The 55752-nt window shown below is 66.1% G+C and carries 55 protein-coding genes (2 of these 55 cut by a window edge); 19 read left to right on the top strand and 36 right to left on the bottom strand.

All coding sequences use genetic code 11. From position 1 onward, the window contains the following. From murB to NF616_RS02885, 8 genes are all read right to left on the bottom strand, one after another. On the bottom strand, positions 1-431 hold the start of the coding sequence (murB, locus tag NF616_RS02920) for a UDP-N-acetylmuramate dehydrogenase (RefSeq protein ID WP_252271539.1). 589 nt of this gene lie to the left of the window's left edge; the window shows 431 of its 1020 coding nt (coding positions 1-431); its start codon is at positions 429-431; the stop codon falls past the left edge of the window. Next, positions 428-892 carry a low molecular weight protein-tyrosine-phosphatase gene (locus NF616_RS02915; RefSeq protein ID WP_252271538.1) on the bottom strand — a complete coding sequence of 155 codons (465 nt, stop codon included), beginning with the start codon at positions 890-892 and terminating at the stop codon, positions 428-430. Before NF616_RS02915 ends, murB begins: the two co-directional genes overlap by 4 nt. Next, positions 892-1653, bottom strand: a complete 762-nt coding sequence (kdsB, locus tag NF616_RS02910; protein WP_252271537.1) for a 3-deoxy-manno-octulosonate cytidylyltransferase — start codon at positions 1651-1653, stop codon at positions 892-894. The genes NF616_RS02915 and kdsB overlap by 1 nt, the downstream gene beginning before the upstream one ends. Continuing rightward, positions 1654-1839 (bottom strand): Trm112 family protein, encoded by a 186-nt coding sequence (locus tag NF616_RS02905; protein ID WP_252271536.1) that lies wholly within the window; start codon positions 1837-1839, stop codon positions 1654-1656. A gap of 39 nt (positions 1840-1878) precedes the next feature. Beyond that, a complete protein-coding gene (gene lpxK / locus NF616_RS02900; protein ID WP_252271535.1) occupies positions 1879-2883 on the bottom strand; it encodes a tetraacyldisaccharide 4'-kinase in 1005 nt (334 codons plus the stop codon). Continuing rightward, positions 2880-3308: an ExbD/TolR family protein gene (locus tag NF616_RS02895; protein ID WP_252271534.1), complete on the bottom strand. Its 429-nt coding sequence runs from the start codon at positions 3306-3308 to the stop codon at positions 2880-2882. The genes lpxK and NF616_RS02895 overlap by 4 nt, the downstream gene beginning before the upstream one ends. After that, positions 3305-3982: a MotA/TolQ/ExbB proton channel family protein gene (locus NF616_RS02890; protein ID WP_252271533.1), complete on the bottom strand. Its 678-nt coding sequence runs from the start codon at positions 3980-3982 to the stop codon at positions 3305-3307. The genes NF616_RS02895 and NF616_RS02890 overlap by 4 nt, the downstream gene beginning before the upstream one ends. Positions 3983-4054: 72 nt before the next feature. Continuing rightward, positions 4055-6280, bottom strand: coding sequence for a DNA internalization-related competence protein ComEC/Rec2 (locus tag NF616_RS02885; protein WP_252271532.1), 2226 nt, complete (start codon positions 6278-6280; stop codon positions 4055-4057). A 96-nt stretch (positions 6281-6376) separates the two neighbouring features. Between NF616_RS02885 and NF616_RS02880 the strand changes: the two genes are divergently transcribed. Beyond that, positions 6377-6904: a DUF2062 domain-containing protein gene (locus NF616_RS02880; protein WP_252271531.1), complete on the top strand. Its 528-nt coding sequence runs from the start codon at positions 6377-6379 to the stop codon at positions 6902-6904. A 67-nt stretch (positions 6905-6971) separates the two neighbouring features. On the opposite strand, the gene NF616_RS02875 is transcribed toward NF616_RS02880, so the two are convergent. From NF616_RS02875 to NF616_RS02865, 3 genes are read right to left on the bottom strand one after another with little or no spacing between them, the layout of a single operon-like run. Then, entirely contained in the window at positions 6972-8216 is a 1245-nt protein-coding gene (locus NF616_RS02875) for a lipoprotein-releasing ABC transporter permease subunit (RefSeq protein ID WP_252271530.1), read from the bottom strand. 1 nt (position 8217) lies between these two features. Further along, positions 8218-8901: a lipoprotein-releasing ABC transporter ATP-binding protein LolD gene (gene lolD, locus NF616_RS02870; RefSeq protein ID WP_252271529.1), complete on the bottom strand. Its 684-nt coding sequence runs from the start codon at positions 8899-8901 to the stop codon at positions 8218-8220. Next, a complete protein-coding gene (locus NF616_RS02865) occupies positions 8894-10150 on the bottom strand; it encodes a lipoprotein-releasing ABC transporter permease subunit (RefSeq protein WP_252271528.1) in 1257 nt (418 codons plus the stop codon). Before NF616_RS02865 ends, lolD begins: the two co-directional genes overlap by 8 nt. Positions 10151-10245: 95 nt before the next feature. Here NF616_RS02865 and NF616_RS02860 point away from each other — a divergent pair, with 95 nt between their 5' ends. Genes NF616_RS02860 through NF616_RS02850 form a run of 3 tightly spaced genes read left to right on the top strand, consistent with a single transcriptional unit; the run spans position 10246 to position 11833 of the window. Then, positions 10246-10821 (top strand): PilZ domain-containing protein, encoded by a 576-nt coding sequence (locus tag NF616_RS02860; protein WP_252271527.1) that lies wholly within the window; start codon positions 10246-10248, stop codon positions 10819-10821. After that, on the top strand, positions 10818-11117 hold the full coding sequence (locus tag NF616_RS02855) for a phosphodiesterase (RefSeq protein WP_252271526.1): 300 nt from the start codon (positions 10818-10820) through the stop codon (positions 11115-11117). Before NF616_RS02860 ends, NF616_RS02855 begins: the two co-directional genes overlap by 4 nt. Further along, positions 11114-11833 carry a glycerophosphodiester phosphodiesterase gene (locus NF616_RS02850; protein ID WP_252271525.1) on the top strand — a complete coding sequence of 240 codons (720 nt, stop codon included), beginning with the start codon at positions 11114-11116 and terminating at the stop codon, positions 11831-11833. Before NF616_RS02855 ends, NF616_RS02850 begins: the two co-directional genes overlap by 4 nt. Positions 11834-12142: 309 nt before the next feature. Here NF616_RS02850 and sthA read toward each other — a convergent pair whose 3' ends face one another. The 9 genes from sthA to NF616_RS02805 form a co-directional block, all read right to left on the bottom strand. Further along, positions 12143-13537: a Si-specific NAD(P)(+) transhydrogenase gene (gene sthA / locus NF616_RS02845; RefSeq protein ID WP_252271524.1), complete on the bottom strand. Its 1395-nt coding sequence runs from the start codon at positions 13535-13537 to the stop codon at positions 12143-12145. 117 nt (positions 13538-13654) lie between these two features. Continuing rightward, positions 13655-13888 (bottom strand): (Na+)-NQR maturation NqrM, encoded by a 234-nt coding sequence (gene nqrM, locus NF616_RS02840; protein WP_252271523.1) that lies wholly within the window; start codon positions 13886-13888, stop codon positions 13655-13657. After that, the gene (locus tag NF616_RS02835) at positions 13885-14883 is read right to left on the bottom strand and encodes an FAD:protein FMN transferase (protein WP_252271522.1); all 999 of its coding nucleotides are present in this window, start codon (positions 14881-14883) and stop codon (positions 13885-13887) included. Before NF616_RS02835 ends, nqrM begins: the two co-directional genes overlap by 4 nt. A gap of 4 nt (positions 14884-14887) precedes the next feature. Then, on the bottom strand, positions 14888-16111 hold the full coding sequence (gene nqrF / locus NF616_RS02830) for an NADH:ubiquinone reductase (Na(+)-transporting) subunit F (protein ID WP_252271521.1): 1224 nt from the start codon (positions 16109-16111) through the stop codon (positions 14888-14890). A 155-nt stretch (positions 16112-16266) separates the two neighbouring features. Beyond that, on the bottom strand, positions 16267-16875 hold the full coding sequence (nqrE, locus tag NF616_RS02825; RefSeq protein ID WP_252271520.1) for an NADH:ubiquinone reductase (Na(+)-transporting) subunit E: 609 nt from the start codon (positions 16873-16875) through the stop codon (positions 16267-16269). Next, complete coding sequence (locus NF616_RS02820) at positions 16875-17543, bottom strand: NADH:ubiquinone reductase (Na(+)-transporting) subunit D (RefSeq protein ID WP_252271519.1); 669 nt, start codon at positions 17541-17543, stop codon at positions 16875-16877. Before NF616_RS02820 ends, nqrE begins: the two co-directional genes overlap by 1 nt. A 1-nt stretch (position 17544) precedes the next feature. Continuing rightward, complete coding sequence (locus NF616_RS02815; protein WP_252271518.1) at positions 17545-18330, bottom strand: Na(+)-translocating NADH-quinone reductase subunit C; 786 nt, start codon at positions 18328-18330, stop codon at positions 17545-17547. Next, positions 18323-19531, bottom strand: a complete 1209-nt coding sequence (locus NF616_RS02810) for an NADH:ubiquinone reductase (Na(+)-transporting) subunit B (RefSeq protein ID WP_252271517.1) — start codon at positions 19529-19531, stop codon at positions 18323-18325. Before NF616_RS02810 ends, NF616_RS02815 begins: the two co-directional genes overlap by 8 nt. A 3-nt stretch (positions 19532-19534) precedes the next feature. After that, entirely contained in the window at positions 19535-20872 is a 1338-nt protein-coding gene (locus NF616_RS02805; RefSeq protein WP_252271516.1) for a Na(+)-translocating NADH-quinone reductase subunit A, read from the bottom strand. A 246-nt stretch (positions 20873-21118) separates the two neighbouring features. On the opposite strand from NF616_RS02805, the gene NF616_RS02800 reads away from it, so the two are divergent. Beyond that, the gene (locus NF616_RS02800; RefSeq protein WP_252271515.1) at positions 21119-21661 is read left to right on the top strand and encodes a chalcone isomerase family protein; all 543 of its coding nucleotides are present in this window, start codon (positions 21119-21121) and stop codon (positions 21659-21661) included. Positions 21662-21708: 47 nt separating this feature from the next. On the opposite strand, the gene NF616_RS02795 is transcribed toward NF616_RS02800, so the two are convergent. Then, a complete protein-coding gene (locus NF616_RS02795) occupies positions 21709-23175 on the bottom strand; it encodes a glyceraldehyde-3-phosphate dehydrogenase (RefSeq protein ID WP_252271514.1) in 1467 nt (488 codons plus the stop codon). Positions 23176-23308: 133 nt separating this feature from the next. Between NF616_RS02795 and mfd the strand changes: the two genes are divergently transcribed. Both mfd and NF616_RS02785 read left to right on the top strand, forming a co-directional pair. Next, positions 23309-26749 carry a transcription-repair coupling factor gene (gene mfd, locus NF616_RS02790; RefSeq protein WP_252271513.1) on the top strand — a complete coding sequence of 1147 codons (3441 nt, stop codon included), beginning with the start codon at positions 23309-23311 and terminating at the stop codon, positions 26747-26749. Positions 26750-26760: 11 nt separating this feature from the next. Then, positions 26761-27285 carry a CsiV family protein gene (locus NF616_RS02785; RefSeq protein WP_252271512.1) on the top strand — a complete coding sequence of 175 codons (525 nt, stop codon included), beginning with the start codon at positions 26761-26763 and terminating at the stop codon, positions 27283-27285. Positions 27286-27346: 61 nt separating this feature from the next. Here NF616_RS02785 and NF616_RS02780 read toward each other — a convergent pair whose 3' ends face one another. Genes NF616_RS02780 through NF616_RS02765 form a run of 4 tightly spaced genes read right to left on the bottom strand, consistent with a single transcriptional unit; the run spans position 27347 to position 30391 of the window. Next, positions 27347-28084 (bottom strand): S-methyl-5'-thioinosine phosphorylase, encoded by a 738-nt coding sequence (locus tag NF616_RS02780; RefSeq protein ID WP_252271511.1) that lies wholly within the window; start codon positions 28082-28084, stop codon positions 27347-27349. 14 nt (positions 28085-28098) lie between these two features. Then, on the bottom strand, positions 28099-29082 hold the full coding sequence (gene nagZ, locus NF616_RS02775) for a beta-N-acetylhexosaminidase (RefSeq protein ID WP_252271602.1): 984 nt from the start codon (positions 29080-29082) through the stop codon (positions 28099-28101). Positions 29083-29118: 36 nt separating this feature from the next. Further along, entirely contained in the window at positions 29119-29643 is a 525-nt protein-coding gene (locus tag NF616_RS02770) for a L,D-transpeptidase (RefSeq protein WP_252271510.1), read from the bottom strand. A 40-nt stretch (positions 29644-29683) separates the two neighbouring features. Continuing rightward, positions 29684-30391 (bottom strand): TetR/AcrR family transcriptional regulator, encoded by a 708-nt coding sequence (locus NF616_RS02765; protein WP_252271509.1) that lies wholly within the window; start codon positions 30389-30391, stop codon positions 29684-29686. A gap of 241 nt (positions 30392-30632) precedes the next feature. On the opposite strand from NF616_RS02765, the gene lexA reads away from it, so the two are divergent. Together lexA and sulA are read left to right on the top strand one after the other, a co-directional pair. Further along, the gene (gene lexA, locus NF616_RS02760; protein WP_252271508.1) at positions 30633-31244 is read left to right on the top strand and encodes a transcriptional repressor LexA; all 612 of its coding nucleotides are present in this window, start codon (positions 30633-30635) and stop codon (positions 31242-31244) included. 16 nt (positions 31245-31260) lie between these two features. Next, the gene (sulA, locus tag NF616_RS02755) at positions 31261-31731 is read left to right on the top strand and encodes an SOS-induced cell division inhibitor SulA (protein ID WP_252271507.1); all 471 of its coding nucleotides are present in this window, start codon (positions 31261-31263) and stop codon (positions 31729-31731) included. A 57-nt stretch (positions 31732-31788) separates the two neighbouring features. Here sulA and NF616_RS02750 read toward each other — a convergent pair whose 3' ends face one another. The 7 genes from NF616_RS02750 to NF616_RS02720 all read right to left on the bottom strand — a co-directional run bounded on the left by NF616_RS02750 (position 31789) and on the right by NF616_RS02720 (position 39921). After that, positions 31789-32022: a hypothetical protein gene (locus tag NF616_RS02750; RefSeq protein WP_252271506.1), complete on the bottom strand. Its 234-nt coding sequence runs from the start codon at positions 32020-32022 to the stop codon at positions 31789-31791. A 69-nt stretch (positions 32023-32091) separates the two neighbouring features. Further along, positions 32092-32610 carry a DUF6586 family protein gene (locus NF616_RS02745; RefSeq protein ID WP_252271505.1) on the bottom strand — a complete coding sequence of 173 codons (519 nt, stop codon included), beginning with the start codon at positions 32608-32610 and terminating at the stop codon, positions 32092-32094. A 174-nt stretch (positions 32611-32784) separates the two neighbouring features. Then, positions 32785-35394 (bottom strand): type I DNA topoisomerase, encoded by a 2610-nt coding sequence (gene topA, locus NF616_RS02740; protein ID WP_252271504.1) that lies wholly within the window; start codon positions 35392-35394, stop codon positions 32785-32787. Positions 35395-35485: 91 nt separating this feature from the next. Then, positions 35486-35740, bottom strand: coding sequence for a DUF1653 domain-containing protein (locus tag NF616_RS02735; protein WP_252271503.1), 255 nt, complete (start codon positions 35738-35740; stop codon positions 35486-35488). Between the two features lie 60 nt (positions 35741-35800). Continuing rightward, entirely contained in the window at positions 35801-36976 is a 1176-nt protein-coding gene (gene fadA / locus NF616_RS02730; RefSeq protein WP_252271502.1) for an acetyl-CoA C-acyltransferase FadA, read from the bottom strand. Positions 36977-37006: 30 nt separating this feature from the next. Beyond that, complete coding sequence (gene fadB, locus NF616_RS02725) at positions 37007-39154, bottom strand: fatty acid oxidation complex subunit alpha FadB (RefSeq protein ID WP_252271501.1); 2148 nt, start codon at positions 39152-39154, stop codon at positions 37007-37009. Between the two features lie 329 nt (positions 39155-39483). Next, positions 39484-39921, bottom strand: a complete 438-nt coding sequence (locus NF616_RS02720) for a hypothetical protein (RefSeq protein ID WP_252271601.1) — start codon at positions 39919-39921, stop codon at positions 39484-39486. An 82-nt stretch (positions 39922-40003) separates the two neighbouring features. Between NF616_RS02720 and NF616_RS02715 the strand changes: the two genes are divergently transcribed. Continuing rightward, complete coding sequence (locus NF616_RS02715) at positions 40004-40441, top strand: universal stress protein (RefSeq protein WP_252271500.1); 438 nt, start codon at positions 40004-40006, stop codon at positions 40439-40441. A 37-nt stretch (positions 40442-40478) separates the two neighbouring features. Here NF616_RS02715 and NF616_RS02710 read toward each other — a convergent pair whose 3' ends face one another. Then, on the bottom strand, positions 40479-41165 hold the full coding sequence (locus NF616_RS02710) for a DUF6901 family protein (RefSeq protein ID WP_252271499.1): 687 nt from the start codon (positions 41163-41165) through the stop codon (positions 40479-40481). Between the two features lie 21 nt (positions 41166-41186). Then, the gene (locus tag NF616_RS02705) at positions 41187-43091 is read right to left on the bottom strand and encodes an ATP-binding cassette domain-containing protein (protein WP_252271498.1); all 1905 of its coding nucleotides are present in this window, start codon (positions 43089-43091) and stop codon (positions 41187-41189) included. A 159-nt stretch (positions 43092-43250) separates the two neighbouring features. Between NF616_RS02705 and NF616_RS02700 the strand changes: the two genes are divergently transcribed. After that, on the top strand, positions 43251-45176 hold the full coding sequence (locus NF616_RS02700; protein WP_252271497.1) for a transglycosylase SLT domain-containing protein: 1926 nt from the start codon (positions 43251-43253) through the stop codon (positions 45174-45176). Positions 45177-45477: 301 nt separating this feature from the next. On the opposite strand, the gene NF616_RS02695 is transcribed toward NF616_RS02700, so the two are convergent. Continuing rightward, positions 45478-46281, bottom strand: a complete 804-nt coding sequence (locus NF616_RS02695) for an MOSC domain-containing protein (RefSeq protein ID WP_252271496.1) — start codon at positions 46279-46281, stop codon at positions 45478-45480. Positions 46282-46404: 123 nt separating this feature from the next. Between NF616_RS02695 and NF616_RS02690 the strand changes: the two genes are divergently transcribed. Next, a complete protein-coding gene (locus NF616_RS02690) occupies positions 46405-48096 on the top strand; it encodes a methyl-accepting chemotaxis protein (RefSeq protein WP_252271495.1) in 1692 nt (563 codons plus the stop codon). Positions 48097-48114: 18 nt separating this feature from the next. On the opposite strand, the gene NF616_RS02685 is transcribed toward NF616_RS02690, so the two are convergent. Continuing rightward, entirely contained in the window at positions 48115-49041 is a 927-nt protein-coding gene (locus NF616_RS02685) for a chemotaxis protein CheV (protein ID WP_252271494.1), read from the bottom strand. A gap of 203 nt (positions 49042-49244) precedes the next feature. Here NF616_RS02685 and NF616_RS21205 point away from each other — a divergent pair, with 203 nt between their 5' ends. The 7 genes in view from NF616_RS21205 to NF616_RS02650 are tightly spaced (at most 11 nt apart) and all read left to right on the top strand, a layout consistent with a single transcriptional unit that may run on beyond the window. Then, entirely contained in the window at positions 49245-50360 is a 1116-nt protein-coding gene (locus NF616_RS21205; RefSeq protein WP_434091846.1) for a methyl-accepting chemotaxis protein, read from the top strand. A gap of 11 nt (positions 50361-50371) precedes the next feature. Continuing rightward, entirely contained in the window at positions 50372-50737 is a 366-nt protein-coding gene (locus tag NF616_RS02675) for a response regulator (RefSeq protein WP_252271493.1), read from the top strand. A 1-nt stretch (position 50738) separates the two neighbouring features. Continuing rightward, positions 50739-51053, top strand: a complete 315-nt coding sequence (locus NF616_RS02670) for an STAS domain-containing protein (RefSeq protein WP_252271492.1) — start codon at positions 50739-50741, stop codon at positions 51051-51053. Further along, a complete protein-coding gene (locus NF616_RS02665; RefSeq protein WP_252271491.1) occupies positions 51043-53250 on the top strand; it encodes a chemotaxis protein CheA in 2208 nt (735 codons plus the stop codon). Before NF616_RS02670 ends, NF616_RS02665 begins: the two co-directional genes overlap by 11 nt. 9 nt (positions 53251-53259) lie before the next feature. Further along, entirely contained in the window at positions 53260-54900 is a 1641-nt protein-coding gene (locus NF616_RS02660; protein ID WP_252271490.1) for a methyl-accepting chemotaxis protein, read from the top strand. 11 nt (positions 54901-54911) lie between these two features. Further along, entirely contained in the window at positions 54912-55427 is a 516-nt protein-coding gene (locus NF616_RS02655) for a chemotaxis protein CheW (protein WP_252271489.1), read from the top strand. Further along, a protein-coding gene (locus tag NF616_RS02650; protein WP_252271488.1) for a CheR family methyltransferase crosses the window boundary here: on the top strand, positions 55427-55752 show its 5' end (the start). 484 nt of this gene lie beyond the right edge of the window; only the first 326 of its 810 coding nucleotides appear in the window; it begins with the start codon at positions 55427-55429; its stop codon lies off the right edge, out of view. Before NF616_RS02655 ends, NF616_RS02650 begins: the two co-directional genes overlap by 1 nt.

The raw sequence follows: 55752 nt of genomic DNA, 5'->3' as shown, positions 1-55752 counted from the left end.
GTAAGCCCGGCGAATACATCGCTGATCTCGACGCCGTAGGCACCGATGTTCTGCATCGGCGCGGCGCCGACGGTACCCGGAATCAGGCTGAGGTTCTCCAGGCCGGAAAGACCCTGCTCCAGGCTCCAGAGCACGAACGGATGCCAGGGCTCGCCGGCCTCCGCCTCCACCAGCACTCGCTCGCCATCGTCTTCGAAGATGCGCAGCCCGCGACTGGCCATGCGCAGCACCAGAGCCTCCACGTCGCCGGTCAGCAGCAGGTTGCTGCCGCCACCGACCGGAAGCAGCGGCAGGCCAAGGCGCTCGGCCTCGGCCAGCGCCTCGCGTACCTCGTCGTCGCTACGCGCCTCGGCGAACAGCCGGGCCTTCACTTCCACGCCGAAGGTGTTGAAGGGTTTCAGGGAAACCGACTCGTGCAGGTGCAGGCTCACAGGCGCCCCCGGATCTCGGCGAGCAGCGCATCACTGGCCTGCTCGATCAGGTCCAGCACCTGCTCGAAGCCATCGGCGCCGCCGTAATAGGGATCGGGCACCTCGTCCAGCGCCAGCTGGTAGCGACGCAGGAACAGATCCAGATCGGCACCGCCGCTGCCGGGCCGCAGCCCCTGCAGGCGGGCCAGATTGTCGTGGTCCATGGCCAGGATCAGGTCGAAGCGCTGGAAATCCTCGCGCTGCACCTGGCGTGCGCGCAGGCTCGACAGGTCATAGCCGCGGCTCAGCGCCGCCTGGCTGGAACGGCCGTCGGGCGCCTTGCCAACGTGCCAGTCGCCAGTACCGGCGGAGTCCACCGTCACCCGCTCGTGCAGGCCGGCGCCCCGCAGGCGATGGCGAAACACGCCCTCGGCCGTGGGCGAGCGGCAGATGTTGCCCATGCAGACGAACAGGACGCGCATCAGGCCCCCAGCAGGCGACGCACCCGCTCCAGGTCTTCCGGGGTGTCGACGCCAGCGGCCGGCGCCTCCAAAGCATCGGCGACATGGATGCGCACGCCATGCCACAGGGCGCGCAGCTGCTCCAGACACTCGGTGTCTTCCAGCCAGCATGGGCCCCAGGCGACGAAGTCGTGGAGAAAGCCGGCGCGGTAGGCATAGATGCCGATATGCCGACGGTACGGCACGCCTTCCGGCAGCACGTCGCGACTCTTGGCAAAGGCATCGCGGGCCCAGGCCAGCGGCGCGCGACTGAAAGTCAGGGCCAGGCCTGACTTGTCGGCCACCACCTTGACCACGTTGGGGTTGAACAGCGCAGCAACGTCATCGATCGGCTCGGCCAGCGTGGCGATGCCGGCCTGCGGATTGGCGGCCAGGTTGGCGGCCACCTGATCGATGATGCTCGGCGGGATCAGCGGCTCGTCGCCCTGCACGTTGACCACGATGGCGTCGTTGGCCAGGCCCAGCTGGGTGGCAACTTCGGCCAGGCGGTCGGTGCCGGAGTTGTGGTCGACGCGGGTCATCAGCACCTCGGCGCCGAAGCCCTGGCAGGCCTCGAGGATGCGCGCGTCATCGGTGGCCACCACCACGCGGGCGGCCCCGCTCTGCTTCGCCTGTGCCCAGACGTGCTGGACCATGGGCTTGCCGGCGATGTCCTGCAGCGGTTTGCCGGGCAGGCGGCTGGAGGCGTAGCGGGCGGGGATCACGACGGTGAAAACGGTCATTTACTTGTCCAGGCGCTCATCGACGGTCAGGGTGCGAGCTTCGCTCTCCAGCATCACCGGGATGCCGTCGCGGATCGGGTACGCCAGGCCGGCGCCCTTGCTGATCAGCTCGGTCTTGTCCTCGGAAAGCTGCAGCGGGCCCTTGCACACCGGGCAGGCCAGGATGTCGAGCAGTTTGGGATCCATGGGGAGTCCTCGAAGAGGTGGGAATACGGGACGCGAAGCTCAGCGCTTCGCGGTCAGCAGGCTGTCCAGCTTGGCGTCCAGCCAGGTGGCGAACGCCGACGACGGCTGCGCATCGACGGCCAGGTACCACCAGTCGGCGGCAGCGAAGGCCCGGCATTTCACCGCGTCCTTCTCGGTCATCACCAGCGGCAGTTCGGGACTGAATTGCAGCGCCTCGGGGCTGAAGCTGGCGTGGTCGGCGAAGGGATGCGCGATCGGCCGCCAGTTTAGCGCTTCGAGGGTGTTGAAGAAACGCTGCGGGTTGCCGATGCCGGCGACCGCGTGGACCTGCTGGCCCGGCGGGAAATGCCCCAGCCCGACCCGCTCGCCGCTGCGCAGGTTGACCAGCGAGCTCGGGCGCAACTGCAGGGCGTATCCGCCCTTGCCGTCCTCGCTGGCGCCGTTGCGCAGCACCGCATCCACCTCGGCCAGGCGCTCGGCCGGTTCACGCAGGGGGCCGGCTGGCAGACAGCGGCCATTGCCCAGGCCACGCGCCGCATCCACCAGCACCAGCTCGATGTCGCGGGCCAGGCGGTAATGCTGCAGGCCGTCGTCGCAGAGGATCAGATCCAGTTCCTCCTGCTCCACCAGCGCCTGCACGGCGCGGGTGCGCCGCGGATCGATCATCATCGGCACGCCGCTGCGCTGGACGATCAGCAGTGGCTCGTCGCCGGCATCGCTGGCCGGATCATCCGCTCGCACGCGCCAGGGCAGCTGCGGCGGCGTGGCGCCATAGCCGCGACTGACCACGCCGACGCGCAGGCCTCGCGCGCGGCAATGCTCGATCAACCAGAGAATCATGGGGGTCTTGCCGGTCCCGCCGACCGTGACGTTGCCGACCACCAGCACCGGCACCGGGGCGCGGTAGATGTCGCCCTCGCCGGCGAGAAACGCGCGGCGCCTGCCCTGCACCACCCGCCGGTACAGCCACTCCAGCGGGCGCAGCAGGATCAGGGCCGGATGGCCGTGGTACCAGGCGGCGGTGAGCCGGTCGGCGAGGCTCAAGGCTTGGCCTCGGCCTCGACGGTGGTGATGCGCAGATGGGAAAAGCCCAGCTTGCCGGCGGCGTCCATCGCGGTAATCACCGCCTGGTGCGGGGTCTTGGCGTCGGCGCTGATGGCCAGCGGCAGGCTGTTGTCACCGCCGGATTCCTTGCCCAGGGCAGCCATCAGGCCTTCCAGGTCGCTCTTGAGCAACGGCTGGCCGTTCAGCGAGTAGCTGCCCTCGGGGCTGATCAGCACTTCCAGCTGCTTCAGCGCGGTGTCTTCCGGCGGCGTGCCGCTGGCAGCCTCGGGCAGGTCGACCTTGAGCTGGGTCTCGCGGGTGAAGGTGGTGGTGACCACGAAGAACAGCAGCAGGATGAATACCACGTCGATCAGCGACGCCAGGTTGATCTCGACGTTCTCCCGCGGTTTGCGCCGGAACTTCACGCCTTCTTGCCCTCTTTGCGGGTGTCCTTGGCGGTGGCAACCGGCGCGGCGCCGTTGCCCATGTCGACGTCACGGTCGCCCTGTACCACTTCCACCAGCTTGATCGCCTCCTGTTCCATGCCGACCACCAGTTCGTCGACGCGACGCTGCAGGAAGCGGTGGAAGAACAGCGCCGGGATGGCCACGAACAGGCCGGCGGCGGTGGTGATCAGGGCCTTGGCGATACCGCCGGCGAGCACCGCGGCGTTGGCCATGTTGGAACCCATGAAGGCGCTGAAGATGTCGATCATGCCCAGCACGGTGCCGAGCAGGCCGAGCAGCGGCGCCACGCCGGCGATGGTGCCGAGGGCGTTGAGGTAGCGCTCCAGCTCATGGATGACGCGGGCGGCGGCCTCTTCGATGCACTCCTTCATGATCTCGCGACCATGCTTGGAGTTGGCCAGGCCCGCGGCGAGCACCTGCCCCAGCGGGGAGTTGGCGCGCAGCTCCTTGAGCTTGTCGTTGGTGAGCTTCTTTTCCTTGATCCACAGCCATACCTGGCCCAGCAGATGGGGCGGCGCGATACGGCTGGCGCGCAGGGTCCAGAGGCGTTCGGCAATGATGCCGGCAGCGGCGATGGAACACAGAATGATCGGCAGCATCATCCAGCCGCCAGATTTGACCAGCTCCCACACGGTATCGATTCCCCCTCCGAAAAGTGGCGCCACTCTAGCATAGGGTCGCGCCGACGCAGACCATCCCGGTTCTCATTTTTCCCGCCAGAAACGCGGGCGCTCGCGCCAGGTGGAAACGCCTTCGCCAGAGCCCAGCAGCAGGCGGATGGCGCCGTGCTCGGCGCTGTCGTACAGCTCGATATCGCGTTCCCGATAACGCGCCACGACTCCCGGGTGCGGATGACCGAAGGGGTTGTGCCAGCCGCGCGAGATCAAGGCGCCCCGCGGCGCCACGGCGTCGAGGAAGGTGGCACTCGAGGAACTGCGACTGCCGTGGTGCGGCACCTGCAACCAGTCCGAGCGCAGGGCTCGGCCCAGGTCGATCAGCGCCTGCTCGGCGCGCTGGTCGATGTCGCCGGTCAGCAGTAGGCTCTCGCCCTCCGCCTCCACCTTGAGCACGCAGGAGGCCTGGTTGCCCTCTTGGGCCGCCGACCAGCGCCAGGTGCGGAAGCGTACGCCGTCCCATTGCCATTCGCCGCCATCGACGCAGGACTCTGCGCGCAATGCGGTCGGCAGCTGGCTGGCCTCGCCACTCAGCACACGGCCCATGCCCATGCCGCGGGCCACCGCCTCGGCGCCGCCGGCATGGTCGCTGTCGGCGTGGCTGAGCAGCATCAGATCGAGCCGACCGACGCCGAGCTGGCGCAGAGAAGGCAGCACGACCCGCTCACCCAGGTCGAAGTCGCCGAAGCGCGGGCCCGCGTCGTACAGCAGCGCATGCTCGCGGGTGCGTACCAGCACCGCCAGGCCCTGACCGACATCCAGCTGCCAGATCTCCGCCTGGCCCTCCGGAATTCGCTCACGAGGCGGCAGGAAGAATGCCAGCAACATGGCCAACCCCAGCGCGCGTCCCGGCAGCCCCGCCGGAGCCAGGCACAGCAGCGCGCCCAGGCTGCCCAACAGCCAGCACCAGAGCGGCAGTGACGTGGGCAGCCAGGCCGGCAACGCACCGGCCAGCCAGGCGAGCGCCTGGAATAACAGCTCCAACAGACCACCGGCGAGCCACAGCAATGCCTCGCCCAGCCAGGGCAGCGGCAACAGCAGCGTGCCGAGCAATGCCAGCGGCACCACCAGCAGGCTGACCCAAGGCACGGCGAACAGGTTGGCCAGCGGACCGCTCAGGCTGAGCGGCAGGCCCAGGGCGAAGAACAGCGGCAGCAGGCCGAGCGCCAGGGTCCACTGGGCGCGCCACCAGATGCGCCACCAGGACCAGGCGCCGAGCCGCCCGCCGAACACCCAGGCGAGCACCGCCACCGCGCCGAAGGACAGCCAGAAGCCCGCCTGCAGGCTGGCCAACGGCTCGACCAGCAGCACCAGGATGAACGCCAGCAACAGCGGAAACCACAAGCCGAGATGGCGAAAGCGCAGGCGCCACAGCAACACCAGCGCGACCATCACGCAGGCACGGCGCACCGGCACCTCGAAGCCGGCCAGCAACCCGTAGCCCAGCGCGCCGGCGAAGGCCAGGCCACAGGCCCAGGGCAACCAGGGCAGCGCGCGCGGCCACAGGCCGAGCCGGGCCAGGCCGGCGACCAGGCCGTAGAGCAGCGCGGCCAGCAGCGCCACGTGCTGGCCGGAGATCACCAGCAGGTGCACGGTGCCGGTGTCCTGCAGCACCCGCCAATCGGCGCGGCTGAGGCCGGAGTCATCGCCCAGCACCAGGGCGGCCAGGCCGCCGGCACGACCATGGGCGTCCACCTCGAGCAGACGCTGGCGCAAGCCGTCGCGCCAGGCGCTAGGCCCCGAGGCTGGCACCAATCGCTCACCCGCCTTCACCGTGCCGGTGGCACCGATGCGCTGGGCCAGCAACCAGGCCTCGTAGTCGAAGCCCTGCGGATTGACCAGGCCGCGCGGGCGCTTGAGCTTGACCGCCAGGCGCCAGCGCTCGCCGGCCAATAATGGCGGACCGTCGTACCAGGACAGGCGCAGTCGCGCGGGCAAGCGGTGTTCACGGGCGCTCGCCTGCTCCAGCTGGAAACGCACGACACCTCCGCCGGCCTCGGGCAGGCCGCTGACCCGCCCTTCCAGCCACAGGGTGCGACCATCGAGAGGCGTCGGCAGCCAGTCGTCCAGTGCGGACTGGGCGCTGTGGCAGGCCCAGGCGAAACCGAGCAGGAACAACGCGGCGGGGTAGCTGCGCCAGGGCAGCAGCATCAGCGCCACCGGCAGCAATGCCAGCAGCAGCCAGGTCGGCGGCAGTGCCGGCAGGAACGGCAGGCAGGCCAGGCCTGCAGCCAGCGCGAGCATCCCTGAGCGCATCGTTTCCCCATCCTGGGTTATCGGTTGTCACAATGCGGCCAAGCCCGCCTGCGACCATCGGTGCATAATAGCCGCTCGTGTCTTGCGAGACTGCTCATGCCCCGTCGTCTGTTCAAACGCTACATGCCCAATCCCGAGATGATCCGGGAGCACAAGTCCCTGCGTTTTCTCGGCACCCTGCTGCACGACCCCAATCTCTGGCACCTGAACCGCCACTCGGTGGCGCGCGCGATGGCGGCCGGGCTGTTCGCCGCCTTCATTCCGGCGCCGATGCAGATGCTGCTCGCCGCCTGCCTGGCGATTCCGATCCGCGCCAATCTGCCGATCTCGGTAGGCCTGGTGTGGCTGACCAACCCCTTCACCATGCCGCCGATCTTCTACTGCACCTACAAGATGGGCAGCTGGCTGCTCGGCATCCCGTCCATGGAACTGCCGGACGAGCTGACCTGGGAATGGATCAGCGGCGAGTTGGCCATCGTCTGGAAGCCGTTCCTGCTGGGCTCGGTCGTGACCGGCACGCTGCTCGCCGCGCTGGCCTACGGCACCACCATGCTCTACTGGCGCTGGTGGGTGGCACACAGCTGGCGCAAACGCGCCGAGCGTCGCCGCCAGGCCGTCGAATAGCCGGCACGCCGAAGCGAAAAGAAAACGCCGCGATGATCGCGGCGTTTTTTCTTTTCGGCTCCCAGCCTCACTCGTAGCGCAGCGCCTCGGCCGGCTGCGTGCGCGACGCCCGCCAGGACGGGTACAGCGTGGCGAGAAAGCTCATCAGCAACGCGGCGCCACAGATCACCAGCACATCCAGGCCACGCAGGTCGGATGGCAGGCTGCTGATAAAGTACACGTCCGAGCTGAAGATATGCATCCCCGAGGCCCGCTCCAGCCAGGCCACCCAGCCGCTGATGTTGAGCGCGACGGTCACGCCCAGCACGCCGCCGATCAGGGTGCCGATGCAGCCGATCACCGTGCCCTGGACCATGAAGGTGGCCATGATCTGCCCTGGCGTCGCGCCCAGAGTACGCAGAATGGCGATGTCGGCACGCTTGTCCGCCACCACCATGATCAGCGTGGCGATGATGTTGAAGGCGGCCACTGCGATGATCAGCAGCAGCAGCAGGCCGATCATGGTCTTCTCCATCTGCATGGCGCTGAACAGGCTGCCCTGGGTCTCCTTCCACGACACTGCCTTGTAGCCATCGCCGAGCCGCGCGGCGATGGCGGCGGACACCTGCGGCGCCTGGTAAAGGTCCTTCAGCGCGATGCGCACGCTCTGCACCTGCCCCTCTTTCATGCGCTGGATGCCGGAGGCATCGGCGATGTGGATCAGCGCCAGGCTGCCGTCCAGTTCGGCGCCAACCTTGAACACGCCGACCACGGAAAGACGCAGCATGCGCGGGGTGATACCGCCGGCGGCGTTGCTCAGCTCGGGCACGATCAGGGTCAGCTTGTCGCCGAGCCCGAGGCGAAAGCGCCGCGCGGTGATGTCGCCGATCACCACGCCGAACTCCCCGGCCTTGAGGTCGTCGAGGCGGCCCTGGACCATGTGCCGACCAATGATCGAGACCTTCTGCTCCTCGGCCGGGTCGATGCCGTTGATCTGCACCGGCTGCATGTTGCCTTTGTAGGAGAACATGCCCTCCAGCTCGGCGAACGGCGCCGCGCCGGTGACCTGCCTGTGCTCCATCGCGGCGGCGGCCACCGCCTGCCAGTCGTCCAGCGGCTGCGCGGCGGACAGGGTGGCGTGAGGCACCATGCCGAGGATGCGCGAGCTCATTTCCTTCTGGAAGCCGTTCATCACTGACAGCACCACGATCATGGCCAGCACGCCGAGGCCCAGGCCGATCATCGAGGTCAGGGAGATGAAGGAGATGTAGTGGTTGCGCCGCTTGGCCCGGGTGTAGCGGGTGCCGACGAAGACACTGATAGGTCTGAACATGTCAGGCGGCCACCAGTTTGCCGTCTTCCAAGCGCAACACGCGGTCCATCTGGCCGGCCAGCTGCGGATCGTGTGTCACCACCAGGAAGGCGGTACGCGAGTCGCGGCTGAGCTCGCGCATTAGCTCCTGGATGCCATGGCCGGTGTGCTGGTCGAGGTTGCCGGTGGGCTCGTCGAGCAACACCAGCGCGGGGTTGTTGACCAGCGCACGGGCGATGGCCACGCGCTGGCGCTCACCACCGGACAACTCGGCCGGCTTGTGCGACAGGCGATGGCCGAGGCCGACCCGCTCCAGCAGCGCGGTGGCACGCTGGCGCGCCTCGGGGATCGGCGTCTTGCCGATCAGCAGCGGCATGCACACGTTCTCCAGCGCGGTGAATTCCGGCAGCAGATGATGGAACTGGTAGACGAAGCCCAGCGCGCGGTTGCGCAACAGGCCGCGGGCCTTCTCGTTGAGCGCCGAAAGCTCCTCGCCGGCCAGCCAGACGCTGCCCTTGCTCGGCGTATCGAGGCCGCCGAGCATGTTCAGCAGCGTGCTCTTGCCCGAGCCGGACGTACCGACGACGGCCACGCGCTCGCCGGGCAGCAGCTCCAGCTCGACGTTGGACAGCACCTCGACCGTCTGCGGGCCTTCCTCGTAACTCTTGCCCAGGTTGCGGCAACTCAGGACGGACGTGTCACTCATAACGCAAAGCCTCCGCTGGCTGGGTGCGCGCCGCACGCCAGGCCGGGTAAAGGGTGGCGAGAAAACTCAGAACCAGGGCGGCGCCGCAGACCAGCGCAACGTCGGTGCCCTGTACCTGCGACGGCAGGTAATCGATGAAGTACACCTCGGCATTGAGGAACTGGATGCCGAGCAGATTCTCCAGGCCCTTGATCGCGGCGCTGACGTTGAGCGCGGCGAGCACGCCGAGCACGCCGCCGACCAGGGTGCCGACCACGCCGATCACCGTCCCCTGCACCATGAAGGTCAGCATGATCTGCCGCGGCGTGGCGCCGAGGGTGCGCAGGATGGCGATGTCGGCCTTCTTGTCGGTCACCACCATCACCAGGGTGGAGATGATGTTGAACGCGGCCACCGCGACGATCAGCAACAGCAGCAGGCCGATCATGGTCTTCTCCATGCGGATGGCCTGGTACAGGTTGCCGTGGGTGCGGGTCCAGTCGCGGGCGTAGAACTCCTGGTCGCGCAGCAGGCCGGCCAGCTCCCAGGCCACCTGCGGCGCCTGGAACAGGTCGTGCAGTTTCAGGCGGATGCCCTGCACCTCGCCCGGTTTCAGGCGCAGCACGCGGCCGGCATCCTGCACGTGGGTCATCACCACGTGGCCGTCGATCTCGCCGGCACCGACGTGGAAGATGCCGACCACGGTGAAGCGCTTCATGCGCGGGAACATCCCGGCCGGCGTCACCGAGACCTCGGGCGCGACGAACGTGACCTTGTCACCGATCTTCAGGCCGAGCTTCTTCGCCGCCAGGTCGCCGACGACGATGCCGAACTTGCCGGCCTCGAGCGCGTCCAGGGAGCCCTGCTGGTCGAGGAAGTAGTCGCCGATGATCGACACCTTGCCCTCCTCGGCCGGGTCGATGGCGTTGACCAGCACCTTCTGCACCTGGCCGTTGTTGGTCAGCAGGCCCTGCATCTGGGTGAAGGGGGCGATGGCCGCCACCTGCGGATGACGCAGCAGGCCTTGGCCGATGGTGCGCCAATCCTCGATGGGTGTGGCGCTGTCGAGCGTGGCGTGCGGCACCATGCCTAGAACGCGATCGCGCATCTCGCGGTCGAAACCGTTCATCACCGACAAAACGACGATCATCACCAGCACGCCGAGGGCGAGACCGATGATCGAAGTGAGGGAGATGAAGGAGACGAACAAGCTGCGGCGTCGGGCCCGCGTGTAACGCACGCCGATGAAAAACGGCAGGGGTCTGAACATGAATGAGGTTCGCTGGCGGAAGGGAGAAACGTCCTTGTGGCGGGGCCTGGCGCGCGGCTTTACACTCAGACCACCACTGCTGCCATGGGTTCGCCATGTCGAATCAAGACGTCGATGATCGCCGCGAATACTACCGTATCGAGGATACGATCGCACTGGATTTCAGCCTGCTCGCCGGAGCCGAGGCGCAGGCCAGTGACCCGCTTCACGACAGCTCGCCGCTGTTCAACCTGCTCAGCGATCTGCACCTGCTGGATTTCGAGTCGCAGCATCTGCTGCGCCACATCAGCGAGCGCGATCGCACCCTGGCCAATTACCTCAAGGTGATGAACAAGCGCATCGACCTGATCGGCCAGGCCATGGCGCAGAGCCTGCTGCGCGAGATCGGCACGCCGCGCCAGGTGTCGCTTTCCGAGGGCGGCGTGAGCTTCCAGCACGGCCAGGCCGTGGCCACCGGCAGCCACCTGGCGATCAAGATGGTGCTGATGCCGCAGGCCCTCGGGTTGCTGCTGCGGGCTCAGGTCGTGCATTGCCAGGCGCGCGACGATGGCCGCTTCGAAATCGGTACCGAATTCGAGGCACTGACGGACGCCCAGCGTCAGCTCCTGGCCCGCCACATCCTGCAGAAGCAGGCCCTGGAACGACGCATCGCCAAGGAGCAAGAACGATGAGACTGGTGTTTTCCCTGCTCGCCGCCCTGTGGCTGGCGACGCCGGCGCTGGCCGAGACCCTCGAGATTCCCGTTGGCCAGCAAGGGGCCGATATCGCCGGACTGCCCACGCTGGGCGAGTCCAAGCGCTCGGTGCTGGAGCGCTTCGGCCTGGCCGACGAGGAACACCCGCCGGTGGGCCAGCCACCGATCACCCGCTGGGACTACCGCACCTTCAGCGTCTATTTCGAATACGACCATGTGGTGAACAGCGTGCTGCATCACCAGCCCCGCTATCCCATCGAGGAACAACAGTGACCCTTATTTACGGCCACCGCGGCGCCAAGGGCGAAGCACCGGAAAACACCCTCGCCAGCTTCCAGCGCTGCCTCGAACATGGCGTTACCCGTTGCGAGCTGGACCTGCACCTGTCGCGCGACGGCGAGCTGATGGTGATTCACGACCCGACCCTCAAGCGCACCACCGGCCGCCGTGGCAAGGTGGTGGAGCACGACGCGGAGGAGCTCACGGCGCTCGACGCACGCCTGGGCGGCCCCGGCTGGAAGACGCCCTGCCCCATCCCCACGCTGGAAACCCTGTTCGAGCAGTGCCCCTTCGAGCACTGGCAGCTGGAGGTCAAAAGCGCCTCGCGAGTGCGGGCGGCGCGTACCGTGCTGGCCATCCAGGCCCTGGCCGAACGCTTCGGCATCAAGGACAAGGTCACCGTCACCAGCAGCTCGCGCGAGGTTTTGCGCGCGCTGCGCCGGCTCACTCCGGAACTGTCGCGTGGACTGGTAGCCGAGTACAACTGGCTGGACCCGCTCAAGGTCGCCGCTCACCACGAGTGCTCGATGCTCGCGCTGAACTGGACCCTGTGCACGCCGGAGCGGCTGCTCAAGGCGCAGAAATCCGGCTTCCACGTCTCCGTATGGACGGTCAATGACCCGGCCCTGATGCGCCGCCTGGCAGACTTCGGCGTAGACAGCATCATCACCGACTTCCCCGGTGTGGCGGTGGATACGCTAAAGCGGTAGCCCTCAGCTCCGCCCCCGGATTGCATCCGGGCTACGGGCTGCATCCGGGCTACGGGCTACTCGGATATTCCCTTTCCCATTCCTGGGAGAGGGTCAGAGAGAGGGAATGTCAGCACCTCGGCACCGCCCGATACACCCTCGCCCGGCCTCCTCGCTCTCGGGAAAGAGGCATGAAAAAACCGGCCCAAGGGCCGGTTTTTCGTTGCAGCGTCGCGCCTGGTCAGAAGCTCTCCCGGTTTGGCCAGCGCCAGCTGCGGGAGTCGTCGAGGGGGTCGCCCCCGACCGGTTCAGGCCACCGGTCGGAGCCGCTCAAAAAAGCCGGTTGAGACCGTCGAACGCCGCCACCCGGTAGGCCTCGGCCATGGTCGGGTAGTTGAAGGTGGTATTGACGAAGTACTTGATCGAGTTCGCCTCCCCCTTCTGGTTCATGATCGCCTGGCCGATGTGCACAATCTCCGAGGCCTGATAGCCGAAGCAATGCACGCCGAGGATCTCCAGGGTTTCGCGGTGGAATAGGATCTTCAGCATGCCCACCGGCTCGTGGGAAATCTGCGCCCGGGCCATGCCCTTGAAGAACGCCTTGCCGACCTCGTAGGGGATCTTGGCCTGGGTCAGCTCCCGCTCGTTCTTGCCGATCGAGCTGATCTCCGGAATGGTGTAGATGCCGGTCGGCACGTCGTCGACGAAGCGCCAGCTGTCGTTCTCCACCGCACTGCCCGCGGCCGAACGGCCCTGGTCGTAGGCGGCGCTGGCCAGGCTCGGCCAGCCGATCACGTCGCCGGCGGCGAAGACGTTGCTGACCTGGGTACGGTACTGCTGGTCGACCTCGATCTGGCCGCGGCTGTTGACCTTGATGCCGATGTTCTCCAGGCCCAGCTTGTCGGTGTTGCCGGTACGGCCGTTGCACCACAGCAGGCAGTCGGCCTTGATCTTCTTGCCCGACTTGAGGTGCAGGATCACACCGTTCTCCAGACCCTCGATGCGCTCGTACTCCTCGTGGTGACGGATCAGCACGTTGTTGGTGCGCAGGTGGTAACTGAGCGCGTCGGAGATCTCGTCGTCGAGGAAGCTGAGCAGCTGGTCGCGGTTGTCGATCAGGTCGACCAGCACGCCGAGGCCACTGAAGATCGAGGCGTACTCGGAGCCGATCACGCCGGCGCCGTAGATGATAATGCGGCGCGGGGTGTGGGTCAGGCTGAGGATGGTGTCGCTGTCGTAGATGCGCGGGTGATGGAAATCCACGTCCGCCGGGCGATAGGGGCGCGAGCCGGTGGCGATGACGATCTGCTTGGCCACCAGTTTCTCGACGACGCCGCTGGTGCACACCACTTCCACGGTCTGCTCGTCGGCAAAGCTGGCGGTGCCGAAGAACACGTCGATGCGGTTACGCGCGTAGTAGCTGGTGCGCGAGGCGACCTGCTTGGAGATCACCCGCTCGGCGCTCTTCAGCACGTCGGGGAAGGAGAACCAGCGCGGCTCGCCGATCTGGCGGAACAGCGGGTTGGTGTTGTACTGCATGATCTGCCGCACCGAGTGGCGCAGCGCCTTGGACGGGATGGTGCCGAGATGGGTGCAGTTGCCGCCCACCAGCGGGCGGTTGTCGACCACCGCCACCTTGCGTCCGGCCTTGGCCGCGTTCATCGCCGCGCCCTCGCCCGCCGGACCGGAACCCAGCACCACCACGTCGTAGTTGTAGACCGCCATGCTTACTCCTCATCGCGCGCCGGGGCGCTCGCGTGGCGCCCGGCTCGAACGCGGCACCCCGTGGCCGCGGCTGTCGAATCGTCCTCACAGCTTAGCCGTGGGATTTTGCCCGGCACATTAGCGCTTGGTCGCGTCGTAGGCGAGCGCCGTGTCCACTACATGCTCATTCTTCTCGCGGTTGACCTCTTCGCACTTCTCGCGACTGCCGCCGCAGATCGAGCACTCCTTCTCGATGCCCAGGGCGGCGATGCCACCGCAGGAGCCGGCGATGGGCTTGCGCCCGAAGATCACACCGATGGCCATGCCCAGCACTACCAGGAGCATGAAACCGAATACCAGAACCCAGGTCATGGGCGTTCTCCTTCGCCGAAACGGCGTTCGAAGGCGGGCGTCGCGCGCGTGGCGAAGCCCCGGTCGGTGCGGGTGACGAAGAATGCGGCAATGGCCTCGCGCTCGGCGAAGGCGTAACCGTTTTCCGGTCCCAGCACCATCAATAGGGTAGACAGGCCATCGGCGCGCAGGGTCGATGAATCGACCACCGTGACCGAGGCGAGCCGGTGGGAAATGGGCGCGCCGCTGCGTGGGTCGAGGGTGTGCGAGTAACGCCGGCCGTCGCGTTCGAAGTAGTTGCGGTAGTCACCCGAGGTGGACACGCCGACGCCACTGAGCTCCAACACCTTCTGCGCGACCTGGCGGTCGTCGCGCGGCGCCTCGATGGCGATGCGCCAGGGGCTGCCGTCGGGCTTGCGCCCGGCCGCACGCAGTTCGCCGGTGACGTCCAGCAGGTAGCTGCTGACGCCGACTTCGGCCAGGCGCGCGGCGATGCGATCGACCGTATAGCCGGCCGCGACGCTGTTGAGGTCGACCTCGACGGCCGCATCCTTGCACAGCCGCGCGCCCTCGATGCGCAAGTGGCGGTGCCCCACGTTGCTCTGCACGGCGGCGATCTGTTCGGCGCTGGGCACCGTTTCGCCCCGCGACTGCGGGCCGAAGCCCCAGAGATCGAGCAGCGGTTCGAGGGTCAGGTCGAAGGCGCCGTCGCTCTTGCCCGACAGCGCTTCGCCGAAACGCACCAGCTCCAGCACCGAAGCGGGCATGGCGCGGCAGCTGCCGGCCGGCAGTCGATTGAATTGGGAAAGGTCGGAATCGGCACGCCAGGTGGACATCTGCGCATCCACCTCGGCGAGCAGGCCGTCGACCTCGGCCTTGAGCGCCTGCGGTGAAGGGGCCCCCTCGCCCGCCAGGTATTTCAGCGAGTAGTGGCTGCCCATGGTCGGGCCGCCGAACGCCTCGATCTTCTCGCCGCAGCCGGCCAGCAGCGCGCTGGCCAACAGCAGGCATGCCACAGGTCTAACCACCAAAATCGTCCAGCAGGATGTTCTCGCGCTCCACGCCGAGGTCCAGCAGCATCTTGATCACCGCGGCGTTCATCATGGGCGGACCGCACATGTAGAACTCGCAGTCCTCGGGGGCCGGATGGTCCTTGAGGTACTGCTCGAACAGCACGTTGTGGATGAAGCCCTTGAGGCCGGTCCAGTTATCTTCCGGCTGCGGGTCGGACAGCGCCAGGTGCCACTCGAAGTTGTCATTCTCCGCGGCCAGCTGGTCGTACTCCTCGGTGTAGAAGGCCTCGCGCAGCGAGCGCGCGCCGTACCAGAAGCTGATCTTGCGCTTGGAGCCCAGGCGCTTTAGCTGGTCGAAGATGTGCGAGCGCATCGGCGCCATACCGGCGCCGCCGCCGATGAAGATCATCTCCGCGTCGGTGTCCTTGGCGAAAAACTCGCCGAACGGGCCGTACACGGTGACCTTGTCGCCCGGCTTGAGGTTGAACACCCAGGACGACATCTGCCCCGGCGGCAGGTGATCCTTGCCCGGCGGCGGCGAGGCGATGCGGATGTTGAACTTGACGATGCCCTTCTCGTCCGGGTAGTTGGCCATGGAGTAGGCGCGGATCACTGTCTCGTCGACCTTGGACACGTACTTCCACTGGTTGAACTTGTCCCAGTCGCCGCGATATTCCGGCTGGATGTCGAAGTCCTTGTAGGCCACCTCGTGCGGCGGGCACTCCAGCTGCACGTAGCCGCCGGCGCGGAAGTCCACGCTCTCGCCTTCCGGCAGACGCAGGGTCAGCTCCTTGATGAAGGTGGCGACGTTGGGGTTGGACGCCACCGTGCATTCCCACTTCTTCACGCCGAAGACCGACTCTTCCACCTCGATGTGCATGTCCTGCTTGACCGGGGTCTGGCAGGACAGGCGCCAGCCTTCGCGGGCCTCGCGCTTGGTGAAGTGCGATTCCTCGGTCGGCAGCATCTCGCCGCCGCCGCTTTCCACCACGCACTTGCACTGGGCGCAGGTGCCGCCGCCGCCGCAGGCGGACGACAGGAACACGTTGTTCGCCGCCAGCGTCTGCAGCAGCTTGCCGCCGGCCGGCACGGTGAGGGTGCGCTCGCCATTGATGACGATGTTCACGTCGCCGCTGGACACCAGCTTGGCGCGGGCCGCGAGGATGACCACCACCAGTGCCAGCACGATGGCGGTGAACATGCCGATGGCTAATGCGATTTCAAAACCCATTCTTTAACCTCCCATTGAAACGCCGGAAAAACGTAGCGAGTGCAGCTCAGGCAAGGCGAAAACAGGCGAGGACGCGGAGTTTACGTGCGGGTAAATGAGCAGTCCGAGCCTGTTTTCAACACAGCCTGTGCAAGCGCAGTAGTTTTTCTGGTGTTTCACAGCTGAATGCCGCCGAACGACATAAAGCCGAGCGACATCAGACCGATGGTTATGAAGGTGATGCCCAGGCCCTGCAGGCCGTCCGGTACATCGCTGTACTTGAGCTTCTCGCGGATACCGGCGAGCAGCGCGATGGCCAGGGCCCAGGAGAAGCCGGAGCCGACGCCGTAGACCACGCTCTCGGTGACGTTGTAGTCGCGCTCGACCATGAACAGGGTGCCGCCCATGATGGCGCAGTTCACGGTGATCAGCGGCAGGAACACGCCGAGGGCGTTGTACAGGCTGGGCACGTACTTATCGAGCAGCATCTCGAGGATCTGCACGATGGCCGCGATCACCCCGATGTAGCTGAGCAGGCCGAGGAAGGACAGGTCCACCTCGGGCAGGCCGGCCCAGGCCAGCGCGCCGTCCTTGAGCAGGTAGGCGTAGATCAGGTTGTTGGCCGGCACGGTGATGGTCTGCACCACCACCACGGCGATGCCGAGGCCGATGGCGGTTTCCACCTTCTTGGAAATGGCGATGAAGGTACACATGCCGAGGAAGAAGGCCAGCGCCATGTTCTCGATGAACACGGCCTTGGCGAACAGGCTGAGGTAGTGCTCCATCAGTAGGCCTCCTTGTCAGAAACCTGGGGTGCCATGCGGAACGCCGGCGCCTCTTTCTGCTGGGGCTTCCAGCTGCGCAGCGCCCAGATGATCAGGCCGATCAGGAAGAACGCCGATGGCGGCAGCAGGAGCATGCCGTTGGGCTGGTACCAGCCGCCGTCGTTGACGGTCGGCAGGATGGTGTAGCCGAGCAGCTTGCCGGCGCCGAACAGCTCGCGCACCACGCCCAGGACGATCAGCATGGCGCTGTAGCCCAGGCCATTACCGATGCCGTCGAAGAACGACAGCATCGGCGGGTTCTGCATGGCGAAGGCCTCGGCCCGGCCCATGACGATGCAGTTGGTGATGATCAGCCCGACGAACACCGACAGCTGCTTGGACAGCGAATAGGCGTAGGCCTTGAGGATCTGGTCCACCACGATCACCAGCGACGCGATGATCACCATCTGCACGATCATGCGGATGCTGCTGGGGATCTGGCTACGGATCATCGAGATGAACAGGTTGGAGAAGCCGGTCACCAGGGTCAGGGCGATCGACATCACCAGCGCGGTCTTGAGGTTGGAGGTCACCGCCAGGGCCGAGCAGATGCCGAGGATCTGCAGGCCAATGGGGTTGTTGTGCACGATCGGATCGAGCAGCACGCTCTTGATGGTGGGTTGCGACATGCTATGCCTCCCCTTTCTTCAGATTGGCCAGCAGCGGGCCGAAGCCATTCTCGCCGAGCCAGAAATGCAGCAGGTTGTTGACGCCCTTGCTGGTCAGCGTGGCGCCCGCGAGGCCGTCCACCTGATGCTCGGCCTTGGGCGATTGCGGATCGACGCTGCCCTTGATGATTTCCACGGCCAGCTCGCCGTCTTCATCGAACAGGGTCTTGCCGGTCCACAGGCCCTTCCACTTCGGATTGTCCACCTCGCCGCCGAGACCGGGGGTCTCGCCATGCTGGTAGAAGCCGAAGCCGACCACGGTGTTGAGGTCGCCCTTCACCGCGATGAAGCCGTGCAGGGTGGACCACAGGCCGTAACCGCGCACCGGCAGGATCAGGGTCTGCAGCTCGCCATCGTTCTCCACCATGTACACGGTGGAGTGATGCTCGCGGCGCTTGATCGAGGCGATGTCCTCGGAAGCCGGCAGTGCCTGCGAGGTCTGCGGGTCCTTGGCGGCCTTGAGCGGGTCGAAGGTGGTGGCGTCATGTGCGTCGCTGAAGGTGCCCTGCTCCAGGTCCACCACGCGGGCCTGGATGCGTTCGGCGAACAGCGCCTGCACTTCCTTGCCGGACATGCCGGGCTGGCCCAGGCCGGCGATGGCCAGGATGCTGCGCTGCTTGTCCAGCAGGCGGTTCTCCGCCTGGGTCGGCTTGAGTGCCACGGCCGCGCCGGCGACGAACACCGAGCAGACCAGGCACACCAGCACCGCCACGGTCAGGGTACGGACGGTCGATTCCTTGTTAGCCACGGGCGAGCCTCCGCTTGATGTTGGCCTGCACCACGAAGTGGTCGATCAGCGGTGCGCAGAGGTTGGCGAACAGGATCGCCAGCATCATGCCTTCCGGGAAGGCCGGGTTGACCACGCGGATCAGCACCACCATGACGCCGATCAGCGCGCCGAAGATCCACTTGCCGGTATTGGTCATGGACGCCGACACGGGGTCGGTGGCCATGAAGATCATGCCGAAGGCGAAGCCGCCCACCACCAGATGCCAGTGCCAAGGCATGGCGAACATCGGATTGCCGGCCGAGCCAATGGCGTTGAACAGGTAGCTCATGCCGATCATGCCCAGCATCACCCCGGCGACGATGCGCCAGGAGGCGATCTTGGTCAGCAGCAGGAAGGCGCCGCCGATGAAGATGGCCAGCGTGCTGGTCTCGCCCATGGAGCCCTGCTCCAGGCCGACGAAGGCGTCCCACCAGCTCAGGCCGTTGGCGGCGAGCTGGTCCATGCCGCTGGCGGCGGCCACGGACAGCGCGGTGGCGCCGGCGTAGCCGTCCACCGCGGTCCACACCATGTCGCCGGACATCTGCGCCGGGTAGGCGAAGAACAGGAAGGCACGACCGACCAGCGCCGGGTTGAGGAAGTTCTTGCCGGTACCGCCGAACACTTCCTTGCCGATCACCACGCCGAAGCTGATGCCCAGCGCCACCTGCCACAGCGGGATGGTCGGCGGCAGAGTCAGGGCGAACAGCACGGAAGTGACGAAGAAGCCTTCGTTGACCTCGTGCTTGCGGATGGCGGCGAACAGCACTTCCCAGAAGCCACCGACGATGAAGGTGGTCAGGTACACCGGCAGGAAGTAGGCGGCGCCCTGGACGAAGTTGTCCCACAGGCTGTTCGGGTCGAACCCGGCCAGCGCGCCGATCAGGCCGAAACGCCAGCCGTCCTGGGCCGCCAGCAGCTCGGCGTCGCCGGCGAACAGGGTGTTGGCCTGGTAGCCGATGTTCCACATGCCGAACAGCATGGCCGGGAAGGTGCACAGCCAGACGGTGATCATCATGCGCTTCAGGTCGATGCCGTCGCGCACGTGGGCGGTGCTCTTGGTCACGCTGCCGGGGCGGTATAAAAACGTATCCACCGCCTCGTACAGGGCATACCACTTCTCGTGCTTGCCGCCCTTCTCGAAGTTGTGCTCGATCTTGTCGAGGAATTTGCGTAGGGGCACGGATCAGCCCTCCTTCTCGATGCGAGCCAGGTTGTCCCGCAGGATCGGGCCGTACTCGTACTTGCCGGCGCACACGTAGGTGCACAGGGCCAGGTCTTCTTCGTCCAGCTCCAGGCAGCCGAGCTTCTGCGCCATCTCGGTGTCGCCGACGATCAGGTAGCGCAGCAGCTGGGTGGCGAGGATATCCAGCGGCATCACCGTCTCGTAGTTGCCGACCGGCACCATGGCGCGCGGGCTGCCGTTGGTGCTGGTGTCCATCGCCAGTTTTTTGCCGCCGAGCAGCTTGGAGACGAAGATGTTCAGCACCGAATGCTTGTTCACCCCGGCGCGCAGGTAATGCAGCAGCTCGCGCTCGTCGCCCTCATGCAGGCAGGAAACCTGCACGTGGTAGCGACCGAGGAAGGCGAAGGCCCCGCGCGAGGTGCGACCGCCCAGCACCGAACCGGAAATCACCCGGTTGCTGCCCGGCTGCAATTCACCGGCGGTGAGCTCTTCCAGGCTGGCGCCCAGGCGGGTGCGCAGCAGGCGAGGGTTCTCGACCACCGGACCGGCCAGCGCCACGACGCGCTCGACGTCCAGCCGGCCGGTGGTGAACAGGTGGCCGATGGCGATGACGTCCTGGTAGCCGATCTGCCAGACGCTCTTGCCCGCGCCCACCGGATCGAGGAAATGAATATGGGTCCCCGGCAGACCGGCCGGGTGCGGCCCTGCGAACTCGCTGGCCTGCACGCCGGTCTGGCTCTCGCCCGGCAGCGTCACGCCAGCGGCCTTGCACAGCTGCACCCTGGCCAGGCGGGCCAGCACGGCCAGGCCGTTGGTGAAGTCGGTGGGGCGCTCACCGATCACCAGCGCCGGATCGGCGGCCAGCGGATGGGTGTCGATGGCGGTGACGAAGATCGAACTGGGCACGGCGTCGACCGCCGGCACCTTGCTGTACGGGCGGGTGCGCAGAGCGGCCCACAGCCCAGAGCGTTGCAGGTTATCGCGCACCTCCTGGCCGTCGAGACTCGTCAGTCGTGCGACCTCATAGCGCGCGAACTCGATGGCCTCGTCGCCCTCGAGGTCGATCACCACCGACTGCAGCACCCGCTGCTCGCCCCGATGGATGGCGGCGACCACGCCGGCGCCGGGCGCGGTGAACTGCACGCCCGGGTTCTTCTTGTCGGAGAACAGCACCTGACCGAGAGCGACCCGGTCACCGACCTGTACCGTCATGGTCGGCTTCATGCCATGGTAATCGCAGCCCAGCACGGCAACGCTGCGTACGGCACGCGCCGCATCGATACGCTGCTGGGGCGCACCTGAAATGGGCAGATCAAGCCCTTGTTTGATCTTTATCATGAATGCTTCCAGAGCTGGAAATCAGTGTGCAGCAAGGATGAAACCACCACGACGAACCCGGCCCGCAAGCCGCAGCCGGAACCGAAGCGGCGCGAAAAGATCAGGAATTATAAGGAGATATGCTCTACATGCCCACCCATGGGTGCCGTTTCAGACTCGCGAGTCGCAACGCACGGCGGCCCCAGGCGGTCTTGACGGCGCGGTCAGGGTGGTTGGAGCGCAGAGAAACAAACAATGGAGAACGTCATGTTGCGTAGTCTCGCCGCCCTGCTGCTGACCCTCGCCCTCCCCGTCCTGGCCGACGAGCGGTTGAGCCAGGCCGACTTCCCGACCAGCCATCAGCAACTGGAGCGCAAGAACCAGGCGGTCCTCACCTACCTCTGGGCGGACGTCTATGCCGCCGCCTATTACACGGCGCCGGGCATCGAGCCGCTGCAGGCCTATCGCCGCGAGGCAGATCAGCGCCTGGAGCTCTACTACTACCGCAGCATCGACCGCAGCGACGTGATCGAGGCCGCATGGACCACGCTGGAGCGCCAGCTCGACGGCGCCGCGCTGGCCGCACTACGCCCCGACCTGGACGCCCTGCACGCCACCTTTCGCGACATCCGCGCCGGCGATCGCTACGCGCTGAACTACGCCGCACGCACCGGGCTGAGCCTGGAGCGCAACGGCGAGACCCTGTTTCGCAGCGACGATCCCGCACTGGCGCGGGCCTATCTGGGTATCTGGCTGGCACCCGGCGGGCTGTCGGATGCGCTTCGCGAAAAGCTGCTGGCGCAGCGCTGAAAAGCAAAACGGGAGCCGAAGCTCCCGTTTTGTTTCACACCCGACGCTTAGCGCGGGAAGGCCGGCGGGTTGACCCCAGCCATGTCTTCCATCACGCGGACCACCTGGCAGCTGTAGCCGAACTCGTTGTCGTACCACACGTACAGCACGACGCGGTTGTCGTTGGAGATGGTGGCTTCGGCATCGACCACACCGGCATGGCGCGAGCCGACGAAGTCGGTGGACACCACTTCCTGCGAGTTGACGAAGTCGATCTGCTTCTGCAGGTCCGAGTGCATGGCCATCTGGCGCAGGTACTCGTTGATCTCTTCGCGGGTGGTGGCCTTCTCCAGGTTCAGGTTGAGGATGGCCATGGAGACGTTCGGCGTCGGTACGCGGATGGCGTTGCCGGTCAGCTTGCCCTTCAGCACCGGCAGGGCCTTGGCGGCGGCGGTGGCGGCACCGGTCTCGGTGATCACCATGTTCAGCGCGGCGCTGCGGCCACGACGGCTGCCCTTGTGGAAGTTGTCGATCAGGTTCTGGTCGTTGGTGTACGAGTGAACGGTCTCGACGTGGCCGTTGACGATGCCGTACTGGTCATTCACGGCCTTCAGCACCGGCACGATGGCGTTGGTGGTGCAGGAAGCGGCGGAGATGATCTTGTCGTCGGCGGTGATCTCGCCATGGTTGATGCCATGCACGATGTTCTTCAGCGCGCCCTTGCCCGGCGCGGTCAGAACGACACGATCGACACCCGGGCACTTCAGGTGCTGGCCCAGGCCTTCGGCGTCGCGCCATTTGCCGGTGTTGTCGACCAGCAGGGCGTTCTTGATGCCGTACTGGGTGTAGTCGATCGACGCCGGGTCGTTGGAGTAGATCACCTGGATCATGTTGCCGTTGGCGATCAGGACGTTGTTGGCTTCGTCGATGGTGATGGTGCCGTCGAACTTGCCGTGTACGGAGTCGCGGCGCAGCAGGCTGGCACGCTTGACCAGGTCGTTCTCGGCGCCCTTGCGCACGACGATGGCACGCAGACGCAGGCCGTCGCCACCACCGGTCTTCTCGATCAGGATGCGGGCCAGCAGGCGGCCGATGCGACCGAAGCCGTACAGAACCACGTCGGTGCCTTCGCGGGCAGCGCCGTTCTGCTTGCCGACCACGTCGGCCAGCTCGTCCTTGATGAACTGCTCGATGCTGCGGCCGTTGGCGTCGGTCTTGAACTTGGCGACCATCTTGCCCAGGTCCACGGAGGCGGCGCCCAGCTTGAGCTCGCTCATGGTCTTGAGGATGGGGAAGGTGTCATGCACGGAAAGCTCGGTCTCGCCTTCCAGACGGTGGCGGGCGAAGCGGTGAGCCTTGAGGATGTCGATTACCGAGCGGTTGATCAGGCCACGGCCGTAGATCGAGGTCACGACGTTGTTGTTGCGGTAGAGCTGACCGATCAGCGGAATCATCGCTTCCGCGAGGGCTTCACGGTCAATCCACTCACCGAGACACTGGTCGGGCTTCTGGGTCACGAGCAATACCTTCCACATGTAGGGGCTGAAAAAAGGGGCTACATTATGACGGCGCCCGTTGCGCTGAGCAATGCGCGCCCGTCGACACTGACAGCTGCGAGCATGGATAGTTACAATCGCCTCTTCCTTTCGCCTGGGGCCGTGACCACCCGTGTCCGTACTGCAACTGCCGAAACTGCCGGGCGCCGCCGGTAAACAGCACTGGGGCAACCTGCCCGGTGCCGCGCTGAGCCTGGCCATCGCCGAAGCCGCCAGCGCCGCCAAGCGCTTCACCCTGCTGCTGACCGCCGACAGCCAGAGCGCCGAGCGCCTGCAGGAAGAGCTGGCATTCTTCGCGCCGGACCTGCCGGTGCTGCACTTCCCGGACTGGGAAACCCTGCCCTACGACGTGTTTTCGCCGCACCAGGACATCATTTCCCAGCGTATCGCCACCCTCTACCGCCTGCCGGAGATCAAGCACGGCGTGCTGGTGGTACCGATCGCCACCGCCCTGCATCGCCTGGCGCCGACACGCTTCCTGCTCGGCTCCGGCCTGCTGCTGGACGTTGGCCAGAAGCTCGACGTGGAAGAGATGCGCGCCCGCCTGGAGGCCGCCGGCTACCGCTGCGTGGACACCGTGTACGAGCACGGCGAGTTCGCCGTGCGCGGCGCGCTGATCGACCTGTTTCCCATGGGCAGCGACACGCCGTTTCGCATCGATCTGTTCGATGACGAGATCGAGACCCTGCGCACCTTCGACCCGGAGACCCAGCGCTCGGTGGACAAGGTGGAATCGATCCGCCTGCTACCGGCCCGCGAGTTCCCGCTGGAGAAGAAGGCCGTCACCGATTTCCGCGGGCGCTTCCGCGAGCGCTTCGACGTCGACTTCCGCCGCTGCCCGATCTACCAGGATCTGGCCTCCGGCATCACCCCGGCCGGCATCGAGTACTATCTGCCGCTGTTCTTCGAGGAAACCGGCACGCTGTTCGACTACCTGCCGGGCGACACCCAGGTGTTCTCCCTGCCGGGCATCGAGCAGGCCGCCGAGCAGTTCTGGAGCGACGCGCGCAACCGCTACGAAGACCGCCGCGTCGACCCAGAGCGCCCGCTGCTGCCGCCGGCCGACATCTTCCTGCCGGTGGAGGACTGCTTCGCCCGCCTGAAGAACTGGCCGCGCGTGGTGGTCAGCCAGGAGGACGTGGAAGTCGGCCTCGGCCGCGAGCGCTTCGACGCCCGCCCGCTGCCGGACCTCGCCATCCAGGCCAAGGCTAGCGAGCCGCTGGCCGCGCTGCGCCGCTTCATCGAGGAATACCCGGGGCGCGTGCTGTTCAGCGCCGAGTCCGCCGGCCGCCGCGAGGTGCTGCTGGAGCTGCTGGCGCGGCTCAAGCTCAAGCCGGTCGAGCTGGCCGGCTGGAAGGAATTCGCCGACAGCCGCGAACGCCTGGCCATCTGCATCGCCCCGCTGGACGAGGGCCTGCTGCTCGACGACCTGGCCTTGGTGGCCGAGAGCCCGCTGTTCGGTCAGCGCGTGATGCAGCGCCGCCGCCGCGAGAAATCCCGCGACGGTGGCGACAACGTGATCAAGAACCTCACCGAGCTGCGCGAAGGCGCGCCGGTGGTGCATATCGACCACGGCGTCGGCCGCTACCTGGGCCTGGTGACCATGGAGTTCGACGGCCAGGCCGCCGAGTTCCTCGCGCTGATGTACGCCGAGGAAGCCAAGCTCTACGTGCCGGTGGCCAGCCTGCACCTGATCGCCCGCTACACCGGCAGCGACGACGCCCTGGCCCCGCTGCACCGTTTGGGCTCCGAGACCTGGCAGAAGGCCAAGCGCAAGGCCGCCGAGCAGGTGCGCGACGTGGCCGCCGAGCTGCTCGACATCTACGCCCGCCGCGCCGCCCGCGAGGGCTACGCGTTCAAGGACCCGGCCGCCGACTACGCCACCTTCAGCGCCGGCTTCCCCTTCGAGGAGACGCCGGACCAGCAGAACGCCATCGACGCGGTACGCGAGGACATGCTGGCCGGCAAGCCGATGGACCGCCTGGTGTGTGGCGACGTCGGCTTCGGCAAGACCGAGGTGGCCATGCGCGCCGCCTTCATCGCTGTCCATAGCGGAAGACAGGTGGCAGTACTGGTGCCCACCACCCTGCTGGCCCAGCAGCACTACAACAGCTTCCGCGACCGCTTCGCCGACTGGCCGGTGAGCGTGGAGGTGATGAGCCGCTTCAAGACCGCCAAGGAAGTCAACGAGGCGGTGGCCAAGCTGGCCGAGGGCAAGATCGACATCGTCATCGGCACCCACAAACTGCTGCAGGACGACGTGCGCTTCAGCAACCTGGGCCTGGTGATCATCGATGAGGAACACCGCTTCGGTGTGCGCCAGAAGGAGCAGCTCAAGGCCCTGCGCAGCGAGGTGGACATTCTCACCCTCACCGCCACGCCGATCCCGCGCACGCTGAACATGGCGGTGTCGGGCATGCGCGACCTGTCGATCATCGCCACCCCGCCGGCCCGCCGCCTGTCGGTACGCACCTTCGTCATGGAGCAGCACGACTCGGTGATCAAGGAAGCGCTGCTGCGCGAACTGCTGCGCGGCGGCCAGGTGTACTACCTGCACAACGACGTGAAGACCATCGAGAAGTGCGCCGCCGACCTGTCCGCCCTGGTTCCGGAGGCGCGCATCGGCATCGGCCACGGGCAGATGCACGAGCGCGACCTGGAACGGGTGATGAGCGACTTCTACCACAAGCGCTTCAACGTGCTGGTGGCCTCGACCATCATCGAGACCGGCATCGACGTGCCGAGCGCCAACACCATCCTCATCGAGCGCGCCGACAAGTTCGGCCTGGCCCAGCTGCACCAGTTGCGTGGCCGCGTCGGCCGCAGCCACCACCAGGCCTACGCCTACCTGCTCACCCCGCCGCGCAAGGGCATGACCGAGGATGCGCAAAAGCGCCTGGAGGCCATCGCCAACGCCCAGGACCTGGGCGCCGGCTTCGTCCTGGCGACTCACGACCTGGAAATCCGCGGCGCTGGCGAATTGCTCGGCGACGGCCAGAGCGGACAGATCCAGGCGGTCGGCTTCACCCTCTACATGGAGATGCTCGAGCGCGCGGTGAAGGCCATCCGCAAGGGCGAGCAGCCCAATCTGGAGCAGCCGCTGGGCGGCGGTCCGGAAGTCAACCTGCGGGTGCCGGCACTGATCCCCGACGACTACCTGCCGGACGTGCACAGCCGCCTGATTCTCTACAAGCGCATCGCCTCGGCCGCCGATGAGGACGGCCTGAAGGAGCTGCAGGTGGAGATGATCGACCGCTTCGGCCTGTTGGCGGAGCCGACCAAGAACCTGATGCGCCTGACCCTGCTCAAGCTGCAGGCGGAGAAGCTCGGCATCAAGAAGATCGACGCCGGCCCCCAGGGCGGACGCATCGAGTTCGCCGCCGACACCTGCGTCGACCCGCTGGTGCTGATCAAGCTGATCCAGAGCGCGCCCGCCCGCTACAAGTTCGAGGGCGCTACGCTGTTCAAGATCCAGGTGCCGATGGAGCGCCCGGAAGAACGTTTCAACACCCTGGAGGCGCTACTGGAGCGCCTCGCCCCGCAATCCGCCTAAAGGACTGACCCATGCGCGTGCTTCGCCCCCTTTTTCTGCTGCTCTGCCTGCTGGCTCCGCAGGCCTTCGCCGACGGCCTGTTCCAGGTCGAAGTGATCGTCTTCCGTCAGGGCGGCGAGGCGCTGTCGAGCAGCCAGCCGGCGCCGGACGACTGGGCCGTGGGCGCCTCGCCCATCGCCGGCAACGAACGCGGCACCGCACTGAACGACGAGGCCGCCAAGCTCAACCCGGGCAACGGCTATGAGGTGCTGCTGCACAAGGCCTGGGCGCAGAACCTCGCCGCCGTACCGAGCGAGGCCGCGCTAAGCACCGGCAACGAGCAGTTCGGCCACTTCCCGGTGGAAGGTGTCGTGTCGCTGAGCGAGCAACAGCGCCTGATCGATATGGAGGCGGACTTCTGGATCAACCGCTTCGACAATGACGGCCTGCTCAGCGGCAGCGAGCGCGTGCGGCAGAAGACCCGTCTGAAGCTCGGCGAGCTGACCTACCTGGACAACGGCAGCCTCGGCCTGCTGGTGAAAGTCACCCAGCCCTGATTGTCAGCGCAGCCATGAAAAAGCCCCGCGATGCGGGGCTTTTTTGTTTCTGGCCTCAGGCTCAGTCGCTCAGCACCCGCCCCAGCACCGCGCGCACCTTGTCGATACCGCGGGCCAGTTCCGCCTCGATCTCGGCCATGGTGATGATGCCACTGGACTTGCCCGCCGCCGGATTCACCACCAGTGCCAGGCAGGCGTAGGCCAGCTCCAGCTCGCGGGCCAGGGCGGCTTCGGGCATGCCGGTCATGCCGACGATGTCGCAGCCATCGCGCTCCATGCGGGCGATCTCGGCCACCGTCTCCAGGCGCGGCCCCTGGGTGGCGCCGTACACGCCGTGGCTGCTGTGTGGGTAGCCGAGCGCCTGCAGCGCGGCGATCAGCCTGCCGCGCAGTTCCTCGTCATAGGGATAGCTGAAGTCGATATGGGTGACGTGATCGATCTCGCCCTCGAAGAAGGTATGCGCCCTGCCCCAGGTGTAGTCGATCACCTGGTGCGCTACGCACAGGTGGCCGCTGCCCATGGCCGCGTGAATGCCGCCCACTGCGTTGACCGCGATGATCGCCTCGGCGCCGGCCTGCTTCAGCGCCCACAGGTTGGCGCGGTAGTTCACCTGGTGCGGCGGGATGCGATGCGGATGTCCGTGGCGAGCCAGGAACAGCACCTCGTGGCCGGCGTACTCGCCGCTCAGTACCGGCGCCGAGGGCGCGCCGAAGGGCGTATCGATGTTCTGCGCCTGCTTGAGGGTCAGGCCTTCCAGCTGAGTGAGGCCGGTGCCGCCGATGATGGCGTAGGTGGTCATGCGTTGTTCCTTAATCAATCGATCAGCTGCGCCGCGCGCAAGGCCGCGACGGCCTGCAGCCAGCGCGGCTGCTCGCGATAGTCGGTACGGGCGAAACCGCGGCCGCTCATGCGTGCCAAGCCCTTGGGCGGCTGTACCTTGAGGCGCTGCAGGGCGCCGAGGGCTAGTTCGGCGGAGGCGCGGTCGTTGCACACCAGGCCCATGTCGCAGCCGGCGCTCAGCGCCGCCTCGATGCGGCTGGCGGCATCGCCGACCACGTGGGCGCCGGCCATGGACAGGTCGTCGCTGAAGATTACCCCCTGGAAACCCAGCTCGCCGCGCAGAATTTCCTGCAGCCAGTGCCGCGAGAAGCCGGCCGGGCCGGCGTCCACCTGCGGGTAGATGACGTGGGCCGGCATCACCGCCGCAAGCTGTTGGCTCAGGCGCTGGAACGGGATCAGATCTCTGGCACGGATCTCGTCGAGGCTGCGCTCGTCCACCGGGATGGCTACATGCGAGTCGGCCTCGGCCCAGCCGTGGCCGGGGAAGTGCTTGCCGGTGGCTGCCATGCCGGCCGCGTCCATGCCGCGGATGAAGGCGCCGGCCAGGCGCGTGGCCAGCTCGGCGTCGCCCTCGAAGCTGCGGCTGCCGACCACGGCGCTACGCTGATGATCCAGGTCCAGCACCGGCGCAAAACTGAGGTCCAGGCCCACGGCCAGCACCTCGGTGGCCATCAACCAGCCGCAGTGCTCGGCCAGTTGCTCGGCGTTATCGTTATCGGCCAGTGCGCGCATCGCCGGTAGGCGCACGAAGCCATTGCGCAGGCGCTGCACGCGGCCGCCCTCCTGATCTACCGCCAGCAGCAGGTCCGGGCGTACGGCGCGGATGGACGCGCAGAGCTCGCGCACCTGGCGCGGATCTTCGATGTTGCGGGCGAACAGGATCAGCCCGCCCACCTCGGGCTGGCGCAGGATTCGGCGGTCTTCGGCGGTCAGCCAGGTGCCCTGGATGTCCAGCATCAGGGAGCCATAGGGAGGTGTAGTCACGAAGAGTCCTTAACAGAGTTCGGCGGTCGCCCATTCGGGGCACGGCGCCTCGTCGATCATTACCGCGCAGTGCGGCGGTACACGGGGAAAGAGATCCAGCAGGTTGGCGTTGCGCAGACGCACACATCCGTGGGACAGCGGCACGCCCATGGGCTGGGTGTCCGGCGTGCCGTGCAGGTAGATATAGCGGCGGAAGGTATCGACCTTACCCAGGCGATTGATGCCGGGCTCGCAGCCGCTCAGCCAGAGGATGCGGGTGAGAATCCAGTCGCGGCCGGGGAACTGTGCGTCCAGCGCCTCGGACCAGACCTCGCCGGTCCAGCGCCGCCCACGCAATACCGCGCCGAGCGGTAGCCCCTCGCCAATCTTCGCGCGCACCTGATGACGCCCACGCGGCGTGCAGTTGGAGCCGCTTTTCTCGCCGGCGCCATTCAGTGCGGTGGAAACCGGCAGGCGCACGACCAGCTGCCCGTCGGCGAAGCCGTACAGGCGCTGATCAGCGATGGAGATATGCAGGAGATCGAGCGAGCGCATGGGCCGCTAGCTTAGCCCATCGGCCTGCCCGGGCACAGCGTCAGACGGCCTTGGCGGCTGCCTGAGCCTTCGTCCGCGGCTTGAACTGAGCGGTGGCCAGCGCCTCGTCGCTCACCCCGCTCTCGGCACGCATGCCGGCAGCGAGGAACGGCACCATCAGGCGCATGACCTGCTCGATCGAGGTGTCCACGCCGAAGTCGTTCTCGGCGATGGCGCGCAGCGCCTTGATACCGGACATGCTGAACGCCGCGGCGCCAAGCATGAAGTGCACGCGCCAGAAGATCTCCAGCGGCGGTAGCCTGGGCGCCACTTCGTTGAGCAACAGCATGTAGCGGCGGAAGACCTTGCCGTACATCTCTTCCAGATATTTGCGCAGGTGGCCCTGACTCTGGCTGAAGGCCAAGCCGAGCAGACGCATGAAGATAGACAGGTCGTTGCCACTGCGCGGCTTCACCGCGAGCGCCTGTTCCACCAGCATCTCCAGCAGCTCTTCCAGACTGGGTTTGGCGTCCGGCTTGGCCTGACGACGATCCAACTCCCGCTCGAGACTGATACAGAACGGCCCGAGGAAGCGCGAGAACACCGCCTGGATGAGAGCCTTCTTGGAGCCAAAGTGATAATTGACGGCCGCCAGGTTGACCCCTGCCTTGCTGGTGATCAGCCGCAGAGAGGTCTCGGCGAAACCCTTCTCTGCGAACAGCTGCTCGGCAGCATCCAAAATGCGCTCAACGGTTTCTGATTGAGCCATGACACCCCCACCTGACAAACACTTGTTTGAAACATACGTTTCAGGCTATCGCCCTGTCAAGCCTGACGGGGCCTTTCATGGCTGACCGGTCACGCATTTAACCACAGGTAACCCAGGCGCAAACCCTACCGGCTCGGGCAGGCGGAGGAATGACCGTTTTGCCCTGCGCCGGAATAAGTATTGCCAGCATCGAATCACTGTATATAATCCCAGCAACTGTATAAACAGACAGACCACCAGCATGCTCAAACTGACGCCGCGACAATCCGAAATCCTCGCCTTCATCAAGCGCTGCCTGGAAGACAACGGTTACCCGCCGACCCGGGCCGAGATCGCCCAGGAGCTGGGCTTCAAGTCGCCCAACGCCGCCGAGGAACACCTCAAGGCGCTGGCCCGCAAGGGCGCGATCGAAATGACGCCTGGCGCTTCCCGCGGCATCCGCATTCCCGGCTTCGACCCCGTCGCCGCCGAGGAGGAAGGTCTGCCGGTGATCGGCCGAGTCGCCGCCGGCGCCCCGATTCTCGCCCAGCAGAACGTGGAAGACTCCTGCAAGATCAACCCGGAGTTTTTCCACCCCAAGGCCGACTACCTGCTGCGCGTGCGCGGCATGAGCATGAAGGACATCGGCATCCTCGACGGCGATCTGCTGGCCGTGCACACCACCCGCGAGGCCCGCAATGGCCAGATCGTTGTCGCACGCATCGACGACGAAGTCACCGTCAAGCGCTTCCAGCGCAGCGGCAACAAGGTTCAGCTGATCGCCGAAAACCCGGAGTTCGCCCCCATCGAGATCGATCTTGAAGAACAGGACCTGGTGATCGAAGGCCTGAGTGTCGGCGTAATCCGCCGCTGAAACCGAGGAGAGACTCATGCAGTTCCCGCAGTCGCTGACCCGCTCGCAACTTCCGCTATTCGAAGCCTTTCTCGGCAACAGCCTGGCACCGCTGCTCGACGAGGCGGTAGAGAATCCATGGATCAACGAGCCCGAGCCCTTCAGCGAATTGCGCCTCTCCGGGCCACTCGGCAACTGCCGTCACCTGCTCGGCCCGGTACTGCGTGAACTCAGCCTGAATAAGGACGCCCGCTGGCTGACGCTGATCGCTCCGCCCGCCTCTATCACCAATGCCTGGCTGCGCGGCGCGGGACTCGATTTGGATCGCTTGCTGGTATTGCAACCGCGCGCCGGACAAGACGCTGTGGAACTGGCCCGTGAAGCGCTGCGACTGGGTCGCAGCCATACCGTGGTCAGCTGGATCGACTTGGCGCCCTCGCAGCGGACAAGTCTGATCAGCGCCGCGCGCATGGGCAGCGCGCAGAGTCTGAATATTCGACTGGATTAAGCGTTACGAAGTCCGGCAGCTGCGCTCCGGGATTCGCCTCTTGCAGGCGCCTGTCGATCAATGCAGCACGCGAGGCTGCTCGTCCTGCTCGATTTCGCCTTCGGCCAGGCGGCCCGCCATCTGCACACCGACATTCAGCATGGCCTTGGCCACCTCGACGTGATGCCCCTGCAAGAAGGCCTTGGCGTCGGCCGAGAAGTCCAGCGTTACCAACACCTCTTCGTCCTCGGCGCGGCGCAGAATGATGCGGCCATCGGGCAGTTCGACGATTTCGAGGAAGGAAGTGGACATACGGGCAGGTCTCCTGGCGGGCTGCCAGTGTAACAGTCCCACTGCCATCACCCTAGTCCGGAAGCGGGATCAGCACTCGCTGAGCGACTCGCGGTAGCGCAGCACCAGCTGCTTGAGCTGCTGGCGCCAGCTCTCCAGCTCGCCGTGGCCGAGCGGAACCGGCTCTTCGCCGACGCTCACGGCGGTGATCAGCGGCAACGCCGGATCGACCTTGGCCGTCTTCGGCGCCTGCGGCGGCTGGAACAGCGCCGAATAGGCGTCCAGCAGACGAGCCAGCCAGCTCTCCGGCTGCTGGGCGATCTCCATCAGCTCGGCCAGCTCCGGCGTCGGCGAGGTCTGCAGTACCGCCTGATTGAGCAGCAAGTCGAGGCGCGGCGCGCCGGCCTCGGCCAGCTTGTAATAGCCGGCCACCTCATGACACAGCCCCAGCACCGCGCCATAGAGATGGAACAGCACCGCCTCACGCTCGGCCTGGACCAGTGCCTGGGCGTTCATCGCCTCGCCAGCCTCGGCCTTGCGCAGGCTCTCCAGCGCCAGGCCGGCGAAGAAAAGCTTCTGATTGGTGCGGGTATAGAGCTCGTGGGCCATGGACCGTGCCTCGTTAGCCGCCTTGCGCGGATCGTTCGATAGCGTCTCGCCCCACCATGCAAGGCACGGGACGCTTGGAGTCGGTTTGCCGCGCCTCGGCGATTATCAAACAGGCTCGGAGTTCGCCTCCTCGCCTGCTCTCACAATTCACCTGGCGCGTGAGCCTTCAGGCGCTTAGCGCTTGTCTTCCACCTTCCACTTGCCGCCGTCGAAGAAGGCGCGCCAGCCGGTGGGCTTGCCGTCCACCTCGCTCTGCACATACTGCTCCTTGGTCTTGCGGCTGTAGCGGATCACCGCCGGGCGGCCTTCCGGGTCCTTCTTCGGCGCTTCCAGCAGGAAGTGGTACTTCGGGTCGATCTCGTCCTTGTGCGGGATCAGTTCCAGCACCAGCGGCGCGCGAGTCTCGCGGTTCTTGGGGAAGCCACTGGCGGCGAGGAACAGGCCCGAGGCGCCGTCACGCAGCACGTAGGTATCGTCGACCTTCTCGCACTTGAGCTCCGGCATCGGCACCGCGTCCATCTTGGGTGGCGCCGCCTCACCGCTCTTCAGCAGCTTGCGGGTGTTCTTGCAGCTCGGATTGGTGCAACCGAAGAACTTGCCGAAGCGACCGGTCTTCAGCTGCATCTCGCTGCCGCACTTGTCGCATTCCAGGCTCGGGCCTTCGTAACCCTTGATGCGGTACTGGCCCTGCTCGATCTCGTAGCCAGCGCAATCCGGGTTGTTGCCGCAGATGTGCAGCTTGCGGGTCTCGTCCAGCAGGTAGGCATCCATCGCCGTGGCGCAGATCGGGCAACGATGCTTGCCCATCAGCACGCGGGATTCGGACTCGCCTTCGTCGTCCGCGGCAATCTCGTCACCGGGGATCAGGTTGATGGTGGCCTTGCAGCGCTCCTTCGGCGGCAACGCGTAGCCCGAACAGCCGAGGAACACGCCGGTGGAGGCGGTACGGATCATCATCGGCCGGCCGCACTCGCGGCAGGGAATGTCGGTCAGGGTCGGCTGGTTGGCTCGCATGCCCTTGTCCGCCACCTCCGCCACTTCCAGCTTCTTCTTGAAGTCACCGTAGAACTCGTCCAGCAGGTTCTTCCAATCTCGCTCGCCCTGGGCGACGTCGTCCAGATTCTCCTCCATGCCGGCGGTAAAACCGTAGTCCATCAGGTTGGCGAAGCTTTCGTTGAGGCGCTCGGTGACGATGTCGCCCATCTTCTCGGCATAGAAGCGGCGGTTATGCACGGTGACGTAACCGCGCTCCTGAATGGTCGAGATGATCGCCGCGTAGGTGGACGGGCGGCCGATGCCGCGCTTCTCCAGTTCCTTGACCAGGCTGGCTTCGGAGAAGCGCGCCGGTGGCTTGGTGAAGTGCTGACTCGGGTCGAGCTGCAGAAGCTTCATCGCCTCGCCTTCCTTCATCTCGGGCAGCACATCGTCCTCGCCCGGCTTGTTCTGCTGGGGCAGCACGCGGGTGTAACCGTCGAACTTGAGGATGCGGCCCTTGGCACGCAGCTCGAAGCTGCCGGCCGTCACGCTGACGCTGGTGGACAGGTACTCGGCCGGCGGCATCTGGCAGGCCACGAACTGGCGCCAGATCAGCTCGTACAGGCGCTCGGCGTCGCGCTCCATGCCCGACAGCTGGGTCGGGCGCAGGTTGACGTCGGACGGGCGAATCGCCTCGTGCGCTTCCTGGGCGCCCTCCTTGCTCGAATAGAGATTCGGCTTGGCCGGCAGGTACTTCTTGCCGAACTCGCCGTCGATGAAACCGCGCACCATGTCGATGGCGTCGGCCGACAGATTGGTCGAGTCGGTACGCATATAGGTGATGTAGCCGGCCTCGTAGAGACGCTGAGCCATCATCATGGTCTTCTTCACACCGAAGCCGAGGCGGTTGCTCGCCGCCTGCTGCAGGGTCGAAGTGATGAACGGGGCGGACGGCTTGCTCGAGGTCGGCTTGTCCTCGCGCTTGGTCACGCTGTAGCTGGAGGCCTTGAGCTTCTCCAGCGCCGCCATGGCCTGGGCCTCATTGAGCGGCTTGAAGGCCTCGCCGTTCTCGCGGGCGACCTCGAAGCGCACCGTGTCGCCCTTGCCGGTACCCAGATCGGCGTGCACTTCCCAGTATTCTTCCGGGACGAAGGCGCGGATTTCCTTCTCGCGCTCCACCACCAGCTTCACCGCGACCGACTGTACACGGCCGGCGGACAGGCCGCGGGCGATCTTGGCCCACAGCAGCGGCGAGACCATATAGCCCACCACGCGGTCGAGGAAGCGCCGCGCCTGCTGGGCATTGACACGGTTGATGTCCAGCTCGCCGGGCTGGGAGAAGGCCTCCTGGATGGCCTTCTTGGTGATCTCGTTGAACACCACGCGCTTGTAGCGGCTGTCGTCGCCGCCGATGGCCTCGCGCAGGTGCCAGGCGATGGCCTCCCCTTCGCGGTCCAAGTCGGTTGCGAGATAGATGGTGTCGGCATCCTTGGCCAGGCGGCGCAGTTCCTCGATCACCTTCTCCTTGCCGGGGAGGATCTCGTACTTGGCCTTCCAGCCGTGCTCGGGGTCGACCCCCATGCGGGTGAACAGCTGACGCTTGGCCTTTTCCTTGGGCGACAGCGCCGGCGCCTCGGCGGCAGCGGCCTTGCCGCGCTTGGCCGGCTCCTTGCTGGCGCTGGCGGAACCGCTGGTGGGCAGGTCACGAATGTGGCCGATGCTCGACTTCACCACGTACTGGTTGCCCAGGTACTTGTTGATGGTCTTGGCCTTGGCCGGGGATTCCACGATGACCAGCGATTTGCCCATGGATTGGAGAATTCCTGAAAACTAGAAAAGAGAGAATAAGCGGCGGGAGCCTATCAAGGCACCGCTATATATAGTGGCCGTCGAGCTCAGGTCAAGCGCGAGCCCCTGCGGCGTCCTGTCCGATCAGCGCCGATTCGGCCTCGATCAGGGCGAATCGCGGAACCGTCTCGCCGTCCACCTCGACCGTGCCGCAGAACATCTCCAGCGGCCGCACCCACAGGCCGTAATCCCCGTACAGCGCCTGGTAGACCACCAGCCACTCCTCGGTTTCCGAGTGCCTCGCAGCGCCGAATACGCGGTACTGCGGCCCCTTGTAGTGACGGTAGAGCCCGGGTTGCAGTTGCATGCTGATCTCCTAAAAACAAAAACCGGGGCACCTGGCCCCGGTCTTCGCATCTCCGAACGCTTAGACGCGTTCGAAGATGGTGGTGATGCCCTGGCCGAGGCCCACGCACATGGTGGACACGCCCAGAGTACCGCCGTTCTGCTTCATCACGTTCAGCAGGGTACCGGAGATACGCGCACCGGAGCAGCCGAACGGGTGACCCAGGGCGATGGCGCCGCCGTGCAGGTTGACCTTCTGCTCCATCTTGTCGAGGAGTTTCAGGTCCTTCAGCACTGGCAGAGCCTGAGCGGCGAAGGCTTCGTTGAGCTCGACGAAGTCGATGTCGTCCATGCTCAGGCCGGCACGCTTGAGCGCCTTCTGAGTGGACGGCACCGGGCCGTAGCCCATGATCGCCGGATCGACACCGGCCACGGCCATGGCGCGAACCACGGCCATCGGCTGGATGCCCAGGTCCTGGGCGCGCTGGGCGCTCATGACGATCATGCAGGAGGCGCCGTCGGTGATCTGCGAGGAAGTACCCGCGGTCACAGTGCCGCCTTTCGGGTTGAACGCCGGCTTCAGGGCGGCCAGGCTCTCGACGGTGGTCTCCGGGCGAATGGTTTCGTCGAAGTCGAACACCTTCAGGAAGCCGTTCTCGTCGTAGCCCTGCATCGGGATGATTTCATCCTTGAACTTGCCTTCGACGGTGGCCTTGTGGGCCAGACGGTGGGAACGCTCACCGAACTGGTCCTGAGCTTCACGGCTGATGCCGTGCATCTTGCCCAGCATCTCGGCGGTCAGACCCATCATGCCCGACGCCTTGGCGGCGTACAGGGACATGTGCGGGTTCGGATCGACGCCGTGCATCATGCCGACGTGGCCCATGTGCTCCACACCGCCGACAACGAATACGTCGCCGTTGCCAGTCTGGATGGCCTGCACGGCGGTGTGCAGGGCGCTCATGGACGAACCGCACAGGCGGCTGACGGTCTGGCCGGCACTGGTGTGCGGGATCTGGGTCATCAGCGACGCCATGCGCGCGATGTTCCAGCCCTGCTCCAGGGTCTGGTTGACGCAGCCCCAGATCACGTCTTCCACTTCGGCCGGATCGACCTTGGTGTTGCGCTCCAGGACCTTGCTGATCAGATGGGCCGACATGTCTTCGGCACGGGTGTTGCGGTGCATGCCACCCTTGGAACGACCCATCGGGGTGCGGCCGAAGTCGACAATGACCGCGTCTCTCGGATTCAGGCTCATATTTCTACTCTCGCTCTGTTCGCTGCGCGATTAACCGAAGAACTTCTGGCCCTTGGCGGCCATTTCACGAAGCTTGGCGGTCGGGTGGTACAGGGCGCCCAGGTCGGCATACTTGTCGGCCAGGGCGACGAACTCGGCTACACCGATGGAATCGATGTAACGCAGAGCACCACCGCGGAAGGGAGGGAAGCCGATACCGTAGATCAGGCCCATATCGGCCTCGGCTGCGGTCTCGACGATGCCGTCTTCCAGGCAACGAACGGTTTCCAGGCACAGCGGGATCATCATGAAGTTGATGATGTCCTCGTCGGTCAGCTCGCGCTGCTCCTTGATGATCGGCTTGAGGATCTCGTACGCCTGCGGGTCCTGAACTTTCTTCGGCTTGCCGCGCTTGTCCATTTCGTAGGCGTAGAAGCCCTTGCCGTTCTTCTGGCCCAGGCGATTGGCGTCGTACATCACGTCGACGGCGGTCTTGCCTTCCACGGCCATACGGTCCGGGAAGCCTTCGGCCATCACGTCACGGCCGTGGTGGCCGGTGTCGATGCCGACCACGTCGGACAGATAGGCCGGGCCCATGGGCCAGCCGAACTTCTCCATGACCTTGTCGATGCGCACGAAGTCGACACCGAATTCCAGCAGCTTGGCGAAGCCGCCGAAGTACGGGAACAGCACGCGGTTAACCAGGAAGCCGGGGCAGTCGTTGACCACGATCGGGTTCTTGCCCATCTTCTTGGCGTAGGCCACGGTGGTGGCCACGGCCACTTCGCTGGACTTCTCGCCGCGGATCACCTCAACCAGCGGCATCATGTGCACCGGGTTGAAGAAGTGCATGCCGACGAAGTTTTCCGGACGCTTCAGGGCCTGGGCCAGGAAGCTGATGGAAATGGTCGAGGTGTTGGAGGCGATGATCGCATCGTCCTTCACCTGGCCTTCCACCTCGGCCAGCACGGCGTGCTTGACCTTCGGGTTCTCGACTACGGCCTCGACCACGATGTCGAGTTCCTTGAAGTCGCCATAGGACATGGTCGGACGGATCGCATTGAGCGCCTCGGCCATCTTGGCCGGGGTCATGCGGCCCTTCTCGACGCGCTTGCCGAGCAGCTTGGAGGCCTCGTCCAAGCCCATCTGGATACCCTCTTCGCGGATATCCTTCATCAGGATCGGGGTGCCCTTAGAGGCGGACTGGTAGGCGATGCCGCCACCCATGATGCCGGCGCCGAGCACGGCGGCCAGTTTCACGTCACGCGCGATTTCGTCGTGCTTCTTGGCCTTCTTCTTCAGCTCCTGATCGTTCAGGAACAGGCCGACCAGGCTCTCGGCGACCGAGGTCTTGGCCAGTTTGACGAAGCCGGCGGCCTCGACTTCCAGAGCCTTGTCGCGACCGAAGTTGGCGGCCTTCTGGATGGTCTTGATGGCTTCGACCGGGGCCGGGTAGTTCGGGCCGGCCTGACCGGCGACGAAGCCCTTGGCGGTCTCGAAGGCCATCATCTGCTCGATGGCGTTGAGCTTCAGCTTCTCCAGCTTCGGCTGACGCTTGGCCTTGTAGTCCAGCTCGCCGGAGATGGCGCGCTTGATCAGGTCCAGGGCGGCGTCCTTGAGCTTGGCAGGCGCAACGACGGCGTCGACGGCACCCACCTTCAGGGCGTCGGCGGCCTTGCTTTCCTTACCGGAAGCGATCCACTCGATGGCGTTGTCGGTACCGATCACGCGCGGCAGGCGCACGGTGCCGCCGAAGCCCGGGTAGATGCCCAGTTTGACTTCCGGCAGGCCGATCTTGGCGGTCTCGGAAGCGACGCGGTAGTCGCCGGCCAGGCACATCTCGAAACCGCCACCCAGGGCGATGCCATTGATGGCGACGACGGTCGGAACGGCCAGGTCTTCGAAATCGCTGAAGATCTTGTTGGCTTCGAGGTTGCCGGCAACCAGCTCTTCGTCGGGCAGCTTGAAATTCTCGACGAATTCGGTGATGTCGGCGCCGACGATGAACACGTCTTTGCCGCTGGTGACGATTACGCCCTTGATCGAACCGTCGGCCTTGATGGCGTCGACCGACTGGCGCAGCTCGCTCAGGGTCAGACGGTTGAACTTGTTAACGGACTCACCCTTGAGGTCGAAATTCAATTCGACGATGCCGCCCTCAAGAGCCTTAACCGTGATGGCTTTACCTTCGTAAATCATCAACTGATCTCCACGGTATGGAAGCTGAACTGTACACATCGGAGCCAACCGGCCGGGGCCGCTCTAGGCATGGCCGTCGAGCATAGTCCCAATCGATCCGACACACCCGCCGACGCGATAATCGGGCTGTAAAGGCGCTGCCTAGGCAGAAACGCTCGATTCATACGCCCGTTTGATTTGGGTGGGCGTACATTCAGTGAAAACCCGGCAATTGTCAATTGCCCGTCGCAGGCGCCTGGAATGAGCGCGGCGTCACGGAATGACCAGAATCATAAATCCGGCCACGCGCGCCGCTCACCGTCTATTCGAGGGCGAGCGAGCGATCCGGTTCAAGCCGCGGAAACGAGGAACTCGGCGACCTGACGCAGCTCATTCTCGCCACCGCGTTCACCCCAGTACAGCGAGACCATTTGCGTATCGGCCTCGACCTTGTACACGTCCGCCGGCAGGCCGTGCAGGCGTTCGAGCATCGCGGCGTCGGCGCACGGCTCGCGCCACTGGTTGCACCATTGCCCCGGCGCGATCTGCCAGTAGGCCCAGCTGTCGCTGCGACCCGGCCGGCGACCACGATGGTAGTGGGCGCAGCGCTCCGGCGGATTGCCCTCCAGCCAGTGCGGCCATTCCTGGCGCCCGAGCTGCATGCCGAGTCCCATGCGCCGCGCCGCCAGGCGCAGTTCCATCTGCCCGCGCTGGCGATGTGACGGGCGCAGCCAGACCAGCGGACTGAGCGCAACACCGACGAGCAAAAGCACGATCCACCAGGTCATATCGTTCACGCGGGGAAAAAGCCTGTGTTATGAAGGGAGCAGCACCATACTGCAAGCATGCCACTCAGTGGAGGAGACTCAGATGCCGTACCGACACATCCTGATCGCCGTCGACCTGACCGAGGAATGCCATCCGGTCGCCGAGCGTGCCATGGCCATCGCCGCCACCAACGGCGCCAAGGTTTCCCTCGTGCACATCGTCGAGCCCATGGCCATGGCCTTTGGCGGCGACGTACCGATGGACCTGTCGCTGCTCCAGCAGCAGCAGTTCGACCAGGCCCGCGAGCACCTGCAGAGCTTCGCCGGGCGCTACCCGGCGCTCGGCCCCGATCAGCGCCACCTGGCCTACGGCCAGCCTCGCCAGGAGCTGCATCGCCTGGCCGAGGAACAGGGCTGCGATCTGATCGTCGTCGGCAGCCATGGCCGCCACGGCCTCGCCCTGCTGCTCGGCTCCACCGCCAATGACGTGCTGCACGGCGCGCCGTGCGACGTGCTGGCGGTGCGCCTGAAGAAGGAGTGAACCACAGGCCCACGGCTCATGCCGTGGGCCTCTTCGGTCATTCCTGAACGTCGCCCGCGCTCATCACCAGCGGACGGATCTTTTGCAGCTGGGTCTCCATGGACACCGTCAGGCTCGACGACATGGAGAAGAAGGTGAGGAAGGCCTTGAGGTTGGAATCGCCCTCGCATACATCCAGGATGCGCTGCCAGAACGCCTGGTTGACCAGCTGCAGCTGCTGGAACTGACGCACCAACCCCTTCAGCTCCCAGTCCGGGCGCCGTCCTTCGCGGAAGTTGAAGTACTGGCGGGCCAGGTACAGCGAGATGGTGCGCAGGATGAACTCCTGGCTGCTGGCGAACGGCAAGTGGTTCTGCGCCATCGGCCGCAGGCGACCCAGCACCGGACAGGCACTGGTGGCCATGATCACCCCGAGCAGCGAGCGCAGGCCTTCTTCAAGCCCCACCTGCTTGGTGTATTCGCGTTCCGGCGTGCGCACCCAGACGTGCGCCTTTTTCACCGCCGGCAGACCATGGAAATCCTCGATGACCCGGTGCAGGTCGACGGCCGCCGGGCAGCGGCTGTACTGATCCTTGCTGAGCGGGCAATTGCTGCACTGGTTGTGTTCGAGGCGCGTCCACTTTGGCGTCGCCTCGGCTCCCTGGGGATCGTACTGACGGTCCAGCTCGATCCTGTAGCTGAACTGATGGTTGTCATCCAGGGTAATGCGGTACTCAATCGCCATGCATCTCTCCGGCAGGCTTGCTCATTCTTCCAGTTCGGCCCAACGCTCCAGCAATTGGTCCAACTCTTCTTGTAGGCGCTGCAGGCGCTCCAGCGCCGGCCCGGTGATGGCCGGTGCCTGCTGGTAGAAGGCCGGATCGGCGATCTGCCCCTGCAACTGCGCCAGCTGGGTCTCCAGGGCGTCGATCTGCCCGGGGATGGCGTCCAGCTCTCGCTGCAGCTTGTAGCTGAGCTTCTTCTTCGCGGCCGGAGCCGCTACCGCGGGCGCCGATTCGGGCGCGGCCACGGATGTATCGCCCCGGGCCGGTTTGCTCTCGCCGACGCCCAGCAGCCGTGGCGAACCGCCCTGGCGCAACCAGTCCTGGTAGCCGCCGACGTATTCGCGCACCCGTCCCTCGCCTTCGAAGACCAGGGTACTGGTCACCACGTTGTCGAGGAACGCCCGGTCGTGGCTGACCATCAGCACGGTGCCGGGGAAATTCAGCAGGACCTCCTCGAGCAGCTCGAGGGTTTCCACATCGAGGTCGTTGGTCGGTTCGTCCAGCACCAGCAGGTTGGCCGGCTTGCTGAACAGCTTGGCCAGCAGCAGGCGCGCCCTCTCCCCCCCGGACAGCGCCTTGACCGGCGTGCGTGCCCGTTGCGGACTGAACAGGAAATCCCCGAGATAACTCAGCACGTGGCGGTTCTGCCCGTCGATGCTGATGAATTCGCGACCTTCTGCGAGGTTGTCGATGACGGTCTTCTCCGGCTCTAGCTGATGGCGCAGCTGGTCGAAGTAAGCCACCTCGAGTTTACTACCTGCCACTATCGTGCCACTAGTGGGCTGCAGGTCGCCGAGCAGCAGCTTGAGCAGCGTGGTCTTGCCGGTGCCGTTGGCGCCGAGCAGGCCGATGCGGTCGCCGCGCTGCAGCACCGAGGAGAAATCGCGGATCAGCGCGGCTCCCCCTGGGTGCGCAAAACTGACATTTTCCGCCACTATCACCTGCTTGCCGGACTTCTCCGCCGCGTCCAGCTGGATGTTCGCCTTGCCCTGGCGCTCACGCCGCTCGCCGCGCTCCTGGCGCATGGCCTTGAGCGCGCGAACGCGCCCTTCGTTGCGGGTACGGCGCGCCTTGATGCCCTGGCGAATCCACACCTCCTCCTGGGCCAGGCGCTTGTCGAACAGCGCGTTGGCGGTCTCTTCCGCCGCCAGTTGCTGCTCCTTGTGCACCAGGAAGCTGGCGTAGTCGCCGTTCCAGTCGATCAGGTGGCCGCGGTCCAGCTCGAGGATGCGCGTCGCCATGTTCTGCAGGAAGGAACGGTCGTGGGTGATGAACAGCACGGCGCCGCCGAAGCCCAGCAGCGCCTCTTCCAGCCAGGCGATGGCACCGATGTCCAGGTGGTTGGTCGGCTCATCCAGCAGCAGCAGATCGGGCTCGGCCACCAGCGCCTGGGCCAGCAGCACGCGACGACGCCAGCCGCCGGAGAGTTCGGCGAGGGTCTTGTCGGCCGGCAGCTGCAGGCGACTCAGGGTGCTCTCCACCAATTGCTGCAGACGCCAGCCATCCTTCGCTTCCAGTTCCTGCTGCACGCGGGTCAGCCTGGCCAGGTCGTCGTCGCCACTGATGTGCTGGCTGAGATGGTGATACTGGGCGAGCAACGCGCCGACGTCGGCCAGGCCCTCGGCAACCACGTCGTACACCGTGCGCTCATCGGCGCGCGGCAGCTCCTGCGGCAACTCGCCGATCTTCAGCGCCGGGGCGCGCCAGATCTCGCCGTCGTCGGCCATCTGGTCGCCCTTGACCAGGCGCAACATGCTCGACTTGCCGGTGCCGTTGCGGCCGATGATGCACACCCGCTCGCCCCGCGCGATCTGCCAGGACACCCCGTCGAGCAGGGGCATGGCACCGTAGGCCAGGGAAACGTCGGAAAACTTGAGCAGGGTCATTGGCTACCACCTTCGTGAACAGGCGCGCATTCTAACCGAGTTGGCCGGGCGGGCCGCGGCCGGTTTGTCGCGGCGGCCTTGCCATTCTCCCGGCAGGTGCGACAGGCTAAGCTAGCGTTCTCGTCGCCCCGCTCCGTTCCTGCTGCCCCCGGATGTACCATGCCCCGTCGCCTGTATCAGCTGCTGTCCCTCCTGCTCGTTAGCACCCTTTCCCTGTCCGCCCAGGCCGCCAGTCTGACCCAGCAGCGGCAGATGTACGACGAAGCCAAACGCGCCCTGGCCAAGGGCGACAAGGGCCCGTACCTGCGCTACGCCAACGCCCTCGCCGACTACCCGCTCGAGCCGTACCTGGCCTATGACGAGCTGACCGCGCGGCTGAAATGGGCGAACAACGACGAGATCGAAGCCTTCCTCACCGAGCACGGCGACCTGCCCCAGGCCGGCTGGATGAAGTTGCGCTGGCTGCGCTGGCTGGCCGAGCGCGGCGAGTGGCAGACCTTCGCCAACCACTACGACCCGAAACTCAACTTCACCGAGCTGGACTGCCTCTACGGCCAGTACCTGTACAAGCAGGGCATGAAGGCCGAGGCGCGCGCCGCGACCGAGAAGCTGTGGCTGGTCGGCAAGTCCCAGCCCGATGCCTGCGATGCCCTGTTCAGCACCTGGCGCGCCGACGGTCAGCTCAGCGAGCAGCGCCGCTGGCAGCGCGCCAAGCTGGCCGCCGAGGCGCGCAACTTCGGCCTGGCCAGCTACCTGATCAAGGGCCTGCCGACCCTCGGCAGCCAGGGCCAGCTGATGCTGGAGGCGGCGCAGAAGCCGCAGATGATGAGCCAGACCGCGCGCTTCGCGCCGGCCGACCGCTACATGGCCGACGCCGCCGGCCTCGGCCTGCGCCGCCTGGCGCGCCAGGACCCGGAGAAGGCCCTCGGCCTGCTCGAAGTCTATGCCGCCAGACTGCCGTTCTCCGCCGAGGAGAAGGTCGCCATCGCCCGCGAGATCGGCCTGACCCTGGCCAAGCGCTTCGACGCGCGCGCCCTGCAGGTCATGGCCCAATACGACCCGGAACTGCGCGACAACACCGTCTCCGAGTGGCGCGCCCGTCTGCTGCTACGCCACGGTCGTTGGGAGGACGCCTACCAGCTGACCAGCCGCCTGCCCGCCGACCTGGCCACCACCAGCCGCTGGCGTTACTGGCATGCGCGTAGCCTGCAGCTGGCCAAGCCTGAGGATCAGCAGGCCCTGGCGCTTTACGAACAGCTGGCCAAGGAGCGCGACTTCTATGGTTTCCTCGCCGCCGACCGCATCCAGGCGCCCTACAGCCTCAACAACAAGCCCATGGCCATCGACCCGCAGCTGATGCAGAAGGTGCGCAGCACCGCCGGCATCCGCCGCGCACTGGAATTCCATGACCGTGGCCAGATCGTCGACGGCCGTCGCGAGTGGTATCACGTCAGCCGCCTGTTCAGCCGCGAGGAGCTGGTGGCCCAGGCCAAGCTGGCCTTCGACAGGCAGTGGTACTTCCCGGCCATCCGCACCATCAGCCAGGCCAAGTACTGGGACGACCTGGACATCCGCTTCCCCATGGCCCACCAGAGCAGCCTGACCCAGCAGGCCAAGGTGCGCGGCCTGCACTCCAGCTGGGTGTTTGCCATCACCCGCCAGGAGAGCGCCTTCATGGCCGACGCCCGCTCGCCGGTCGGAGCCATGGGCCTGATGCAGCTCATGCCGGGCACCGCTAAGGAGACCGCGCGCAAGTTCGGCATCCCCCTGGGCGATCCCAAGCAGGCGCTGGTGCCGGAGAAGAACATCCAGCTCGGCGCCGCCTACCTGAGCCAGGTGCACGCGCAGTTCAACGGCAACCGCGTGCTCGCCTCCGCCGCCTACAACGCCGGCCCAGGCCGCGTGCGCCAGTGGCTGCGCGGCGCCGATCACCTGGCCTTCGATGTGTGGGTGGAGAACATTCCCTTCGACGAGACCCGCCAGTACGTGCAGAACGTACTGTCCTACTCGGTGATCTATGGCCAGAAACTCGGCGCGCCGCAGCCGTTGGTGGACTGGCACGAGCGCTTCTTCGACGACCAGTGAGAACCTGCCCACAAGCACGCTGCGTATCGAAAAACTGCGCTGGGAATAGCCTGGTCGCCAGCCCGGTCGGAATGCTCATTGACCATCCGTCAACTCGCGTGCGAGCCCAGTCCGCTTCCTCAGCTCTCCCCGCCTGGTTTTTCTCCAGCTCGATAGCTCGTGAACAGCTTCGAACAAAATAAGGGCGCCCATGGGCGCCCTTCTCGTTTCAGCTACAGCCCCATTCCAGTTTGCTGTAGCCCGGATGCAATCCGGGAATCACATCCTCGCGACTTCCCGGATTACATCCGGGCTACGCCAGCTACTCCAGCACCTCCACCGGCATGCCCACGCGCAGCTCGCCGATGCCGCGCGGCAGCAGGTTCTGGCCGAAATACACTTCGCCGTTGCGCTCACGGTAGGTCTTCAGGGTGGTCAGAGGCTCGCGGTCGGCGTTGCGCTCGCCGGTCTGCGGGTCGATGGTGGTGAGGATGCAGCGGCTGCAGCCCTTGGCCACGTCGAACTCCAGATCGCCGATGCGAATGCGCTTCCAGCCGTCCTCGGCGTAGGGCGCGCTGCCCTCGATTACCAGATTGGGACGAAAGCGCAGCATCTCCAGCGGCCGTCCGACCCGCGCGGCCAGATCGTCCAGCGACGCCTGGCCGATCAGCAGCAACGGGAAGCCATCGGCGAACGCCACCTTGTCGCCGGGTTGGGCGTAGCCGGTATCGACCTGGCGCGCACGCGCCTCGGGCACCTGCACCAGGCGGCAGGGCCGGCCGATGAAGCGGCTCAGCCATTCGGCCGCGGCGTCGCCGGCATCCGGTACGCGCAGCGTGTCGCGCCACAGGGTCACGCCGCGCAGATCCTGGTCGGGCTGCGGCAGCGCTACCTCGAGGCCGTCGAAACCCGGCGCGCTCAGGCTGAGGCCGCCATCCGCGTTGTACAGCGCACTCAGCTGGCTCAGCTGCGGCAACAGGCGCTGGGTGAGAAAGCGCCCGCTCTCCGGCTCCACCAGCATCCATCGGCGATCGCCGTGCAGCCCGAGACTTTCCAGCGGTGAACTGACGAGGCTCTCGCCGCGAGCGGACTTGAGCGGATAGCGGTAGAGAGCGGAAAGCTGCATGGTTTCCCCGGTAAGCAGAAAGTATGAATCGATCATTAACACTTAAGATCGACGTGATGGACATCACGAAGTTGCTAGATTGGCCGACACATAAAATCAATAAAAACGCTTTCGGTGTAGCCCATGCACAACTCCCCATCCACGACTACCACCGCGCAGGCGTCCGGCCTGCCCCTGTTTTCCCCGCTGTGCTTGCTGCTGGCCTGCCAGGTCATTTTGCTCGGTGCCGTACTGATCCATGCCGACAATAGCCTGCGCCTGGTCGCCGGCCTACTGGCATTACCGCTTCTGCTGCTGACTTGGCAGTTGGGCAAAGGGGCCAAGCGCAACCCGTTGGCGGGTCGACTGGAGGCCATCAACGGACAGCTGATCGATCTTAGCAACGTCAGCGAAGGCGACGATCAGGATGACGCCGTCAGCCTTCAAAAGCTGGCTAGCCGCCTACGCCAGAGCATCACCAGCTTGCAACACAACAGCCTGCAGATCGCCCTGACATCCGCAGCGACCCGCCTGCAGTCCGAACAGGCGGCCAAGGAAGCCGGAGAGCAGCAAAGCCTGTCGGACCTGATCTTCCATGCCAGCGAACAGACCACGGCAGCGCTGCAGGATATTTCCGCGCGCGCGGGTGGCATCACCGAGATGAACAGCCGCAACCTGGACATGGCGCATCAGTCGCAACGGCAATTGAGCGAAGCCCGGCGCCAGATGCAGGACGTCAACCTGACCATGGACGGCTTCCGTCACAACATCGAGGCGCTCGGCTCCACCACCGGCAAGGTGCGAGAAATTCTGGTCACCGTGCAGGACTTCTCCGCCCAAACCAACATGTTGGCACTCAACGCCGCCATCGAGGCAGCTCGCGCCGGCGAGGCGGGCCGCGGTTTCGCCGTGGTCGCCGACGAGGTGCGCAACCTGTCGCAGAAGGTCGGCACCGCCGCTCAGCAGATTGGCATACTGATGGAAGAAATGACCGGCGCCATGGATGGGGCGGACGTCCAGACCCTGCGCATGCTGGAACAGAGCGCCGCCACCAGCACCGTGGTGAACACCGCTACCGAGCAGTTCGAGCTCATGGTTAGCGACTTCCAGCAGGCCAATGACGACCTGCTGATGGTCAGTAGCGCCCTGGAAGAGCTCAACGCCACCAATCAGGAAACCCACCAGCACAGCAACCGCATCCGCGAGCTCAGCCTGGGCATCGGCGACCGGATGAAGCAGAACTTCGCCCAGGCCGATACTTTGCGCGACACCACCAACCTGCTGGTACAGCAATTGTGCAGTTTCCGCCTCGGCAGCGGACGGCTGGAAGCCATCACCGACATGTTGTTTCAGCGCCGCGATCTGATCGAGGTACAGCTGGAAGAACTGAAAGCCTCAGGCGTCGACCTGTTCGATCAGAACTACCGGCCGATTCCCAACACCAATCCGCAGAAACATGATGTCAGCTGGGTCGAGCCCTATCGCCGGCGCATCCAGCCGCTGCTCGACGAGTGGGACCACGGCGGCAAGGACGGAGTGCTCTATCTGGTTCCGATGACCGAGCGCGGATACCTGCCGGCTGCCCGCAGCGCCGCCTCACAACCGCCGACCGGCAACCCTCAGGTGGATGCGGCCAAGAGCATGCATCAACGCTTCATTCCGGTCAGCGAGAGCGAGATGAACAGCGTTCGTCAATGCCAGCACCTGAGCATGGGCACCTTCGTCATCCCGGGTACCAGTACCATCGTCTTCGTGATCTACACCCCGGTGCATGTCGGTGGCCGGCGTTGGGGCACCATCAGTGCCGGCATCGCGCCGGCAGCGTTGGGAATCTGACGCAGAAACGCCGCGACCTCAGACGTCGCGGCGCAGGCGATCCAGAATGACGTCGACCAGCTTGTCCGGCTGGAACTTGGAGAGGAAGTTGTCACAGCCGACCTTCTTCACCATCGCCTCGTTGAAGCTGCCGGACAGCGAGGTGTGCAGCACCACGTAGAGGTCCTTGAGGCGCGGGTCGTTGCGGATCTCGGTGGTCAGGCGATAGCCGTCCATCTCCGGCATTTCGGCGTCGGTGATGACCATCAGCAGCTTGTCGGTCATCACCTCGCCGCTGTCCGCCCATTTCTTCAGCTGCTGCAGACCCTTGAGCCCGTCGCTGGCGGTGTGCGGGCGAATGCCCAGCTGGGTCAGGGTCTCACGCAGCTGGTTGAGGGCCACGCTGGAGTCGTCCACCAGCAGCACCTCGCGCCCGACGGCATTGGCCAGCAGCGGCTCGCCGAGCTTCTCGTCGGAGACCTTGGTGCTCATCGGCGCGATTTCCGCCAGCACCTTCTCCACGTCGATGATCTCGACGATCTGATCGTCGACCTTGGTGATGGCGGTCAGGTAGTGCTGGCGCCCCGCCCCGCCCGGTGGCGGCAGGATGGATTCCCAGTTGAGGTTGAGGATGCGATCCACCCCGCCGACCAGGAAGGCCTGCACCGAGCGGTTGTATTCGGTGACGATGATGGTGCTGTTCTCGCTGGGGGTCAGCGGGCGCATGCCGATGGCCTGGGACAGGTCGATCACCGGCAGGGTCTGGCCGCGCAGGTTGACCACCCCGCACACGTAAGGGTGGCGGTGCGGCATCAGGGTCAGCCGCGGCAGCTGCAGGACTTCCTGCACCTTGAACACGTTGATGGCGAACAGCTGGCGCCCGGCCAGGCGGAACATGAGGATTTCCAGGCGGTTCTCGCCCACCAGCTGGGTGCGTTGATCAACGGTATCGAGAATGCCGGCCATTGCGAGCTCCTGTCGTGTCTTTCGAGTCTAGCCCAGTGATGCGCGAGGCCTGAGTTCAGATATCGGCCGCCGACGCCCGGACTGAAGGCGGCCGAAGGCCATCATGCCAGCGCCCGGCCACCCGCGCCAGCCGCGGCCACCGGGGCATCCCCTAGGACCCCTAGGGGGCGCCCCGATTCAGCGAGAGGCGGCGCGCGCCTATCGTGGCGGCATCATTCGACCGTCCGAGACTCCGCCCCGTGCTCGTCTACTGCCTCCTCTGGCTCGGCCTGCTGCTCGCCGCCGCCGGCACCGCCGCCAACCAGCTCTGGATTTCCGTCGCCGGCCTGCTGCTCGGCACCGGCGCCGCGCTGGCCCTGCGCCCAGGCAAGCGCCCGGCCGAAACCGTCCTGCCCGCCGCCACGCCCGCGCTGGTCGAAGCACCGGCCTATCCGCCGTTGCTCCAGGCCGTGCTACCGGCCTGGGCGGAGAACCTGGGCCAGGTCCGTCACATCCTGCAGGAGAACATCGGCCGCCTGTTCGAACGCTTCGCCAGCCTCAGCCAGCGCCTGGAACACACCCTCGGCCACTCCGAGAGCGTGATCGGCGGCGGTGGCATCACCGAGGGCCTGCGCAGCGCCAATCAGAAGCTCGACGAAGTGGCCGCGGCCTTCCACGCCGCCAGCGAGCGCAAGCGCCAGTTGCTCGCCACCATCGGCAACCTGAACCAGTACGCCAGCGAGCTGCAGACCATGTCCAAGCACGTGCAGGACATCGCCAGCCAGACCAACCTGCTCGCCCTCAACGCCGCCATCGAGGCCGCCCGTGCCGGCGAATATGGCCGCGGCTTCTCGGTGGTGGCCGACGAGGTGCGCAAGCTCTCCAGCCTGTCGGCCGAGACCGGCCAGCGCATGGTCGAGAAAGTCGGCGAGATCAACGGCGCGATCCGCGGCACCGTCACCGCCGCGGAGGAGATGTCCGGCAGCGAGGAAAGCAACCTGCGCTACCTCGACCAGGTCACGGGCGAGCTGATGCAGGGCCTGTCCGGCAGCCTCGATGAACTCACCGAGACCACCCGCCAGCTGCAGCAGGACATGCGGGTGACCCAGGCGGACATCCAGGAAATCGTCGTCGGGCTGCAGTTCCAGGACCGCGCCGACCAGATGCTCGACCACCTGCAGATCGACCTCGACCGCCTGCGCCAGGCCACCGACCAGCCGCACCCCGACCTGCAGCCGGAGCGCTGGCTGGCCGACCTGCGCCGCCAGTTCACCACCGCCGAGGAACGCCAGGGACGCCGCGGCGCCAGCGCCCGGCAGGACGACATCACCTTTTTCTGAGAGAACCACCCATGAGCAAGACCATCCTGATCGTCGACGACTCCCTGTCCATGCGCCAGCTGGTGAAGATGACCCTCACCGGCGCCGGCCATCAGGTCATCGAGGCGGTCGACGGCCGCGACGCCCTGAACAAGCTCACCGGGCAGAAGATCAACCTGATCATCAGCGACGTGAACATGCCCAACCTCGACGGTATCGGCCTGGTCAAGGCGCTCAAGGCGCGCAACGAATACCGCTTCACCCCCATCGTCATGCTCACCACCGAAAACGAGCAGAGCAAGAAGGCCGAGGGCCAGGCCGCCGGTGCCAAGGCCTGGATCGTCAAGCCGTTCCAGCCCCAGCAGCTGCTCTCCGCGGTCGAGAAACTGGCCAGCTGAGATGATCGAGTTCCAGCAACCCGCGCCCCTGCGCCTGGACCTGACCGGCAGCCTGACCATCTACGAGGTGGCCGAGGCCCGCGAAGCGCTGCGCGCCGCCTTCGCCGGCGCGCGCGATGGCGACTGGCAGCTGGACCTGGGCGCCGTCGACGAACTCGACAGCGCCGGCGCACAGCTGCTGCTGGCCGCCCAGCGCCATGTGCGCGAGGCCGGCGGCGCCCTGCAGCTGAACCGGGCCGGTGACAGGGTGCGCGAGCTGCTGGCGCTGCTGCGGCTGAACGAGCTGCTGCCCGGCGGAGATGCCCATGTTCAATGACGAGCAGTGGAGCCAGTTGCTGCGCGGCTTCATCGAGGAAGGCCGCGACCTCGCCAAGCAGGCCGAGGAATACCTGCTGGTGCTGGACCAGGAACCGGATGACGAGCAGGCCGTACACGGCCTGTTCCGCGCCATGCACACGCTCAAGGGCTCGGCCGGCCTGTTCACCCTCACCCCGCTGGTCAACTTCACCCACCACCTGGAGAGCCTGCTCAGCACCGTGCGCGACGGCGAGCGCCGGCTCACCGCGCCGCTGATCTCGCTGATGCTGCGCTGCCTCGATGAAATCGCCTCGATGCTCGACCTGATCGACCCCGACAGCGGCGAGCTGCCGGTGGACGAGGCGCACCAAGCCCAGTTGCTGGACGCTCTCGCCGAGCAGACCGGCGCACCCAGGGCGATCGCCCACGAGGCCGACGATGCGGCCGAGGATTGCGCCCGGCGCGGCACCCTGGAGCGCTGTGTCGGCTGTGACGCGGCCGGCGCCTGGCACATTTCCCTGCGCTTTCATCCGGACCTGCTGCGCAACGGCTTCGACCCGGCCTCGTTCGTCCGCTACCTCGGCCGCCTCGGCGAGATTCTGCACCTCGAGACGCTCGCCGAGCAGATGCCCGACCTGGTCGAGATGGACCCGGAGAGCTGCTACCTGGGCCTGGAGATCGCCCTGTGCAGCTCGGCGAGCAAGGCCGAGATCGAGGACGTGTTCGAATTCATCCGCGATTTCTGCACCCTGCGCATCCTGCCGCCGGACAGCGCCCTGGACGACTACCTGAAGCTGATCCAGGACCTGCCGGAAACAGACGAGCGCATCGGCAGCATCCTCATCGCCAGCGGCCTGCTCACCGAGCACGAGCTGGCCGAGGGCCTGGCGCTGCAGGCCGAGGTCGGCGACGGCCTGAAGTCGCCGCTCGGTTCGGTACTGGTCGAGGCCGGCATGGTGCCGCCCAAGGCGGTCAACGCGGCGCTGGCCAAGCAGCAGTCGGCGCGCGAGCGGCCGAACCGCGAGAGCAGCCAGATCCGCGTGGCCGCCAACAAGCTGGACGAGCTGATCAACCTGGTCGGCGAGCTGGTCATCAGCGCCGCCGGCGCGCAGTTGCAGGCCCAGCTGCAGGGCAGCGCCGACTGCATCGAGAGCAGCCAGACCGTCAACCAGCACGTGGAGGCCATCCGCGAGGCGGCGCTGAAGCTGCGCATGATCGAGATCGGCGACACCTTCAACCGCTTCCACCGGGTGGTGCGCGACGTCAGCCAGCAGCTCGGCAAGCAGATCCGCCTGGACATCCAGGGCGCCGACACCGAGCTTGACCGCTCGGTGATCGACAAGCTGGCCGACCCCCTCACCCACCTGGTGCGCAACGCCATCGACCACGGCATCGAGTCCGCCGAGCAGCGCCTGGCGGCCGGCAAGCCGGCCGAGGGCCGCCTGAGCCTGAATGCCTTCCACGACTCGGGGATGATCGTCATCGAAGTCTCCGACGACGGTCGCGGTCTGAACACCGCGCGCATCCGCGAGAAGGCTATCGAGCGCGGGCTGATCGACCCCCAGGCGACGCTGAGCGAAGCCGACACACACATGCTGATCTTCGCCGCGGGCTTCTCCACCGCCGACGCGGTGTCCGACCTCTCCGGCCGCGGCGTCGGCATGGACGTGGTGCGCAGCGCCATCGATGCGCTGCGCGGCAGCATCGAGATCGAATCGCGCCCCGGCCTGGGCTGCACCTTCCGCATCCGCCTGCCGCTGACCCTGGCAATCATCGACGGCTTCCTGGTCAGCCTCGGCGACGAGCACTTCGTCATTCCGCTGGAGCTGGTCACCGAGTGCCTGGAGCTGGATGCCCGCCTGGACAGCCGCTACGGCTACCTCAACCTGCGCGGCAAGCCGCTGCCGTGCATCGACCTGGCGGCGCATTTCGAGCTGCCGTCGAGCGCCCAGGGCCGGCGCAACATCCTGGTGGTCAGCCTCGGCCGGCACCAGGCGGGGCTGATCGTCGACCGCCTGCACGGCGAGCTGCAGACGGTGATCAAGCCGCTCGGCCTGCTGTTCCAGCACCTCCAGGGTATCAGCGGCTCGACCATCCTGGGCTCGGGGCAGATCGCCCTGATTCTCGACGTGGCCAGCCTGCTGCGCCAGCTGCAACAACACATCGACCACGAATTCCGTTCCCCGCAACCGCGACCCGACCTGATGGGGTCGTAGGAGTCCACCATGCAATTCATACGCAACATGAAGATCGGCGTACGGCTGATCGCCGGCTTCACCCTGGTGGTGCTCCTCACCGCCCTGGTGGGTGCCCTGGGCATCATCAACCTGGCGCGCGTCAACGATCTGTCCGATCGTATGTACGACCGGGAGATGCGCGCCCTGGAAAACATGATGAGCGCCAACATCGACCTCATCTACCTGGGCCGCCACCTGCGCAGCAACCTGCTCGCCACCTCGCAGCAGGAGCGTGAAAGTTCCGCCGCCCTGGTACAGGAGGCGATCCGAACCATGCACCAGAACATCGACGCCGCCCGCGACAGCTTCGACAGCGAGGAGTCGGTGGCCAAGCTGGCGGCGCTCGAGTCCCAGCTCGCCGAATACGAGAAGATCGCGCTGCAGATGCTCGAGGCCAACCAGCACGAGCCGCTGGCCCAGGGAGGCGCCTTCAGCGCGCTGATGCCGCAGCTGCGCGCCCATGGCAACGCCGCGGACGCCACCATCGGTGAGCTGGTGGCGCAGAAGAAGACCCGTGCCAAGGAAGCCAACGAAGCCATCGGTGGCATCTACACCGGGTCGCGCACCCAGATGATCGTGCTGATCGCGATCGCCGCCGCCCTCGGCTTCGCCATCGGCATGGCGGTGACCCGCTCCATTACGCGTCCGCTGGGACGTGCCGTGTCCGTGGCGGACAGCCTGGCCGAAGGTGATCTGACCGTGACCGTAGAGGCCGACAGCCGCGACGAGACCGGACGACTGCTGGCGTCCATGCAACACATGACCGAGCGTCTGCGCAGCGTCATGGCCGACGTGCGTAGCGCAGCCGACTCGTTGTCCTCGGCCTCCGAGGAAGTCAGCGCCACGTCGCAGTCGCTGAGCCAGGCCGCCACCGAGCAGGCCGCCAGTGTCGAGGAGACCACCGCCTCGGTCGAGCAGATGTCCGCCTCCATCGCGCAGAACACCGACAGCGCGCGGGTCACCGATGGCATCGCCGGCAAGGCGGCGAACGATGCCGTCGAGGGCGGCCGCGCGGTGCGCGAGATGGTCCAGGCCATGAAGCAGATCGCCGACAAGATCGGCATCATCGACGACATCGCCTACCAGACCAATCTGCTCGCCCTCAACGCCGCCATCGAGGCCGCCCGTGCCGGCGACCACGGCAAGGGCTTCGCCGTGGTCGCCGCCGAGGTGCGCAAGCTGGCCGAGCGCAGCCAGGTCGCCGCCCAGGAGATCGGCGGCGTGGCCGGCAGCAGCGTGCAGCTGGCCGAGCAGGCCGGCGCGCTGCTCGACGAGATCGTGCCGAACATCCAGAAGACCTCCGACCTGGTCCAGGAAATCACCGCCGCCTCCCAGGAACAGAGCAGCGGCGCCTCGCAGATCAATATCGCCATGGGCCAGATGAACCAGATCACCCAGCAAAACGCCTCGGCCTCCGAGGAGCTAGCGGCCACCGCCGAGGAGATGAACTCTCAGGCCGGGCAGCTGCTGGAGCTGATCGGCTACTTCCGCCTCAGTGCCCAGCAGGCCGGTGCGGCGGTGCGCCGCGCCGAGCCGCCGCGCTCGAACAACCTGCGCGAATTGCGCCGCCCGGAACGCCGGCCGCAGCCACCGGTGGCGGACGACGGCCAGTTCGTCAGCTTCAACTGACGGAGCCGCGCATGAACGCCATCAACCCCGTTCCCGGCGACGCGCTCGAAGACAGCGTGCAGCACCTCTCCTTCCGCGTACGCCAGGCGCGCTACGCGCTGCCGATCGAGCTGGTGCGCGAGATCATCGAGTACGGCCAGGTCACGGCCGTGCCGATGATGCCCAGCTTCATCCACGGCGTGATCAACCTGCGCGGCAACGTGGTACCTGTGCTCGACCTGGCGGCGCGCTTCGGCTTCGAGCTGACGACGCCGGGCAAGCGCACCTGCATCGTCATCATCGAGCTGGAACTGGACGGCAACGGCCAGGCCCAGCGCATCGGCCTGGTGGTGGACGCGGTCGACGCGGTGCTCGACATCGACCCGCGCGACGTGGAGCAGGCGCCGCCCTTCGGCACCGGCATCCGCACCGACTTCATCGCCGGCATGGCCCGCGACGAAAGCGGCTTCACCATCATCCTCGACGTGCGCCGGGTGCTGTCGCTGGACGACATCCGCCAGTTGAGCCTGATGCAACAGGCGGGATGATGGCCCACCCGCACCTGCCCAAGCTCTCCGACGGCGAGTTCCGCTACCTCCAGCAGATGATGCTGGAGGTGTCCGGCATCCACATGGCCGACAGTAAGCGCACCCTGGTGGCCGGGCGCCTGATGTCGCGCCTGCGAGCCTTGGACCAGGGCGACTTCTACGAGTACGTCAGTTTCCTGCGCCAACCGGCCAACGAGGACGAGCGCCGCCTGGTGATCGACCTGCTGACCACCAACGAGACCTACTTCTTCCGCGAGCCCCAGCATTTTCATTTCCTCGGCGACTGGGTCGCCGCCCAGCGCGGGCCGTTACACCTGTGGAGCGC

This window comes from Pseudomonas subflava, assembly GCF_023823685.1.
In the GTDB taxonomy this organism is placed as follows: Bacteria; Pseudomonadota; Gammaproteobacteria; order Pseudomonadales; family Pseudomonadaceae; genus Aquipseudomonas; species Aquipseudomonas subflava.
Note: the sequence above shows the minus strand (reverse complement) of the source record. Positions and strands in the feature narration are given on the sequence as shown.

Excerpts from the sequence above, each read along its gene's own strand:
- NF616_RS02915 (WP_252271538.1), bottom strand. The coding sequence starts at position 892 with ATGCGCGTCCTGTTCGTCTGCATGGGCAACATCTGCCGCTCGCCCACG.
- kdsB (WP_252271537.1), bottom strand. The coding sequence starts at position 1,653 with ATGACCGTTTTCACCGTCGTGATCCCCGCCCGCTACGCCTCCAGCCGC.
- NF616_RS02905 (WP_252271536.1), bottom strand. The coding sequence starts at position 1,839 with ATGGATCCCAAACTGCTCGACATCCTGGCCTGCCCGGTGTGCAAGGGC.
- NF616_RS02885 (WP_252271532.1), bottom strand. The coding sequence starts at position 6,280 with ATGCGCTCAGGGATGCTCGCGCTGGCTGCAGGCCTGGCCTGCCTGCCG.
- NF616_RS02880 (WP_252271531.1), top strand. The coding sequence starts at position 6,377 with ATGCCCCGTCGTCTGTTCAAACGCTACATGCCCAATCCCGAGATGATC.
- NF616_RS02875 (WP_252271530.1), bottom strand. The coding sequence starts at position 8,216 with ATGTTCAGACCTATCAGTGTCTTCGTCGGCACCCGCTACACCCGGGCC.
- lolD (WP_252271529.1), bottom strand. The coding sequence starts at position 8,901 with ATGAGTGACACGTCCGTCCTGAGTTGCCGCAACCTGGGCAAGAGTTAC.
- NF616_RS02865 (WP_252271528.1), bottom strand. The coding sequence starts at position 10,150 with ATGTTCAGACCCCTGCCGTTTTTCATCGGCGTGCGTTACACGCGGGCC.
- NF616_RS02860 (WP_252271527.1), top strand. The coding sequence starts at position 10,246 with ATGTCGAATCAAGACGTCGATGATCGCCGCGAATACTACCGTATCGAG.
- NF616_RS02855 (WP_252271526.1), top strand. The coding sequence starts at position 10,818 with ATGAGACTGGTGTTTTCCCTGCTCGCCGCCCTGTGGCTGGCGACGCCG.
- sthA (WP_252271524.1), bottom strand. The coding sequence starts at position 13,537 with ATGGCGGTCTACAACTACGACGTGGTGGTGCTGGGTTCCGGTCCGGCG.
- nqrM (WP_252271523.1), bottom strand. The coding sequence starts at position 13,888 with ATGACCTGGGTTCTGGTATTCGGTTTCATGCTCCTGGTAGTGCTGGGC.
- nqrF (WP_252271521.1), bottom strand. The coding sequence starts at position 16,111 with ATGGGTTTTGAAATCGCATTAGCCATCGGCATGTTCACCGCCATCGTG.
- nqrE (WP_252271520.1), bottom strand. The coding sequence starts at position 16,875 with ATGGAGCACTACCTCAGCCTGTTCGCCAAGGCCGTGTTCATCGAGAAC.
- NF616_RS02820 (WP_252271519.1), bottom strand. The coding sequence starts at position 17,543 with ATGTCGCAACCCACCATCAAGAGCGTGCTGCTCGATCCGATCGTGCAC.
- NF616_RS02805 (WP_252271516.1), bottom strand. The coding sequence starts at position 20,872 with ATGATAAAGATCAAACAAGGGCTTGATCTGCCCATTTCAGGTGCGCCC.
- NF616_RS02800 (WP_252271515.1), top strand. The coding sequence starts at position 21,119 with ATGTTGCGTAGTCTCGCCGCCCTGCTGCTGACCCTCGCCCTCCCCGTC.
- NF616_RS02795 (WP_252271514.1), bottom strand. The coding sequence starts at position 23,175 with ATGTGGAAGGTATTGCTCGTGACCCAGAAGCCCGACCAGTGTCTCGGT.
- NF616_RS02785 (WP_252271512.1), top strand. The coding sequence starts at position 26,761 with ATGCGCGTGCTTCGCCCCCTTTTTCTGCTGCTCTGCCTGCTGGCTCCG.
- NF616_RS02780 (WP_252271511.1), bottom strand. The coding sequence starts at position 28,084 with ATGACCACCTACGCCATCATCGGCGGCACCGGCCTCACTCAGCTGGAA.
- nagZ (WP_252271602.1), bottom strand. The coding sequence starts at position 29,082 with ATGCTGGACATCCAGGGCACCTGGCTGACCGCCGAAGACCGCCGAATC.
- NF616_RS02770 (WP_252271510.1), bottom strand. The coding sequence starts at position 29,643 with ATGCGCTCGCTCGATCTCCTGCATATCTCCATCGCTGATCAGCGCCTG.
- NF616_RS02765 (WP_252271509.1), bottom strand. The coding sequence starts at position 30,391 with ATGGCTCAATCAGAAACCGTTGAGCGCATTTTGGATGCTGCCGAGCAG.
- lexA (WP_252271508.1), top strand. The coding sequence starts at position 30,633 with ATGCTCAAACTGACGCCGCGACAATCCGAAATCCTCGCCTTCATCAAG.
- sulA (WP_252271507.1), top strand. The coding sequence starts at position 31,261 with ATGCAGTTCCCGCAGTCGCTGACCCGCTCGCAACTTCCGCTATTCGAA.
- NF616_RS02750 (WP_252271506.1), bottom strand. The coding sequence starts at position 32,022 with ATGTCCACTTCCTTCCTCGAAATCGTCGAACTGCCCGATGGCCGCATC.
- NF616_RS02745 (WP_252271505.1), bottom strand. The coding sequence starts at position 32,610 with ATGGCCCACGAGCTCTATACCCGCACCAATCAGAAGCTTTTCTTCGCC.
- topA (WP_252271504.1), bottom strand. The coding sequence starts at position 35,394 with ATGGGCAAATCGCTGGTCATCGTGGAATCCCCGGCCAAGGCCAAGACC.
- NF616_RS02735 (WP_252271503.1), bottom strand. The coding sequence starts at position 35,740 with ATGCAACTGCAACCCGGGCTCTACCGTCACTACAAGGGGCCGCAGTAC.
- fadA (WP_252271502.1), bottom strand. The coding sequence starts at position 36,976 with ATGAGCCTGAATCCGAGAGACGCGGTCATTGTCGACTTCGGCCGCACC.
- fadB (WP_252271501.1), bottom strand. The coding sequence starts at position 39,154 with ATGATTTACGAAGGTAAAGCCATCACGGTTAAGGCTCTTGAGGGCGGC.
- NF616_RS02720 (WP_252271601.1), bottom strand. The coding sequence starts at position 39,921 with ATGACCTGGTGGATCGTGCTTTTGCTCGTCGGTGTTGCGCTCAGTCCG.
- NF616_RS02715 (WP_252271500.1), top strand. The coding sequence starts at position 40,004 with ATGCCGTACCGACACATCCTGATCGCCGTCGACCTGACCGAGGAATGC.
- NF616_RS02710 (WP_252271499.1), bottom strand. The coding sequence starts at position 41,165 with ATGGCGATTGAGTACCGCATTACCCTGGATGACAACCATCAGTTCAGC.
- NF616_RS02705 (WP_252271498.1), bottom strand. The coding sequence starts at position 43,091 with ATGACCCTGCTCAAGTTTTCCGACGTTTCCCTGGCCTACGGTGCCATG.
- NF616_RS02700 (WP_252271497.1), top strand. The coding sequence starts at position 43,251 with ATGCCCCGTCGCCTGTATCAGCTGCTGTCCCTCCTGCTCGTTAGCACC.
- NF616_RS02695 (WP_252271496.1), bottom strand. The coding sequence starts at position 46,281 with ATGCAGCTTTCCGCTCTCTACCGCTATCCGCTCAAGTCCGCTCGCGGC.
- NF616_RS02690 (WP_252271495.1), top strand. The coding sequence starts at position 46,405 with ATGCACAACTCCCCATCCACGACTACCACCGCGCAGGCGTCCGGCCTG.
- NF616_RS02685 (WP_252271494.1), bottom strand. The coding sequence starts at position 49,041 with ATGGCCGGCATTCTCGATACCGTTGATCAACGCACCCAGCTGGTGGGC.
- NF616_RS02675 (WP_252271493.1), top strand. The coding sequence starts at position 50,372 with ATGAGCAAGACCATCCTGATCGTCGACGACTCCCTGTCCATGCGCCAG.
- NF616_RS02670 (WP_252271492.1), top strand. The coding sequence starts at position 50,739 with ATGATCGAGTTCCAGCAACCCGCGCCCCTGCGCCTGGACCTGACCGGC.
- NF616_RS02665 (WP_252271491.1), top strand. The coding sequence starts at position 51,043 with ATGTTCAATGACGAGCAGTGGAGCCAGTTGCTGCGCGGCTTCATCGAG.
- NF616_RS02660 (WP_252271490.1), top strand. The coding sequence starts at position 53,260 with ATGCAATTCATACGCAACATGAAGATCGGCGTACGGCTGATCGCCGGC.
- NF616_RS02655 (WP_252271489.1), top strand. The coding sequence starts at position 54,912 with ATGAACGCCATCAACCCCGTTCCCGGCGACGCGCTCGAAGACAGCGTG.